The 57,671-nt window shown below is 57.8% G+C and carries 46 protein-coding genes and 2 pseudogenes (1 of these 48 running past the window's edge); 35 read left to right on the top strand and 13 right to left on the bottom strand.

Features of this window, described 5'->3' with window-relative positions; translation table 11 throughout:
* A protein-coding gene (infC, locus tag PV407_RS27565) for a translation initiation factor IF-3 (protein WP_332093211.1) crosses the window boundary here: on the top strand, positions 1 to 341 show its 3' portion. The gene continues 133 nt to the left of window position 1, outside the view; 341 of the gene's 474 nt are visible here — the last part of the coding sequence; the start codon falls outside the window, past its left edge; the stop codon is at positions 339 to 341.
* 285 nt (positions 342 to 626) lie between these two features.
* Positions 627 to 2,294, top strand: a complete 1,668-nt coding sequence (locus PV407_RS27560; protein ID WP_332093210.1) for an NTTRR-F1 domain — start codon at positions 627 to 629, stop codon at positions 2,292 to 2,294.
* A gap of 88 nt (positions 2,295 to 2,382) precedes the next feature.
* Here the strand turns inward: PV407_RS27560 and PV407_RS27555 are convergent, their stop codons facing one another.
* Complete coding sequence (locus PV407_RS27555; protein ID WP_332093209.1) at positions 2,383 to 3,294, bottom strand: DUF4097 family beta strand repeat-containing protein; 912 nt, start codon at positions 3,292 to 3,294, stop codon at positions 2,383 to 2,385.
* A gap of 377 nt (positions 3,295 to 3,671) precedes the next feature.
* On the opposite strand from PV407_RS27555, the gene PV407_RS27550 reads away from it, so the two are divergent.
* The 4 genes from PV407_RS27550 (at position 3,672) to PV407_RS27535 (ending at position 10,407) form a co-directional block, all read left to right on the top strand.
* Positions 3,672 to 4,142 (top strand): MarR family winged helix-turn-helix transcriptional regulator, encoded by a 471-nt coding sequence (locus tag PV407_RS27550; RefSeq protein ID WP_332093208.1) that lies wholly within the window; start codon positions 3,672 to 3,674, stop codon positions 4,140 to 4,142.
* 34 nt (positions 4,143 to 4,176) lie between these two features.
* Positions 4,177 to 7,380 (top strand): MMPL family transporter, encoded by a 3,204-nt coding sequence (locus PV407_RS27545; protein WP_332093207.1) that lies wholly within the window; start codon positions 4,177 to 4,179, stop codon positions 7,378 to 7,380.
* Positions 7,381 to 7,492: 112 nt separating this feature from the next.
* Positions 7,493 to 8,815, top strand: a complete 1,323-nt coding sequence (locus PV407_RS27540) for a replication-associated recombination protein A (protein WP_332093206.1) — start codon at positions 7,493 to 7,495, stop codon at positions 8,813 to 8,815.
* 230 nt (positions 8,816 to 9,045) lie between these two features.
* Entirely contained in the window at positions 9,046 to 10,407 is a 1,362-nt protein-coding gene (locus PV407_RS27535; RefSeq protein ID WP_332093205.1) for an Nramp family divalent metal transporter, read from the top strand.
* Between the two features lie 80 nt (positions 10,408 to 10,487).
* On the opposite strand, the gene PV407_RS27530 is transcribed toward PV407_RS27535, so the two are convergent.
* Positions 10,488 to 11,555 carry a branched-chain amino acid aminotransferase gene (locus tag PV407_RS27530; protein WP_332093204.1) on the bottom strand — a complete coding sequence of 356 codons (1,068 nt, stop codon included), beginning with the start codon at positions 11,553 to 11,555 and terminating at the stop codon, positions 10,488 to 10,490.
* A 171-nt stretch (positions 11,556 to 11,726) separates the two neighbouring features.
* Between PV407_RS27530 and PV407_RS27525 the strand changes: the two genes are divergently transcribed.
* Complete coding sequence (locus PV407_RS27525; protein WP_332093203.1) at positions 11,727 to 12,635, top strand: LysR substrate-binding domain-containing protein; 909 nt, start codon at positions 11,727 to 11,729, stop codon at positions 12,633 to 12,635.
* Positions 12,636 to 12,674: 39 nt separating this feature from the next.
* Here the strand turns inward: PV407_RS27525 and PV407_RS27520 are convergent, their stop codons facing one another.
* Both PV407_RS27520 and PV407_RS29685 read right to left on the bottom strand, forming a co-directional pair.
* A complete protein-coding gene (locus tag PV407_RS27520; RefSeq protein ID WP_332093202.1) occupies positions 12,675 to 13,901 on the bottom strand; it encodes an MFS transporter in 1,227 nt (408 codons plus the stop codon).
* A gap of 329 nt (positions 13,902 to 14,230) precedes the next feature.
* Positions 14,231 to 14,398, bottom strand: a complete 168-nt coding sequence (locus PV407_RS29685; protein ID WP_442951717.1) for a DUF5316 family protein — start codon at positions 14,396 to 14,398, stop codon at positions 14,231 to 14,233.
* On the opposite strand from PV407_RS29685, the gene PV407_RS27515 reads away from it, so the two are divergent.
* From PV407_RS27515 to PV407_RS27475, 9 genes are all read left to right on the top strand, one after another.
* Entirely contained in the window at positions 14,379 to 14,582 is a 204-nt protein-coding gene (locus tag PV407_RS27515) for a hypothetical protein (protein WP_332093201.1), read from the top strand. The genes PV407_RS29685 and PV407_RS27515 overlap by 20 nt on opposite strands.
* Positions 14,583 to 14,625: 43 nt before the next feature.
* Positions 14,626 to 15,240, top strand: coding sequence for a DUF402 domain-containing protein (locus tag PV407_RS27510; RefSeq protein ID WP_332093200.1), 615 nt, complete (start codon positions 14,626 to 14,628; stop codon positions 15,238 to 15,240).
* Between the two features lie 514 nt (positions 15,241 to 15,754).
* Positions 15,755 to 16,777: an SGNH/GDSL hydrolase family protein gene (locus tag PV407_RS27505; protein ID WP_332093199.1), complete on the top strand. Its 1,023-nt coding sequence runs from the start codon at positions 15,755 to 15,757 to the stop codon at positions 16,775 to 16,777.
* A 535-nt stretch (positions 16,778 to 17,312) separates the two neighbouring features.
* A complete protein-coding gene (locus tag PV407_RS27500; RefSeq protein WP_332093198.1) occupies positions 17,313 to 19,094 on the top strand; it encodes an ABC transporter ATP-binding protein in 1,782 nt (593 codons plus the stop codon).
* 53 nt (positions 19,095 to 19,147) lie between these two features.
* Positions 19,148 to 21,184 (top strand): ABC transporter ATP-binding protein, encoded by a 2,037-nt coding sequence (locus PV407_RS27495; RefSeq protein WP_332093239.1) that lies wholly within the window; start codon positions 19,148 to 19,150, stop codon positions 21,182 to 21,184.
* A gap of 146 nt (positions 21,185 to 21,330) precedes the next feature.
* On the top strand, positions 21,331 to 22,953 hold the full coding sequence (locus PV407_RS27490; RefSeq protein ID WP_332093197.1) for a helix-turn-helix domain-containing protein: 1,623 nt from the start codon (positions 21,331 to 21,333) through the stop codon (positions 22,951 to 22,953).
* Positions 22,954 to 23,076: 123 nt separating this feature from the next.
* On the top strand, positions 23,077 to 24,063 hold the full coding sequence (locus tag PV407_RS27485) for an ABC transporter substrate-binding protein (protein WP_332093196.1): 987 nt from the start codon (positions 23,077 to 23,079) through the stop codon (positions 24,061 to 24,063).
* 430 nt (positions 24,064 to 24,493) lie between these two features.
* Positions 24,494 to 25,444, top strand: coding sequence for a carbon-nitrogen hydrolase family protein (locus tag PV407_RS27480; RefSeq protein WP_332093195.1), 951 nt, complete (start codon positions 24,494 to 24,496; stop codon positions 25,442 to 25,444).
* A 103-nt stretch (positions 25,445 to 25,547) separates the two neighbouring features.
* Complete coding sequence (locus tag PV407_RS27475) at positions 25,548 to 25,985, top strand: Hsp20/alpha crystallin family protein (RefSeq protein ID WP_332093194.1); 438 nt, start codon at positions 25,548 to 25,550, stop codon at positions 25,983 to 25,985.
* Between the two features lie 154 nt (positions 25,986 to 26,139).
* Here the strand turns inward: PV407_RS27475 and PV407_RS27470 are convergent, their stop codons facing one another.
* Positions 26,140 to 27,762 carry a catalase gene (locus PV407_RS27470; RefSeq protein WP_442951716.1) on the bottom strand — a complete coding sequence of 541 codons (1,623 nt, stop codon included), beginning with the start codon at positions 27,760 to 27,762 and terminating at the stop codon, positions 26,140 to 26,142.
* An 84-nt stretch (positions 27,763 to 27,846) separates the two neighbouring features.
* Positions 27,847 to 28,728, bottom strand: a complete 882-nt coding sequence (locus PV407_RS27465; RefSeq protein WP_332093193.1) for a LysR family transcriptional regulator — start codon at positions 28,726 to 28,728, stop codon at positions 27,847 to 27,849.
* Between the two features lie 128 nt (positions 28,729 to 28,856).
* Here PV407_RS27465 and PV407_RS27460 point away from each other — a divergent pair, with 128 nt between their 5' ends.
* From PV407_RS27460 to PV407_RS27440, 5 genes are all read left to right on the top strand, one after another.
* Complete coding sequence (locus PV407_RS27460; RefSeq protein WP_332093192.1) at positions 28,857 to 30,137, top strand: adenylosuccinate synthase; 1,281 nt, start codon at positions 28,857 to 28,859, stop codon at positions 30,135 to 30,137.
* 1,099 nt (positions 30,138 to 31,236) lie between these two features.
* Positions 31,237 to 31,620 carry a CD3324 family protein gene (locus PV407_RS27455; RefSeq protein ID WP_332093191.1) on the top strand — a complete coding sequence of 128 codons (384 nt, stop codon included), beginning with the start codon at positions 31,237 to 31,239 and terminating at the stop codon, positions 31,618 to 31,620.
* A 527-nt stretch (positions 31,621 to 32,147) separates the two neighbouring features.
* The gene (locus PV407_RS27450; RefSeq protein WP_332093190.1) at positions 32,148 to 34,088 is read left to right on the top strand and encodes a hypothetical protein; all 1,941 of its coding nucleotides are present in this window, start codon (positions 32,148 to 32,150) and stop codon (positions 34,086 to 34,088) included.
* Positions 34,089 to 34,163: 75 nt separating this feature from the next.
* Positions 34,164 to 37,166 (top strand): FIMAH domain-containing protein, encoded by a 3,003-nt coding sequence (locus PV407_RS27445; RefSeq protein WP_332093189.1) that lies wholly within the window; start codon positions 34,164 to 34,166, stop codon positions 37,164 to 37,166.
* Between the two features lie 212 nt (positions 37,167 to 37,378).
* Entirely contained in the window at positions 37,379 to 38,032 is a 654-nt protein-coding gene (locus tag PV407_RS27440) for a zinc dependent phospholipase C family protein (protein ID WP_332093188.1), read from the top strand.
* 123 nt (positions 38,033 to 38,155) lie between these two features.
* On the opposite strand, the gene PV407_RS27435 is transcribed toward PV407_RS27440, so the two are convergent.
* From PV407_RS27435 to PV407_RS27425, 3 genes are read right to left on the bottom strand one after another with little or no spacing between them, the layout of a single operon-like run.
* Positions 38,156 to 38,872 (bottom strand): metallophosphoesterase family protein, encoded by a 717-nt coding sequence (locus PV407_RS27435; RefSeq protein WP_332093187.1) that lies wholly within the window; start codon positions 38,870 to 38,872, stop codon positions 38,156 to 38,158.
* A 53-nt stretch (positions 38,873 to 38,925) separates the two neighbouring features.
* Positions 38,926 to 40,212, bottom strand: a complete 1,287-nt coding sequence (locus PV407_RS27430; protein ID WP_332093186.1) for an ABC transporter substrate-binding protein — start codon at positions 40,210 to 40,212, stop codon at positions 38,926 to 38,928.
* 48 nt (positions 40,213 to 40,260) lie between these two features.
* The gene (locus PV407_RS27425) at positions 40,261 to 41,001 is read right to left on the bottom strand and encodes a histidine phosphatase family protein (protein ID WP_332093185.1); all 741 of its coding nucleotides are present in this window, start codon (positions 40,999 to 41,001) and stop codon (positions 40,261 to 40,263) included.
* Between the two features lie 269 nt (positions 41,002 to 41,270).
* Between PV407_RS27425 and PV407_RS27420 the strand changes: the two genes are divergently transcribed.
* Positions 41,271 to 42,143, top strand: coding sequence for an AraC family transcriptional regulator (locus tag PV407_RS27420; RefSeq protein WP_332093184.1), 873 nt, complete (start codon positions 41,271 to 41,273; stop codon positions 42,141 to 42,143).
* A 135-nt stretch (positions 42,144 to 42,278) separates the two neighbouring features.
* Here PV407_RS27420 and PV407_RS27415 read toward each other — a convergent pair.
* Positions 42,279 to 42,440 (bottom strand): annotated as a pseudogene (locus PV407_RS27415) (EamA/RhaT family transporter); the annotation flags it as partial.
* Between the two features lie 37 nt (positions 42,441 to 42,477).
* On the opposite strand from PV407_RS27415, the gene PV407_RS27410 reads away from it, so the two are divergent.
* From PV407_RS27410 to PV407_RS27395, 4 genes are all read left to right on the top strand, one after another.
* Entirely contained in the window at positions 42,478 to 42,708 is a 231-nt protein-coding gene (locus PV407_RS27410) for a hypothetical protein (protein WP_332093242.1), read from the top strand.
* Between the two features lie 69 nt (positions 42,709 to 42,777).
* Positions 42,778 to 43,230, top strand: a complete 453-nt coding sequence (locus tag PV407_RS27405; protein ID WP_332093183.1) for a MarR family winged helix-turn-helix transcriptional regulator — start codon at positions 42,778 to 42,780, stop codon at positions 43,228 to 43,230.
* 27 nt (positions 43,231 to 43,257) lie between these two features.
* Positions 43,258 to 43,782 carry a GNAT family N-acetyltransferase gene (locus PV407_RS27400; protein ID WP_332093182.1) on the top strand — a complete coding sequence of 175 codons (525 nt, stop codon included), beginning with the start codon at positions 43,258 to 43,260 and terminating at the stop codon, positions 43,780 to 43,782.
* Between the two features lie 15 nt (positions 43,783 to 43,797).
* Positions 43,798 to 44,409 carry an FMN-binding negative transcriptional regulator gene (locus PV407_RS27395; RefSeq protein WP_332093181.1) on the top strand — a complete coding sequence of 204 codons (612 nt, stop codon included), beginning with the start codon at positions 43,798 to 43,800 and terminating at the stop codon, positions 44,407 to 44,409.
* A gap of 264 nt (positions 44,410 to 44,673) precedes the next feature.
* On the opposite strand, the gene PV407_RS27390 is transcribed toward PV407_RS27395, so the two are convergent.
* Entirely contained in the window at positions 44,674 to 44,883 is a 210-nt protein-coding gene (locus tag PV407_RS27390) for an AraC family transcriptional regulator (protein WP_332093180.1), read from the bottom strand.
* Between PV407_RS27390 and PV407_RS27385 the strand changes: the two genes are divergently transcribed.
* On the top strand, positions 44,872 to 45,591 hold the full coding sequence (locus PV407_RS27385; protein WP_332093237.1) for an extracellular solute-binding protein: 720 nt from the start codon (positions 44,872 to 44,874) through the stop codon (positions 45,589 to 45,591). The genes PV407_RS27390 and PV407_RS27385 overlap by 12 nt on opposite strands.
* A complete protein-coding gene (locus tag PV407_RS27380; protein WP_332093241.1) occupies positions 45,506 to 46,207 on the top strand; it encodes a hypothetical protein in 702 nt (233 codons plus the stop codon). The genes PV407_RS27385 and PV407_RS27380 overlap by 86 nt, the downstream gene beginning before the upstream one ends.
* Before the next feature lie 115 nt (positions 46,208 to 46,322).
* On the opposite strand, the gene PV407_RS27375 is transcribed toward PV407_RS27380, so the two are convergent.
* On the bottom strand, positions 46,323 to 47,228 hold the full coding sequence (locus PV407_RS27375) for an AraC family transcriptional regulator (protein ID WP_332093179.1): 906 nt from the start codon (positions 47,226 to 47,228) through the stop codon (positions 46,323 to 46,325).
* Positions 47,229 to 47,401: 173 nt separating this feature from the next.
* Here PV407_RS27375 and PV407_RS27370 point away from each other — a divergent pair, with 173 nt between their 5' ends.
* From PV407_RS27370 to PV407_RS27345, 6 genes and pseudogenes are all read left to right on the top strand, one after another.
* A complete protein-coding gene (locus PV407_RS27370; protein WP_332093178.1) occupies positions 47,402 to 48,706 on the top strand; it encodes an ABC transporter substrate-binding protein in 1,305 nt (434 codons plus the stop codon).
* 56 nt (positions 48,707 to 48,762) lie between these two features.
* Positions 48,763 to 50,235, top strand: coding sequence for a sulfatase-like hydrolase/transferase (locus PV407_RS27365; RefSeq protein ID WP_332093177.1), 1,473 nt, complete (start codon positions 48,763 to 48,765; stop codon positions 50,233 to 50,235).
* Positions 50,236 to 50,415: 180 nt separating this feature from the next.
* The gene (locus PV407_RS27360) at positions 50,416 to 52,800 is read left to right on the top strand and encodes a polyprenyl synthetase family protein (protein ID WP_332093176.1); all 2,385 of its coding nucleotides are present in this window, start codon (positions 50,416 to 50,418) and stop codon (positions 52,798 to 52,800) included.
* 981 nt (positions 52,801 to 53,781) lie between these two features.
* On the top strand, positions 53,782 to 54,714 hold the full coding sequence (locus PV407_RS27355; protein WP_332093175.1) for an ABC transporter ATP-binding protein: 933 nt from the start codon (positions 53,782 to 53,784) through the stop codon (positions 54,712 to 54,714).
* Between the two features lie 356 nt (positions 54,715 to 55,070).
* Positions 55,071 to 55,964 (top strand): EamA family transporter, encoded by an 894-nt coding sequence (locus PV407_RS27350; protein ID WP_332093174.1) that lies wholly within the window; start codon positions 55,071 to 55,073, stop codon positions 55,962 to 55,964.
* Positions 55,965 to 56,008: 44 nt separating this feature from the next.
* A pseudogene (locus PV407_RS27345) lies at positions 56,009 to 56,433 on the top strand (glycosyltransferase); the annotation flags it as partial.
* 64 nt (positions 56,434 to 56,497) lie between these two features.
* On the opposite strand, the gene PV407_RS27340 reads toward PV407_RS27345, so the two are convergent.
* Positions 56,498 to 56,884: a YmaF family protein gene (locus PV407_RS27340; RefSeq protein WP_332093173.1), complete on the bottom strand. Its 387-nt coding sequence runs from the start codon at positions 56,882 to 56,884 to the stop codon at positions 56,498 to 56,500.
* Positions 56,885 to 57,096: 212 nt separating this feature from the next.
* On the opposite strand from PV407_RS27340, the gene PV407_RS27335 reads away from it, so the two are divergent.
* Positions 57,097 to 57,513 carry a DUF1259 domain-containing protein gene (locus PV407_RS27335; RefSeq protein ID WP_332093172.1) on the top strand — a complete coding sequence of 139 codons (417 nt, stop codon included), beginning with the start codon at positions 57,097 to 57,099 and terminating at the stop codon, positions 57,511 to 57,513.
* Positions 57,514 to 57,671: the final 158 nt, after the last annotated feature.

Raw genomic sequence — 57,671 nt, 5'->3', positions numbered from 1 at the left:
CGCTGGCGAGCAGCCCTCCGCCGTGCCGGCTCGTTGCGGCGGCGGCGGCCAAGCAAGAGGCGCAGCAGGCCGCCAAGCGGGAGCGGCCGCCGAAGGTGAAGGAAATTCGGCTCACGCCGCAAATCGAGGACCACGATCTTGCGACGAAAACGGAGCAGGCCGCGCGCCTGCTTCGGGGCGGCGATGCGGTACTGCTCGTCGTGCGCGTGCAGGGCAAGGAGGGCGGCGAGGCGAAGGCGCTGCTCGAAACGATGCTGAAGGAGCTGAAGCCGTTCGGGCGCCCCGCGACGGGCATCCAGGCAAGCGGGAAGCAGGCGGCCGTTCAACTGAATCCGGTCTGACCGGTTTCAAAAGAAGCACATACTTCGGGCGGCGGCGTCCAACGCCGCGATCGCCCGCGCCAAGCGAGCAGCCTCCGAATTTTATCGCCGTATGCGATAGAGTTCGGAGGCTTTTGCACATCTATTCGAAGCGGGGCGCGCCGCCCGAAGTACCCGAAGATGTGCGCCTCTCCCCGAACGAAGCCCGCTCCAAAGTTTCCGATCTTCGTATACTATCATATGCTTGGTCTTTCTCATTTTCATAGAGAAGTACAAGCAATGCCGCAAGATTGGAGGGGGTTTCCGATGTCGTTCAAAAATCTCGTAACCAACGGCGATTTCGAATCCGGTATGCTGGCGCCGTGGTCGCCGTTCAATGCGTCGATCCTATCGACATCGAGCCATAGCGGTCTGTTCAGCGTCCGGCTGCAGGGCGGGGCGGTGAACGCCTTCATTACGCAATTCGTGCCGGTAACTCCCGGGGCGACGTACGAGCTGCTGCTTTCCTTGGCGGATTCCGGCGCGGCGCCGAGTCCGCTCGTTTCGGTTTCGCTCGGATACTACGATGCGTCATTCCATTTTCTCGGCTACGGCTTGACCGACTCGTTTTATCCGAATCGGCTGCCGGAAGGCGCAAATTCCACCTGGCTGACGGCTTACCGGATCGCCTCCGCGCCGGTGCCTCCGAACGCCGTTCAAGCCCAGCTGTTCATCGGTAAATCTTCGATGGCGGGCTCTTCCGACGTGCTCGTCGACGACGTGCAGCTTCTGGATACGACCGGCGCCTCGGGCGCTACAGGCGCCACGGGGGCTACGGGAGCGACGGGAGTTACGGGAGCGACGGGACTGGCCGGTGCTACCGGGACGACCGGAGCCGCGGGGGCGACTGGCGCAACAGGGGCGACAGGAACGACGGGAGCGACAGGAGCGACCGGGGCGACCGGAGCAACGGGAGTCACAGGCGTAACGGGACCGACGGGAGCAGGAGCTGGAGTTACGGGAGCGACAGGAACGACTGGAGCTACGGGGACTACGGGAGCGACGGGTGCGACGGGGGCAACCGGCGGGACAGTGTTTCCTGTATCCGTCAACCGAATCTATGTGGCGAACTCCGGAAGCAATAACGTCACCGTCATCGACGGATTCGGCTTGTCGATTCTCGCAACGATTCCGGTAGGAGCATTTCCGACCGAGGCCGCCGTCAATCCCGTCACGGGCCGGGTATACGTGACGAATCAAAACAGCAATAGTGTATCCGTAATCGACGCTTCCACGAATACGATTGCCGCCACGGTTCCGGTCGGCGCCTTTCCGGTCGGCATTGCCGCGAACCCGGTGACCAACCGGATATACGTGGCCAACCAGCTTGCGAATAATGTGTCCGTCATCGACGGTTCCACGAATACGGTTATAGCTACCGTTCCGGCCGATGTCGGTCCGGTCGGAGTAGCCGTCAATCCCATTACGAACCGAATCTATGTGACGAACACCGTCAGCAATACGCTTACTGTAATAAACGGCAATACAAACGGGGTTATAACGAATGCGGGAGGACTCGGCAACAGCCCGACGGGTGTCACGGTCAATCCGTTAACGAATGCGATTTATGTAGCGAATTTAAACGCAAGTTCGGTTTCCGTTTTAAACGGAATCACGAATACGGTTCTGGCTGTAATCGGGGTAGGTACGAATCCGTTCGGGATCGCCGCGAATCCGAATACGAATTTGATTTATGTATCGAACTCCGGCGACGCCACTTATTCGGTTATTGACGGGTCTACCAACACCGTCATCGTTACTCCGAGCTTACCGGCGACTTTTCCAAGAGGAGTTGCGGTAAATCCGTTGACAAACGCCATTTTCATCGCCAACGACATAAGCAATTCGGTCACCGTCATCAACGGGATCAACCAATCGCCGGTTGCACTGCTACCTGCCGGTACAACTCCGATCGGAGTCGGCATCTTTCCTTGATGTTACATGTAAAGCCCGCCCCCATCTCCCCGGCGAATTCCGTTTCGCCATAGGATAGGGGCGGGCCGCTTATTGCCCTTCGAGCCGGTTAATCCAGCCTGAAATCGCCGGAGCCGGTGACGACTTTCAGCATCGTGTCGCCTCCGCCGAACGAGCCTTTGATTTTTCGGCCTTCCTCCTCTTTCTCCTTGTACTGGAAGCCGTCCCATTTTATATGTCCGCTTCCCGAGCCGCCGCGGTAGTCGACGGCAAGCGACTTCGGCTCGCGATCCAGCGAAACGGTCACGTTGCCGCTGCCGGCCGACAAGTCCGCGTCGCGAGTCAGCTCGGCCGCTTCGAGCCGGATATTGCCGGAGCCCGCATCGCCTTTCAGCTTCGCTTCGCCGTCCTTGAGCGTCACATTGCCGCTGCTCGCATGAAACTTGAGCAACTCCGCTTTATAGCCGCTCGCCTCGATGTTGCCCGAGCTCGAACGGAGCTCGATCGTCGTCGCTTCGCCGTCCGCGAGCTCCACGTTGCCGCTGCTCGATTGGACCTCGATCGTTTTGCCGGCCACGTTTTCCATCGAAATGTTGCCGCTGCTTACTTTCGCCTTCAGCACGTTCCACTGCTTGTCGGGCAGCTCGACGGTCAGCGCCACGTTTTCGAAACGAAAGCCGATATGGAACCCGTCGGGCTTGTCGATCCCGATTTTCAGCGTATCGCCCTTCGGCTCGGCTCTCAGGCCGAACCCGTCCGCGATGTTCGGGCTCGCTTTGCCTTCCAGCCGCACTTCGATCCGCTCCGAGCCGCCGCGGACAATCGTCACGTCCGTGCTCGACGTTTCGATTTCCACATTTTGCACGTTGCGCGCTTCGAACGATTGCTCGACGTTCACTTCCTTCGAGCCGAAAATCGGCCAGCTCCGCGCAAAGCCGCCGCCGGGCCCCCAAAATGCGAGCGCCCCCCAAACGAGCAGGGCGATTACGATGACGCCGATCGTATTTCTTTTGCTTCTCACTTTCGTATCCTCCTCATAGGCCCCCGATACGAGAATCGGGACCGTCCCGCAGCTTCTTTTATCCGAACGCTTCGGGGTCACTGTTCCGGCCAAGCCGATTTTGCGGTCGGTTGATTCATTCCGGTTATTAGTGTAGCATCGATCGCTTTGACCGGACAACGGACCGTCGGCGGAACCGAAATCAAGACCAAAGGCCAGTTGCGATTCGGCCTTCGGGTGCCAATTGGGGCTCGAATAGGCAGGAATGACTCGCGTTGTCGAGAAACCATCGTTTCGATTGACTCCGCTCCGGGCGACATGATATAGTTCTAGCATCAAATGGTTCGACAATGAAATATTTTTACGGTCGAACAACTTGTCCGCGAAAGGAGGCTACCATGAACGAAGAAACGCTGCAGCAAATCATATCCCGCTACGAGAACGCGCACTTTACCGTAAACCGCAGGCTGAACGCGCTGCTGCGCGACCTTGTGCCGGAGGAGCTGACGATCGACCAAGTTTTCGTCATGCGCTACTTGTCCAAAAAAGGAAAGAGCACTTCGTCCGAGCTGGCCGAATCGTTCTGCGTCGGTAAAAGCTCGATAACCGCCATTATTACGAGGCTGTTCGACAAGCATCTGATCAAGCGGATCCCGGACGACAAAGACCGGCGCGTCACCTATATCGAGCTGACGGAGGAAGGGAGCCGGGTAACGGACGAGATGGACGATAAAATCGGACGGCTGCTGTCCGGCTATATCGCGCAGTTCGAGCAGCGGGAGGCGGAGACGTTCATCGCGACGTTCGAAAGGCTGGCCGAGGTGCTGGCGGACAAACGGGACGATTCCGGATCGCACGGCGATCGTTGAACGACTATGGAAGCGAAAGGGGCATTTCGGATCGATGAGGACCATAATCAAGCTGAGATGGCTCGTGCTCGCGCTGTGGCTGGCGGGCGCGGCCGCGCTGTTTTTGACGGCGCCGGGCATGGCGGATTTGGTGCGGGACAAAGGGCAGATCACGGTTCCGGACGGCTACTCGTCGACGAACGCGGCCAAGCTGCTGAAGGAAATGAACGAAGGGGCGGGCGACAGCGGAGCCGGTCGCAATCTCTCGTCGGTGCTCGTGTTTCATCACGAAGCCGGCTTGTCCCCGGCCGATCTGGCCGAGGTGAAGCGCGGCGTCGACAAGCTGAAGAACGGCGAGGAGACGTACGGCATCGCCTCCGTCACGACGCATTTCGATATGAAGGAGCTCGAGAAGCAGATGGTGTCGGCGGACGGCAAAACGGTGCTCGTCCTCGTGAACGCGTCGTCGGAAGGCCGAACGCCGGAGGAGGTGCGCACGGCGCTGTACGACGCCGTGTCGGACGTGAAAGTCGACCATTACTACACCGGCAGCTGGCTCATTAACGAAGACGTCATCCAAAGCTCGCAGGAAGGGCTGAAAAAAACGGAGGGCATTACGGTCGTCTTCATTTTGGCCATTTTGTTCGTCGTATTCCGATCGGCGATCGCGCCGTTCATTCCGCTTCTGTCCGTCGGGCTCACGTATTTGGTATCCCAGTCGGTTGTGGCGTTTCTCGTCCGCTACTTGGATTTTCCGCTATCGAACTTTACGCAAATTTTTCTCGTCGCCGTCTTGTTCGGCATCGGCACCGACTACTGCATTTTGCTGATCAGCCGGTTCAAGGAAGAGCTGGCGCACCGCGGCGACAAAACGGAGGCGATCGTGGAAACGTACCGGACCGCGGGCAGAACGGTGCTGTTTTCCGGACTCGCCGTGCTGGTCGGCTTCGCCTCGATCGGATTGTCGACGTTCGTGCTGTACCGGTCCGCGGTCGCGGTTGCGGTCGGCGTCGCCGTGCTCCTGGTCGCGCTGTTTACGCTCGTGCCGTTTTTCATGGCGGTGCTCGGCAAATCGATCTTTTGGCCGGTCAAAGGGACGCTGGAGCATAAGCCGAGCCGGCTGTGGGGAGCGGTCGGATCGTTTTCGCTGCGAAAGCCGGTTTGGGCGCTCGTCCTGCTGGCCGTCCTGATCGTTCCGTTTCTGGCCGCCTACAAAGGGTCGACCACCTTCGATTCGATGGTCGAAATCGGCGACAAATACGACTCGGTCAAGGCGTTCCGAGTCATCTCGGACAGCTTCGGCCCGGGCGACTCGCTGCCGTCCGCGGTCGTGCTCAAGGCGGATAAGCCGATGGATTCGTCCGAGGGGCTGGCCGCCGTCGAGCAAATTTCCAGGGAGCTGGCGAAAGTCGAGGGCGTCAAAACGGTGCGCAGCGCCACGAGACCGACCGGCGACGCGCTGCAGGATTTCCAGGTGACGCGTCAGCTCGGCATGGTCGACGACGGACTCGGCCAGAGCAAGGACGGTCTCGGCCAAATCGGCAAAGGGCTGTCCGACGCCAGCAAAGCGATCAGCGGCAATGCGCCGAAGCTGAGCGAAGCCGCTCAAGGCGCCGAGCGACTGGCCGCCGGCACGAACGAGCTGAAGGCCGGAGTGGTCCAGCTCGGCGACGGGCTGAAGCGGCTGGAAGCGGGCTTGCGGGACGGTTCGGCGGGAGCGGAGCGGCTGAAGGCGGGGCTGGCCGAAGCGAAAACGAGCGCCGAGCGGCTCGCCGCGTCGAGCAAGCAGCTGTTTGCGGGGTATAAGGAAATCGGCGGAGGTCTCGGCCAATTGGAGAAAGGCTACGGCGAGCTGGCCGCGCAGCAGGACAACGTCGTCCAAGGACTCTCCGATCTAAGCGCCGGACTCGGCGGTCTGGAGCAAAAAGCGCCGCAGCTGAAGGACGATCCGGACTACTTGAGAACGGCAGCCGCCGTGAAGCAGCTGCAAACGGGCGCGGCCGGCATCGCGGACGGCCTGAAGCAGCTGAACGCGCAGCTGGGCGGGATCGCCCGCGGCATCGGCGAGGCGAATGCGGGATACGAGCAAGCCGTCGCCGGGCAATCGATGCTGGCGGCCGGCCTCGATCGGCTCGTCGGCGGGATTGCCGAGCTGCAGGCGGGGATCGATCAGGCGGCCGACGGGCAGGGGCAAATCGTCGCGAAAATTCCCGCGATGACGTCGGGACTCGACGAGCTGTCCGCCGGGCAGCGCCAATTGCAGTCCGGGTTCGAGGAATTGAACGCCCAGCTCGGACAATTGACGAGCGGTCTCGACCAAAGCGTCGGCGGACTCGAGCAAGTGACGGGCGGCCTCGCCTCCGCGCAATCGTTTCTCGGCGAGCTGTCGGACGCCCCGAACAAGCAGTTGACCGGATGGCATGTTCCGAACGAAGCTTTGCAAAACGCCGATTTTCAAAAATCGCTCGACGCTTACATGTCCGAAGACCGCAAGACGGTCAAGTTCGACGTCGTGTTCGAAGGAAACCCGTACGCGGCGGAAACGTTGGCGAAAACGGGCGAGCTGAACGCCGCGGTGCAGCGCGCGCTTCCGGGCAGCGGCTTCGAAAAGGCGACCTATGCGGTCGACGGCGTCACGAGCATGAACCATGACCTGCAAACGATATCCGAAAGCGATTATTCGCGCACGATGACGCTGATGCTCATCGGCATCGCGATCATATTGATCGTGCTGTTCCGTTCGGTCGTCATGCCGATTTATCTCATTTTGTCGCTGCTCGTCACATTCTATACGTCGATGGCGATCACCGAAGTCATTTTCGTCCGGATGCTCGGGAACGAAGGGATCAGCTGGGCGGTGCCGTTTTTCGGCTTCGTCATGCTGATGGCGCTCGGCATCGACTACAGCATATTCCTGATGGACCGGTTCAAGGAATACCGCCATTTGCCGCCTCGCGAAGCGATATTGAAGGCGATGGAAAATATGGGCTCTGTCATCATGTCGGCCGCCGTCATTCTCGGCGGTACGTTCGCGGCGATGCTGCCGTCCGGCGTCATGTCGCTGCTGCAAATCGCCACGATCGTCCTGTGCGGACTGTTCTTATACGCGCTCGTCATTTTGCCGTTGTTCATTCCGGTCATGGTACGGATGTTCGGGCCGGCCAACTGGTGGCCGTTTATGGACCGGAGCGAGCGGTACGACGGGCGAGCCGAACTGCCCGGCGCGATCGCGAGCGTCCATTCGCACGCGGACCGGTAAGTTGCCGGGGGTGCGGCCGGTTGGTATAATGAGACAAGGACAAGGCACGAAGCCGTCATCGCTCCGGTGACGGCTTTTGCCGTACGACGAAAGTTTTTGCGAAGCGGGGAGAATGCCGGTGGATTTGTTTACGTACGACGACGAGACGAAGACGGCCGGACGGCTGCTGGCGGACCGGATGCGCCCGCGGACGCTGGACGAATATTTCGGGCAGGAGCATATTGTCGGACCGGGCAAGCTGCTGCGCCGGGCGATCGAAGCGGACCAGGTCGCCTCGATTTTGCTGTACGGGCCGCCGGGCTCGGGGAAAACGACGCTGGCGGGCATCATTTCGAATGCGACGAACGGCGAATTCGTCCGGCTGAACGCGGTGGACGCTTCGGTGAAGGACGTTCGCGACGTTATCGAGCAGGCGAAGGCGAACAAGGCGATGTACGGCAAGAAGACGATTTTGTTTCTCGACGAGGTGCACCGGTTCAACACGTCCCGCCAGGACGCGCTGCTGCCCGCCGTCGAGCAGGGGATCATTACGCTGATCGGCGCAACGACGGAAAATCCGTTTCACCACGTGAACGGAGCGCTTTTGTCGCGCTCGACGCTGTTCGAGCTGAAGCCGCTGACGCACGAGCATTCGCTGCAGGCGATGCGGCGCGCGCTCGCGGATCGCGAGCGGGGGCTCGGCTTTATGCCGATCGAGGCGGACGAGGACGCGCTGCGGCATATGGCCGCGATGGCGAACGGCGACGTTCGCCGGGCGCTGAACGCCCTGGAGCTGGCCGCGCTGACGACGGCGCCGGATGCGGACGGCACGATCCGCATTACGCTCGATGTCGCCGAGGAGTCGATTCGCCGGCCGACGATCAAGGCGGACGAGTCGACGCAGTACGACGTGCTCTCCGCGTTTCACAAAAGCGTCCGCGGCTCGAGCGACGCCGCGCTGTACTGGTTTTTGTACGCCGTCGAGAAGCTCGGCATGGATCCGATGACGTTTTTGCGCCGGCTGATCGTCGCGTGCAGCGAAGATATCGGGCTGGCCAACCCGCAGGCGATGGTGCAGGCGGTGACGGCGATGGACGCCTACCATAAAATCGGCTGGCCGGAGGCGAAGTACAACATCGCCCAGGCGATCCTGTTCGCGGTCGAAAGTCCGAAGTCGAACTCGATTCCGATCGCCATCGGCAACGTCATGCAATCGCTGGAACGGACGAAATCCGCGGACGTGCCGCTTCATCTGCGCGACGCCCATTACAAGGGAGCCAAGCAGCTCGGCCATATCGGGTACAAATATCCGCACGATTACGAAGGCCACTATGTGGAACAGCAATATTTGCCGGACGCGATCCGCGGCGAACATTTTTTTACCGCGTCCGACCAAGGAACGGAACAAAAAATGAAGCAAAACCAGCTGCTGCGCCGGCGCGGCGGACGATCGTGAGCGGTTTGCCGGATTGATGGTTTGCCGAATTGGCGGATGGACGGAACGGTTCCCGGGGGGCCGTTCTTTTTCCATCATGTTCTCCTTGACAAAAAAAGATGCGAGAGTACAATTTGAGGTGTGACGGATGCTCGATGCGAGCGTCAGGCAGTCATTTTTTTTAATTAAAAGTTGCACATGGCAAACATAGTTTGTTGCGCACAAATATAGAGACGAATCAGGTGAACGACATGAACGAAAACCGTGCGAATATGGGACTTTCCTCCCCGGACGAAGGCTGGAGACGCGCGAGATCGCAGCCGTCGCTTCCCGAAGTGCACGGCAGCCTGCGCGTCCCGAAAACGGGCTCGTGGATCAAAAAGTTTTTGGCGTTCGTCGGCCCGGGCTACCTGGTCGCCGTCGGGTACATGGACCCGGGCAACTGGGCGACCGATATCGCCGGCGGCTCGATGTTCGGCTACTCGCTGCTCTCCGTCATCGTGCTGTCGAATATGATGGCGATCGTGCTGCAGGCGCTCGCCGGCAAGCTCGGCATCGTGACCGGGCGCGACTTGGCCCAGGCGTGCCGGGACCATTACCGCAAGCCGGTCGCCTTTACGCTGTGGATCTTATGCGAGCTGGCCATTGCCGCCTGCGACCTGGCGGAAGTGATCGGCTCGGCGATCGCGCTCCATCTGCTGTTCGGCATCCCGCTCGTGTACGGGGTTTTGATCACGGCGGTCGACGTGCTGATCGTGCTGCTCTTGCAAAACAAAGGGTTTCGGTTTATCGAAACGCTCGTCGTCGTGCTGATCGTGACGATCGGGGGCTGCTTCGTAACCGAAATTTTTCTTTCCAAGCCGGATATGGGCGGCATCGTGCACGGCTTCGTGCCGTCGACCGGGCTCGTGACAAACCCGGCGATGCTGTATATTGCGATCGGCATTCTCGGCGCGACCGTCATGCCGCACAATTTGTACCTGCACTCCTCGATCGTGCAGACGCGCCGCATCGAGCCGACGCGCGAAGGCAAACGGCTGGCGATCAAATACGCGACATGGGATTCGAGCATCGCCCTGTTTTTCGCCTTGTTCATCAATGCGGCGATTTTGATTTTGTCGGCGGCGACGTTCCACAGGGCGGGGATGACCGAGGTGGCGGAAATCGGCGACGCCTACCGGCTGCTCACGCCGCTGCTCGGCACGACGATCGGCAGCATTTTGTTCGGCGTCGCCCTGCTCGCATCGGGCCAAAACTCGACGCTGACGGGCACGCTCGCCGGTCAGATCGTGATGGAAGGCTTCCTGAACATTCGTTTGGCGCCATGGCTGCGACGGCTGATTACGCGGCTGATCGCGATTATCCCGGCCGTCATCGTGACGGCGATCGCTGGCGAGAAAGGGACGACCGAGCTGCTTATTTTAAGCCAGGTCATTTTATCGCTCCAGCTTTCGTTCGCGGTCGTTCCGCTCATCCGATTTACGAACGACAAAAGGAAGATGGGGGAATTTGCCAACCCGCCCTGGCTGAAACTCGTGTCGTGGTTTATTGCCGCCATTATTATCGGTCTTAACGCATATTTGCTGTACGGCGTTTTTTTCGGAAGGGCCTGATGCGATCGACAAAAAAAGGGACTTTCTTCGCTTTCGCGGGAAAGTCCCTTTCGCATGCCGGGGGCCGGGCGGTCGGACGGTTATTCGACGACCGCGTTCCAGCCGAACGTATCCGGTACCGTGCCGTTTTGAATGCCCGTAATCGTATCGTAAATTTTTTGCGCCAGCTCGCCGATCTTGCCTTGATTGATCGTCATCGTATGCTCCTGCCAGTGCAGCTCGCCGACCGGGGAGATGACCGCCGCGGTGCCGGTGCCGAACGCTTCCTCGAGCTTGCCGTCAAGCGACGCCTGATAAATTTCCCGGATCGAAATTTTGCGCTCCGTCACCGGCACGCCCCACGTCTTCAGCAGATGAAGCACGGAATCGCGCGTAATGCCGGCCAGTATGCTGCCGTTCAGCTCGGGGGTGACGACTTCGCCGCCGATTTTGAAAAACATGTTCATGCTGCCCACTTCTTCGACGTACGTATGCTCCTTGCCGTCGAGCCACAGCACCTGCGAAAAGCCTTCCTCTTTCGCTTCCTCCTGCGCCTTGATGCTGGAGGCATAGTTGCCCGCCGTCTTGGCGAACCCCGTTCCGCCGCGCACGGCGCGGACGTATTGGCTCTCTACGTTGATTTTGACCGGGTGGATGCCTTCTTTGTAGTACGCGCCGACGGGAGACATAATGATCGCGAACAAATAGCGCTTGGACGCCCTGACGCCGAGACAAGGCTCGATCGCCATGATGAACGGCCGGATATACAGCGAGGTGCCTTCCGCGGAAGGGACCCATTCGCGGTCGATCGAGACGAGCGCTTTCACGTATTCGACGAACGCCGCTTCGTCCAGATGCGGGATGTTGAGCCGCTCGTTCGACACGTTCAGCCGCTCGGCGTTTTTGTTCGGACGGAACAGCACGATGCGGTCGTCCTTCGTCCGGAACGCCTTCAGCCCTTCGAAGACGGCTTGGCCGTAATGAAACACCATGGCGGCCGGGTCGAGCGTCAGCGGCCCGTACGGAACGATGCGCGGATCATGCCAGCCTTGACCTTCCGTATAATCGAGCAAAAACATGTGATCGGTAAACGTTTTGCCGAACTCCAAATTGCTTGCGTCCGGCTTTTGTTTCGGGGACAAGCTTTGCACGTACCGGATATTGCTCATTTTGTTCTCCACTCCCTGGTCAAATTGAATGTCGGTGCTGCAGCCGCAAGGGCGAAATCTCGAACGTGATATGTTTTCTATTATAAATCGATTTGTATCATTGAACAATCCAATCGTTTCTATTATTATAATAGATTATACCAATTATTTACTGCGGCGAGGGGGGCGGCCATGGAACTGAGGCATCTCGAATATTTCGTCACGATGTGCCAGGAGCTTCATTTTACGAGAGCGTCCGAGAAGCTCGGCATTTCCCAGCCGACGCTCAGCCAGCAAATTCGCGCGCTCGAGCAGGAGACGGATACGCTGCTGTTCAACCGGGTCGGCAAAAAAGTGATCGTGACCGAAGCGGGCAATTTGCTGTACCGTCACTGCTTGCGCATTTTCGACGAGCTCGGCCAGGCGCAGGCGGCCATCCGGGAGCTGAAAGGGCTCGGCCGGGGCGAAATTCGCATCGGCTGCGCCGGCAATCATATGCTGATTACGCCGATCGTCTCGTTCCACCGCGCGTACCCCGGCATTACGATCAACGCCGCCGAGCTGAGCACGGAGGAGACGAGGCAAGGATTGCTCGACAACCGTTTGGACGTCGGCGTCGTCTTTTTGCCCGTCGAAGGCGAGCAGCTGACCAGCATTCCGCTCTATACGGAAAAGCTGAGCCTGGCCGTGTCCGAAACGCATCCGCTCGCCGGCGCCGACAAGGTCGAGCTGGACCGTCTGCGCGATCTGCCGATGGCGCTGCTCCCGCCGAAGTTTCTCGTCAGGCAACTGATCGACAGGGCGACGCAGACGAAAGGATTCCGGTTCCAACCGGCGGTGGAAATGACGACGCTCGACTCGCTGCTCGACCTGGTCGCCCTGAATATCGCTTCGACCATTTTGCCGGGTACGTATCTTCGGGACGTCGCGCACCAAAACATTCGCATCGTTCCGATTGTCGATCCGACGCCGCAGCGGGTCGTCGGCATCGTTTACCGGAACGACATGTTCGTCTCGTCCGCGACCCGCGCGTTTATCGCCAATTTGCAGGAAACGCTTCGCGAGGGGGATGCGCGTCCGCGGCCGGGGGCGCAACGATAAAGAGCCGGAAGCGTCCGCATCCGGCTCTCGAAACGAGCTTTAAGATTCCGCGACTTGCTTTCGGGAAGAAGCCGCATCGCGGGATATCGAAAACTTCGGTATTTTCAGCATCGCGGCCAAAAGCAGCAGCGCGACGCCCGTAAAGACGAAGACGACCGGAATCGGCACCTGGGTCGCGGCGAATCCGCCGAGGAGCGGGCCGAGCATCAGCCCCATCTGGTGCGACGATTGATTGAGGCTGAAGGCGCGGCTGCGGAACGCCGGGTCGGTCCGTTCGGCGATAAACGCGTTCAAGGCCGGATATACCCCGGCGAAAAACAAGCCGTAGCCGAAGCGCAGCGCGCCGAAGCCGACCAAGCTGTGAAACAGCACCTGCAGCACGTTGCCGATGCCGCCGCCGAGCAGGCCGATGAACAGCACCTTCTCGTAGCCGATCCTCGTGCCGAATTTGCCCCACCACGGCGCGGCGATCAGCGTGGCGACGCCGACGGCCGAGAAGATGATGCCGGCGTACAGCGAGGCGGAGGAGGCGTCCGAGCCGATCTGCTGGACATAGATCGTAAGCAGCGGCTCCAGCAGCATGACCGACGTCGTCGTCACAAATACGACGACGAAGGCGATGATCAGGCTCCGGTTGGACGCCGCCACCTTCAAGTCCTGCGCGATCGACGATCGCTTCGCCGTCGATTTGTTGAACGAAGGCTCCTTCACCCAGAACAGGCAAATGAGAAAGGCGACGGCGACCATGCCGCTCGCCAGCGCGAACGTATCCCGCGGTCCGATCATATGGCTGACGATGCCGCCGAGGAGCGGACCGATAACCGAGGCGGCCGCGCTGGACGTCGAGATGACCCCGAGCGCGTAGCCCATATGCTTTTCCGGCGTGTTGGTGGCGATCAGGGCGATCGCGGACGGAATATAGCCGGCCAGCAATCCTTCCAATATGCGCGCGCCGATCAGCTCGTACGGACCGTCCACGATGAAATACAAGAAGTAACAAAACGACAAACAGATGCCGGCGCGCAGCATCATCGGCTTGCGGCCGTATTTGTCGGCGAGCGAGCCCCAGAACGGGGCGATCAACGCTCCGGACAAAAAGGTGACCGCAAAAACGACGCCGGTCCAAGCTTCCAGATGCTCGGTAACGCCCAAGTCGTGCTCCAAAAAAATCGACATGAACGGTATCGACACCGAGTACGCCATGCTGACGAGAAACGTGCCGATCCATAATACGACCAAATTGCGTTTCCACGAAAAACCCGCCACGAGTATAAGCACTTCCTTGCCGTTAATATTCCTATCTATCATACCATTTGGGGAATGCGCCGCTTATAAAGTATTGTTATGGACGCGATCACATTTTTTGATCGTCGGCAATAACATAACGCAGCTTAGAGACGCCGGCTGTATGTTCGCAAGACGTCCTGCGGCGCTTTTATGGAGGATCGCCCGTCACCGGGGCGGGGCGGACCGTGTCGATTTGCCGGCAATAGCGATACTGAAGTTCGTAAGCACAATCGCACCTCGGCATTCGGCTCCGATAACGGTTACTCGATTCGTTAGCTCGAGATCCGCTCACGGGAGCTCACCGTGCGTCAAAACAGCTTGGAGCCGAAGTACAGAAGCAGGCACAACGTCAAATTGGGAGCGCTCACCCAAATCCAAAACGTCGAATACTTAAGTCTCCGGTCGAGCGAATGCATGTCCTCCGTTGCAGCGTCGACGCGCCTGGAGTCGGACTCGATGAACGCGCCGGAAAACAAAGCGGCGAGAAGCAGGGCGATTCACCCGGCCGCTCCGGAGAAACGGATTGCGACGCCGACATCCTGCGCGGCGGCGGACAGCGCGGCGATCATTGCGGCAATCGTCAGACCGATCCCGAACGGTTTGCGCATAGCGGCCTCCTTGTTTCGATCCGTTTTGAAGGAAATCGGGTACCGGATCTAGAATGGAAATCACAGTCAATCATTCGTAAAATTGGAGTGATTTTATGTCCTTCCATTTAACTTTTCGTCCCGGCGAGCCTGTCGTCCTGCGGCGGGTGTGGAACGGAACCGTATACCGAGTCACGACGGCGACGGTCGTACGCGATGACGCCGAGCGGATCGCCTTGTATTGGGGGCCGGGCTATCCGATCAAGTCGAGACGAAACTTGCTCTCCGTCACAGCTTCCGTCCATACGGGCATGCAGGACGGTATGTGGGGAGGCACGGAGGTGCTTTTGCTGGCATCGCCCGAAGCGTCTCACGCCGTCTGCGCCTTCTGGCGCTCCGAGGATCGCCGGTTTTTGGGCTGGTACATCAATTTGCAGGCGCCGCTGCGTCGGATGTCCGTCGGCTTCGATACGACGGATTACTTGCTCGACATTACCGCCAATCGGGAACGGACCGAATGGTCTTGGAAAGACGAAGCCGAATTCGAGGAGGCGGTCGCCGCGGGCAACTTTTCCTCGGAGCAAGCGGCAGCCATCCGGGCGGAAGGGGAGCGCGCGATCCGGCTGCTGCAAGCCGGCCCGGCCGCCTATTACGACTCATGGATCGACTGGTCGCCTCCGCCCGATTGGCGGCCGCCCGTTATGCCGCCGAACTGGGATGCGGCGGAATAGGCAGAAAGGGCGGCGACGCGCGACATGTTGACGTTTTCCGAGTGCGTTCCTTCATTCGCCGCATGCTGCTCGAACCCGCGATCACTTAAGCGCGCGCATACAAAGCCAATCGCCCGAAGCGGCCGCCGCAGAGGCAGAGCGACCGTTTTTCATTTGGAACGTTGCTTACGAATCTCGGTATCGTTATTTGCGGCAAAACGAACGATTTTTTTTGTTTAACGAACCGAGCCAACCTTATTTCGCGAAAAAAGGGGGGCATCGACCATGCGGCGGTCCCAATAACGTTGCCTCGATTCGTTGGATCGGCCGGTCCCCCGTATTCAGGCTTCTTAGCGTTATGCCGATTCGTCAGCGCCAAGACACGCATCGGTTTCATTAATAATTGATCGAAGCGCTAATTTTCGGCGGATAAGGGGTGCGATGAAGCCGTTTCCGATGGAAAGTTTTGGGTTGTCAACCGTGCCGATCCCTTGTACATTTAAGTGGGACGACTATGGAAAGGGGAAATGGGCATATGCAGAAAATAGAGCTGAGCGGCTCGTTATTCAAAGGCGCCGTTTCGCTGGAGCAAACGGGAGACGGAATCAAGCCGTGGCGCATTCCTTACAAGCAGTACGATTTGTTTCCGCCGAACGGCATTAACGGGACGGCCGCGGTGTCCGCAGGGGTTCGGCTGCGGTTCGCCAGCGATACGACGGCCGTTTCGGTCGAGCTCGCTCCGTCAGATATTCAGGTGCAGATCGATCTCGTCGTCGGCGACGCTCCCGTCGTGACGCGAGTGCTCGAGCCCGGCGAAACGGTCGCACGATTCGGGCAGCTGCCCGGCGGGAGCAAGACGATCGAAATCTTTCTCCCGCAAAAAGCGCCGTCAACCGTCAGGACGATCGGTATCGACGAAGGAGCCGCCTGGCATATTCCGGACGATCGCCGTCCGAAATGGATTACGTACGGCAGCTCCATCACGCAGTGCGGCGGAGCGTTCAGCCCGGCGCAAACGTGGCCGGCGATCGTCGCCCGAAGGTTCGGGCTCGATTTGACGTGTCTCGGCTATTCCGGCAACTGCCATCTGGAGCCGATGGTCGCCCGCATGATCCGGGATTTGGACGCCGATGTCATTTCGATGTGCCTGGGCATCAACGTGTACGGCGGCAGCACGCTGAACAAACGGACGTTCCGGGCGGCCGTCATCGGCTTCGTCCAAATCGTGCGCGAGAAGCATCCGGATACGCCGATCGCCGTCATGTCGCCGATCTGGTCGCCGCCGCGCGAAACGACGCCGAACACGGTCCAGTTCACGCTGTGCGAAATGCGCGAGGAAATCGTGGAGGCGGTGAACGCGATGACCGCCTTGGGAGACAGCCGTCTTCATTACGTCGACGGGCTGACGATTTTCCACGAGGCGTATGCGGAGCATTTGCCGGATAACCTGCATCCGAACGGCACGGGCTATGCGATAATGGGCGACAACTTCGGGGATAAGGTGATGGGACCGCTGCTGGCCCGGTACGGGCTCGACCGGGAGCGGGCGATGCGCTGACGCCGCGGGCGGGACGAAACTCCGCCTTGCGGCGCGGCGCTTGAAGCGACGGGGATCGGCCGATTTTTCGGACGGGCGCATGGAGCCGATACGTCGAACGAGCGCCAACGTTAAACCCGGACGCGAGCTAAAAACGGGTATAATCGTTTTTTCTGCCGGGCGACAATTGACAGACGAAATCTCCCCGTGATAACGTAACAATTGGAACTAACGCTTACGAGACCGGGGAAGGAGAAGCCGTCATGAAAAAGGATGAATTCCGCACCGATGCGACGCAAGCTGCAGCAGCAAGGAATTTCATCGATCGTGACGCGGCCTCCTGAAGCTCCGGACAACGGCAGCAACCTATGCCGCATGAGCCGGTTATCGAAGGCGCCGGTCACGAAAAGCTCGTGGCGTGCGCCTTTTCGTTATAGGACGAAGCACATCGCATTCGGGCGGTGTGCTTTTTTCGGTTGCGTCGGCCGTCGGAAAAGCGAGTAAGAAAGACGGTTTCGACGGATCGGATATTCGGATATAGAGAGGAGAGAGAAACATGCTGTCCGTACTGACTAAGCTGGGCTGGTTTTTCCGGCAGGAATGGAAACGATACACGGTCGCCGTCGTGCTGCTGATCGCCTCCGGCATATTGGAGATCATTCCGCCGATGCTGGTCGGCCGCTCCATCGACGCGATCAACGTCGGGGGGATCGATTGGGAGACGATCCGCGTGACGCTCGTGCAGCTCGTTACGATTACCGCCTGCGCGTACCTGATCAACTTCACGTGGCATTACAAGCTGTTCGGGGGCGCGTTTGTCGTCGAACGGCTCATGCGCTCGCGGCTCATGCGCCATTTTCTGAAAATGACCCCGACGTTTTACGAACGGAACCGGACCGGCGATTTGATGGCGCTCGCCACGAACGATTTGCAGGCCGTTTCGCAGACGGCCGGCTTCGGCATTTTGACGTTTTTGGATTCGACGCTGTGGATGGCGACGCTGCTCGTGACGATGACCGCGTTCGTTTCGTGGAAGCTGACGCTGGCGGCGATATTGCCGCTGCCGATTATGGCGATCTTGGTCAGCCTGTACGGCAAATGGATCCACAAACGGTTCATGGACGCGCAGGACGCGTTCGGAGCGATGAACGACGGCGTGCTGGAGACGATATCCGGCATCCGCGTCATCCGTGCCTACGTGCAGGAGCGGGCGGCGGAAAACCGCTTTGCGGCGGTCACGAAAGACGTGCTCGACAAAAACATCGCGGTCGTGCGCATCGATGCGCTGTTCGAGCCGACGATGAAAATATTGACCGGCGCAAGCTACTTGATCGGGCTCGGCTACGGCGCCTATCTCGTCTACCATAACGAGCTGACGATCGGCGGTCTCGTCGCGTTCAACGTCTATTTGGGGATGCTGATCTGGCCGATGTTCGCCATCGGCGAGCTGATCAACATTATGCAGCGCGGCAACGCGTCGCTCGATCGCGTCGGCGCGACGCTCGGCTGGAAGCCGGACGTGGCCGACACGGAGCCCGAGGAGGCGGCGCGGGTCGACGAGCGGCCGGGCGAGATCGAGTTCCGCAACGTGACGTTCCGGTATCCATCGTCTTCGGTCGATAACTTGCGCGACGTTACGTTCAAGCTGCGGCCCGGCCAAACGCTCGGCATCGCCGGACGAACCGGCAGCGGCAAGACGACGCTGATCAAGCAGCTGCTTCGCGAATACCCGGGCGGCGAAGGCGCCGTCACGATTTCCGGGACGCCGATCGAGCGAATCGACACCGATCTGTTGAAATCGTGGTACGGCTACGTGCCGCAGGAGCAGTTTTTGTTTTCGCGAACGGTGCGGGCGAACATTATGTTCGGCAGCCGGGACGGGAACGCGACGGACGAGGAGCTGCAGGAGGCGATTGCGGCGTCCGCCTTGAAAAACGATATGGCGTTTTTGCCGAAAGGGCTCGAGACGACGGTCGGCGAAAAAGGGGTATCGCTGTCCGGCGGTCAAAAGCAGCGGGTGTCGATCGCGCGGGCGCTTATCGCCGATCCGCACATTTTGATGCTCGACGATGCGCTGTCGGCCGTCGACGCGCGGACGGAGGCGGAAATCGTGGAGAACATTCGCCGAACGCGCTACGGCAAAACGACGCTCATCGCGACGCACCGGCTGTCCGCGATCCAGGAGGCGGACTGGATCGTCGTCATGGACGAAGGGAAAATCGCCGAGCAGGGGACGCACGAGCAGCTGATGCGACTCGGCGGCTGGTATAAAGAGCAGTTCGAAAGACAGCAGGTGGACGCGAAACGGTCCGCCTTCGAAGGCGGTGAATCGGAATGAGCATGGAACCCGAGCTTTACGATCTTGACATCGACCGCGCGGCGGGCAAGCCGATGAAGACGCTCGTCCGGCTGATCCGGTACGCCCTTCATTACAAAACGCAGCTGCTGATCGCCCTGCTGATGCTCGCCGTCGCCGTCGGCACGGAACTGGCCGGACCGCTCGTGGCGAAACGGCTGATCGACGTGCATATAACCGGCGTCGAGAAGCCGTGGTATCGCACGGCGGGGAACGCCGGGAGCGGCTATGACGTCGAATACGGCGGCGCGACGTACAAGCGCGAGGACCATTTCGCGGAAGGGGAAGCGCGGGGCGCGGAGGCTCGGGTGCTGCAAGTCGAGCGGCACTACTATTTCGTGCCGGGAGCGATCGCCTTCGACGGGGAGCGAAGCGAGACGCCGGACGGCAAGCTGCGGATCGTGCGGGGCGAACGGCAAGCCGTGTACGAAGCGCAGAAGCTGTCCGCCGCGGATATGTACGCCTTTTTCCGCCCGGAGCTGGGCGGTTTGATCCGGCTGTGCTGGGCTTATTTCGGCCTGCTCGTCGTGTCGGCCGCGTTTTCGTACGGGCAGCGCTACGTGCTGCAGGCGGCGTCGAACCGGATCATCCGCAACATGCGCTCCGACGTGTTCGGGCAAATGAACCGGCTCCCGGTCCGCTATTTCGACAATTTGCCCGCGGGCAAAGTCGTGTCGCGGATCACGAACGACACGGAAACGCTTCGCGAGCTGTACGTGACGGTGCTGGCCAACTTTTTCACGGGAACGATTTACATGACCGGCATTTTCGTCGCCTTGTTCCTGCTGGACAGCCGGCTTGCCGCGATCTGTCTGTTCATCATCCCGATACTGGCGCTCTGGATTTACGTGTACGGCAAAAAAGCGAAATCGTACAACCGGACGATCCGCTCCGCCGTAGGCGAAATCAACGGCGTCATCAACGAGTCGATCCAAGGGATGCAGGTCGTCAAAGCGTTCCGCGCCGAGAAACGGATGGAAGCGGAGTTCGAAGCGATCAACTCGAAGCTGTTTACGTTCCGCAACAAGCTGCTCAGCCTGAATTCGTGGACCGGCTACAACCTCGTCGGCGTCATCCGCAACATCGCGCTCGTGGCGGTCATCTGGTTTTTCGGGGCGGAGGCGCTCAGCGGTCCGGAAGCCGTCGTCACGCTCGGCGTGCTGTACGCGTTCGTCGATTACTTGAACCGGCTGTTCAATCCGATCGTGAACATCGTCAACCAGCTGCCCAACCTGGAGACGGCGCTCGTGTCCGCGGAGCGGGTGTTCGTGCTGCTGGACGAAGCCGGGGAGGACGTATCGGACCGGACGATGAAACGGTTCGCGGGCAACGTGAGGTTCGAGGACGTCTCGTTCGCCTACAAGGACGACGAGTACGTGCTGCGAAACATTTCGTTCGAGGCGAAGCAAGGACAGACCGTGGCGCTCGTCGGCCATACGGGCTCGGGCAAAAGCTCGATCCTGAACTTGCTGTTCCGCTTCTACGATCCCAGCGGCGGACGCATCACGATCGACGGCACCGACATTCGCGAGCTGCCCCGCCAAACGATGCGGAGGCATATGGGCATCGTGCTGCAGGATCCGTTCCTGTTCACGGGGACGATCGCCTCCAACGTTTCGCTGGACGACCCGGCCATTACCCGGGAGCGGATCGAGAAGGCGCTCGTCGACGTCGGCGCCGACAAGCTGCTTCGCCATTTGCCGAAGGGCATCGACGAGCCTGTCATCGAGAAAGGGAGCACGCTGTCGGCCGGCCAGCGCCAGCTCGTCTCGTTCGCCCGCGCGCTCGCCTTCGATCCGGCGATTCTCATCCTCGACGAGGCGACGTCCAACATCGACACGGAAACCGAGGCGCTCATCCAAAATGCGCTGGAAGTCGTCAAGCAGGGGCGGACGACGTTCGTCATCGCCCACCGGCTGTCCACGATCAAGAGCGCCGATCTCATTCTCGTGCTCGACCGCGGCGTCATCGTGGAACGGGGCAATCACGACGAGCTGATGCGGAGGCGGGGCAAGTATTACCAGATGGTGCAAATTCAGCAGGGGGAGCTGGCGCCTACCGTCGCACGTTGACGGAAGGGGCGCGGCTCCTTTTTTTTGCGATGCTCCGATCGGGTCGAACTATGACCTCGATTTGCCGTTGAGAACGATTATCATTTATAATGGAGGCTAGTCGCATCGTACCGGCATAAGCAATACTATCGGAAGGAGAAGCGAATTTGGAACGCGTTCATTCCAGACTATTCAGACTGACGGCGGCCGAAGCGGTCGAATCGGACGCCGGGCGGCTGCCGATGAAGGAAACGTCCGCCGCGTACTCGCTGCTCGTCGTTGCGGCCGGCAGCGGGGAAGCGTTTATCGAAGGAAAGGCGTGCAGGTTAAATCCGGGCGACGTGATTTTTATGAACCCGGGCGCCGGTCTGGAAATCGGCCGTACGTTCGGAAACCAAATCAAGTGGCACGCCGCGACCTTCGAAATTTGGAGAGTTGCGGAAACGGACCCGAACGGCCGACAAGTTTTGGAAAAGGAGATGTCCGGGTTTCTGGAAACCGGCAAGCTCGAAACTCCGTTTTCCGCCGCTTTGTCCTCCCTGGTCGCCCAGCTCGTCGAAGTACGGCGGAACGCGGACGAGGGGGCGCGTTTTCTGGCGGACTCCTTGTTCATGAACGCCATGCATTATTTGGTCCGTCCCGCTACCGACGGGGACGAGCGCGATTCGGAACGACGCATACGGGAGGCCGTCGCCTACATAAACGAAAATTATCGGGCGACCATTACGCGGGACTTTTTGTCGCGCCGCTGCGGGCTTTCCCCCGAATATTTTTCATCGGCGTTCAAGAAAGCGACGGGGTGCACGTTCGCCGATTATTTGGCCCGGGTTCGCATCGCCAAGGCGAAGGAACGGCTGCTCCTCGCCAAAGGCACGCTGAATCAAGTGGCGCAATCGGTCGGCTATTCGGACGGTCTTTACTTGAGCCGCAAATTCAAGCGGGTGGTCGGCCTGTCGCCGACCGCCTATATCAAGAAGCCGAAAACGATCGTTTGCCTGCAATATCTCGGGCATATTCTCGCGCTTGGACTCGCCCCCGCGGGGACGACGGCCAAGCAGCTGACGCCGTTCGCGCGCCATCCGCACGTAACCGGAATACGGGATGTGGGCGTTCCGGCGTCTCCGGCCAAAATCGCGGAGCTGGCACCGGATATCATCTTGACGATCCGGGAGAAGCACGAGCATCTGTCGCAAATTGCCACAACGGTCGCTCTGCCGTGGGGACAGCTGGACCCGCTGAAGGAGCTTGAATATTTCGGGGAGCTGCTGGACAGACGGAACGAAGCGGAGGCGTGGATCGCGGAATTTCGCGAGAAGGAGGAGTGCGCTCGCCGGGAAGTGGCGGGAATCGTCGGAGCGGGGGAATCCGTTGCCGTCTACGAAATATGGGGCGACCGCATCTGGGCGGTCAATATCGGGTACGGACGCGGGACGCGCAACGTTTACAAAACATTCGGCTACGCGCCTCCGCGGGAACTGGCCGATTTCGTGCTGGGCAAAGGTCCGGGGAAAGAAATTCCGTTCGAACGCTTTCCGCAATATGCCGCCGACCATATGTTTATTACCGTCTGGAACAAACACGGCGGCGAGCGGCGGGCGAAGGCGTTGATGGAAAGCGAGCAGTGGAGGATGCTGGATGCCGTAAGGAACGGTCGGGTTTACAAAATCGATCTGGATACGTTCGTATGGAACGACCCGATTTCGATCGAAAGGCAGCTGGCCGTTCAGATCCGGCTGTTAAAGCGGCAAGCGGACGGCATATCCGTTCCGGGCTTCGGAAATCGAACATAGCCGCCGTTTATCGGAATCGCACAATAGTCCATATCAAATCTTATTTTCGGCGATAGACGCCATTTCAGGCCGTTGCTACGATAATGTTGATAATGATTATCAATATTATTTGGAGGGGAAGACATGCTGCAATGGAATCGAATGCTGCTCGTCGCGGCGGCAGCCGTTCTGCTCGCCGTTCCGCTGGCCGCCTGCGGAAGCAAGGAAGGCGATGCCGGCGGTTCCGGCTCTGCCGCCATACAAGCCGCACCAATCGCGAACAAGCCGGAAACCCGCAAATACGACACGGTGAAGGGAGCTGTCGAAATCCCGGTCGAGCCGAAGCGGATCGTCGCGACACAGTATCTCGGCCATCTGCTCACGCTTGGCGTAAAGCCTGTCGGCGCGGGCTCGGCGAGCTTAAAGCAGCATTTCCTAAAGGAGATGACGGAAGGGATCGCCGATATCGGGGACGATGCCGCCGCCCTGGAAAAAATCGCGGAGCTGAACCCGGACTTGATCATTCGGCCTTCGGACAAAAACTACGAGCAATTTTCCAAAATCGCCCCTACGGTCGTCATCCCGTGGGGGCAAAAGGACGTCATGGACGAGCTGCGCGATTTCGGCGATATGCTTGGCAAAAAAGCCGAAGCGGAAGCCGCGATCGAACGGTTCGAAGCGAAGGCGGCCGAAGCGAAGCAAAAGCTCGCCGGCGTCGTCGGGCCCGGCGAAACCGTCGGCGTTTACGAAATATGGGCGAAAAGCTTCTGGGCGGTCAGTCAAAGCTTCGGACGAGGAACGCGCAATCTGTACACGAGCCTCGGGCTTTCCCCGCCCGAACCGTTGAAAAAGCATATATTCGAAAAAGGCGGTTCGGGCTTGGACATGTCGCTGGAAGTTCTGCCGCAGTATGCCGCGGACCATATGTTCGTTACGGTGTACGCCGCGAACGGAGGAGACAAGCGCGCCGAGGAAATATGGAAAAGCGACTTGTGGAAAAGCCTCCCCGCCGTCAAAAACAATCGCGTCTATATGTTGGACATCGATCAGTTTGCCGCGGCCGATTTGATCTCGATGGAGAAACAGCTGGACATTCAAGTGCAAATGCTGCTTTCGCGGCAAACCAAATAGCGCTGCTGCACATGTGCCATCATAGAAAACACCCTCGCGGGTGTTTTTTCTTTCGGGCGCTCGTTCCCGGAGGGATATGATGAGGGGGGGGGATCGGAGCGGAGCGATTCGTATAATTCGACAAAAGTCAATAGTCCATAAGTCGCTAGATTGGTAGAAATTCTATGATATGATTCGGTTATCGGGCATCCTTGTAATAAATTGCGCCAGGGAAATCGGAGGCCGCTGATATTCACGGCGGACGATAAGCCGATAAGGCGAATGACCCGCAATCGGTTCGTCGCCGTCCCATTCCGCGGCGGCACGCGGAGCAGGAACGTTAAGCGTTCGTTTGTGGATCGACATTTTCGTCTGTGGAGATAAGAAAGCGCTCGAGCAGCCGAAGCAGCGCAAATGACGTCCGGATTTTCCGAAAAAGGAGCGAGCGAATATGGCGCGTTATGTGAAAATAAGCAGTCTCGGGCCGGCGCCGTGCGTCATCGAGGCGACCGTTCCCGCGGAGGAAGCGGTCGACCGGATGATTGCGCATTGGAAAAGGATGCTCGGCTTTGTGCTGCCCGACAAGCCGGATTTGATCGTCTTGCCGGAGGCTTGCGACCGTCCGAGCCAAGCGCATTATCCGAAGGAGCGGCGGATGGAATATTACCGGGCGCGGGGCGACCGGATACGCGATTTTTTCGCGGAGACGGCCAGGGAGCACGGCTGCTGCATCGTCTATCCTTGCCATATGCAGGCCGAGGACGGCAGCTGGCGCAATACGGCGCAATTGATCGATCGTCAAGGGAAGGTTATCGGCGCGTATCATAAAAACCATCTCGTGCCGAACGAATATAACCTGAACGGCATTTTGTACGGCAAGGACGCTCCCGTGTTCGAATGCGATTTCGGCCGGGTCGCCTGCGCGATTTGCTTCGACCTGAATTTCGACGAGCTGCGGCTGAAGTACGCGCGGGAAAAGCCCGATCTGATCGTCTTTCCGTCCATGTACCACGGCGGACTGATGCAGTCGTATTGGGCGTATTCGTGCCGGGCGCATTTCGTCGGAGCCGTCGCCGGCCTGCCCTGTACGATCGTGTCGCCGCTGGGCGAAACGGTCGCCTCCAGCACGAACTATTACCCTTACTTGACGGCGGCCGTCAATTTGGACTGCGCGGTCGTTCATATCGACGAGAACGGGCGGCATTTCGCCGCAATCAAGCAAAAGTACGGCCCGAACGTTTCGATTCGCGATCCCGGCTACCTCGGCTCGGTGCTGATCAGCAGCGAAACCGACGCGTTTTCCGTCCGCGACGTGATCGCCGAATTCGGTCTGGAGCCGTTGGACGATTATTTCGCCCGGGCGCTCGACCACAGATGCGCTCCCGGTCATATGGAGCCGTAGCCGGTGCCGGCGGCGCCGCACATTCATGCAAAGCTGGCGCATAGGTTCGAACGAATTTGGAAAACTAGCCGTGAATGCCCAAACTGGAGGAGGTTCACCGACCATGGCTTTGATTCCGTTCGAGCCGTTCCGCAACCTGGAAGGCTGGAAAAGAGATTTCGACCGCATGTTCAACGATTTCCCGGCGTTCATCCGCGGCGAGCAGCAATTCGGCTCGCACCGGATGGATATTCACGAAACGGATGCGGAAGTCGTAGCGACATGCGATTTGCCCGGCCTGGAGAAAAAGGAGGACGTGCACATCGACGTATCGGGCAACGTGCTGACGATTTCCGGAACGATCAACCGGTCGCACGAGGCAAAGGAAGAGAACATGCACCAGCGCGAGCGTTATTTCGGCCGTTTTCAGCGCTCGGTCGCGCTGCCGTCGCCCGTGCAGGAGGAAGGCATCAAAGCTTCGTATAAAAACGGCGTGCTGGAAATCCGCATGCCGAAGCTGCAGCCGCCTCCGAAAAAAAGCATCGACATCGAGTTCCACTAACCGGCCGCCGGCCCGGCCGCGCAAGAAAAGCCATCGATTCCGCCAGCTGGCGGGGTCGATGGCTTTTTGCCGCGCACGGACTGCGCTTCAATGCCCGAAACGTACGAACGATGCTTCGATGCTCGACGCTTCGCGTCCGTCTTGGGGCTCCTTTTTAGTAGCCGTCCGTCGTCCGGCCCATCTCGTCGGCCATCTCCGCGCCTTGCTGACCGGACAGCGAGCCGATCCGGCCCGGCTCGGCCTCGGCCTTCGCCAGCGATTCGGCCACGCGGCGGCCGTAGTCGGGATCGGCGTTCGTGAAATATTCGATCATTTTGTCGCGAATCGCCGGGCGGCAGACGAGCAGGGCGTCGGTCAGGTTGGCGATCAGCTCGTCCTTCTCCCAATCCTCGAAGCTGCGATACGTTTCGCCGGCCTGCCCGAAATCGTTCGCCCGCTCGATTTTGCGGCGGACGAGCTTGTCGTTGTAAGCCGGCTCGTGCTCTTTGCCCGCCGGCGTCGCTTCCTTCAGCCCGCCGATCGAGGACGGCTCGTAATTGACGTGCGGATTTTGCTCCGGCGCGCGGTCGACGAAATACGTCATCTGGCCGTCCCGCTGATTGGTGGCCACATGCTTTTTCGGCGCGTTGATCGGGAGCTGCAAATAGTTCGTGCCGACGCGGTAGCGCTGCGTGTCCGAATAAGAGAACGTCCGGCCCTGCAGCAGCTTGTCGTCGGAAAAATCGAGCCCGTCCACGAGCACGCCGGTGCCGAAGGCGGCCTGCTCCACTTCGGCGAAGTAATTTTCGGGGTTGCGGTTCAGCACCATTTTGCCGACCGGCATGAACGGAAACCGCTTCGCATCCCACAGCTTCGTCGGGTCGAGCGGATCGAAGTCGAGCTCGGGGTGCTCGTCGTCGCTCATCATTTGAACGCAAAGCTCCCATTCCGGGTAGTCCCCGCGTTCGATCGCCTCGTACAAGTCCTGCGTGGCGTGGCTGTAGTTTTTCGCTTGAATCTCGTTCGCCTCTTTTTGCGTCAGGTTGCGGATCGGCACCTTGAGCGGCTCCCAATGGTACTTGACGAGCATCGCTTTGCCTTCCTTGTTGACCCATTTGTACGTATTGACGCCGGACCCTTGCATTTGCCGGTAATTGGCCGGAATGCCCCATGGGGAGAAAACGAAGGTGACCATATGCGTCGCCTCGGGCGAATTGGCGAAAAAGTCGAACTGCCGCTCCGGGTCGCTTACGTTCGTGACCGGATCCGGCCTGAACGAATGCACCATGTCGGGAAATTTGAGCGGATCGCGGATGAAAAAGATTTTCAGGTTGTTGCCGACCAAATCCCAGTTGCCGTCCTCGGTGTAAAATTTGACGGCGAACCCGCGCGGGTCGCGCAGCGTCTCCGGCGAATGGCCGCCGTGCACGACGGTCGAGAAGCGGACGAACACGGGGGTGCGCTTGCCCGCCTCCTGAAACAGCTTCGCCCGCGTATAATCGGAGATCGGCTTGTCGCCGACTTTGCCGTACGCTTCGAAATAGCCGTGTGCCCCGGCGCCGCGGGCGTGGACGACGCGCTCGGGAATGCGTTCGCGGTCGAAATGCGATATTTTTTCCAGAAAATGATAGTTTTCCAGCGTCGATGGTCCGCGGCTTCCGACGGTGCGAATATTTTGGTTGTCCGAGATCGGATGGCCTTGGCGGTCGGTGAGCGTCATCGCCGTCTCGCCTTCACCCATGCGGGAATCGGCCGCGCCTCCGGCTCCGGCGGTCCCTTGCGTTTGATCCGAATTCATTGTGGCAGTCCTCCTGGGCATTGTTGTTGAACATACCCATTTTTTGCCTAACCGATTCGGAATATGCATCGGGCCGCCGCCGGCTCAAGGAAGCAGCGCCAGCAGCCGCTGCGCCGCCACGGACAGCGGAACGTCGCGCAGCGTCACGAGGCCGATCCGCCGGGCCGGCAAAGCGGGCTCGAGCGGAAGCTCGCGCAGCGTCCCGTCCGCCAGCTCGCCCAGGACGAACTCGCGGATGACGCAGCCGACGCCGAGGCCGATGCGCGCGAACTGGACGATCAGCTCGATGCTGCCGAGCTCGATTTCCGGCTGCAGGCGCACGCCCTGCCGCTCGGCGAATGCGTCCGCGTGGCGGCGTATGCTGCTGCCTTTTTCGAGCATGAGCAGCGGCATGCCGGCGAGCCGCTCCCACGTGACCGCGCGCTCCGCACCGCCGCCCGCATGCGCCGGTCCGGCGACGAAGCAGTCGTGCAGCGTCATGCTTTCGCGCACGAGCAGCTGCCGCTCGTCGATCGGCAAATTGACGATGCCGAAATCGATCCGGCCTTCCTTCAGCAGCGCGATCGTTTCCCGCGTCGTCCGGTTCGTCACCTGGATTTTTACGTCCGGGTACTGCCTGTGAAACGAATCGAGATGCGGCAGCAAATAGTAGCGGCACAGCGTGTCGCCCGCCCCGATTTTCACTTCGCCGGCCATCAGGCTGCGCATTTCGGCGATTTTTTTCTCCCCGTTCTCGAGAAAATGGTGCGCCTGGGAGACGAACTTCAGCAGCACTTCGCCTTCCGCCGTCAGCTTGACGCCGCGCGACGTGCGGAAAAACAGCGCGCCGCCGAGCCGGAATTCGAGCTGCTTGATCGCATGGCTGACGGCCGGCTGCGTAATGAACATCCGTTCGGCCGCTTTCGAAAAGCTGCCCGTCTGCGCGACCTCGTAAAACGCCCGGTACCATTCCATATTTTCGATCATGGCCGCAACTTCCTTTTGCTAAAAGTTTGATTAATATCAGCTATTAATTCTATTCATTTTATTTATATTCATACGTTCATTATAATGAGGCTGTAACGAAGATGACAAGATCGGAAGGGGAAAGGCATATGCCGGTTACAGCGATCGTAGGCGCGAATTGGGGAGACGAGGGGAAAGGCAAGCTGACGGACGCGCTCGCCGGATCGAGCAACTACGTTGTCCGGTTTCAGGGCGGCGGCAACGCCGGGCATACGATCATAAACGAATACGGGAAAATCGCGCTCCACTTGCTGCCGTCGGGCGTTTGCAGTCCGGGCACCGTCAACGTGATCGGTCCGGGCGTGGCGTTCGATATCGGCGATTTTTTCGCGGAGCTGGACGACCTGCTCGGCAAAGGCGTTCCCGCGCCGGATATCCGGCTGTCGGAGCGGGCCCAGCTCGTCCTCCCGGTTCACCGCCTGTTCGACGGCTTGGAGGAGGAGCGGCTCGGGGAGCGGCAGTTCGGCTCGACGAAAAAAGGAATCGCGCCGTTTTACGCGGACAAATATTTGAAGCTCGGCGTCCAGGTCGCCGATTTGTACGACGACGACCGGCTGCTGGAAAGGGTGAAGGCGGCGCTCGCGTCGAAAAACGTGCTGCTCCGCCATCTGTACGGCAAGCCGGAGGCGGACGCGGAGGCGCTGGCCGCCGAGCTGCGGCGGAATCGGGAGCGGCTGAAGCCGTTCGTCTGCAATACGACCGAGCTGCTGCAGGAGGCGTGGCGGCGGGGCGAATCGATCCTGGTCGAAGGGCAGCTCGGCGCGCTGCGCGACCCGGATCACGGCATTTACCCGTATTCGACGTCCTCCTCGACGCTGGCCGGGTTCGCCGCCGTCGGTGCGGGGCTGCCGCCTTACGCGATCAGCCGCGTCATCGCGGTGACGAAGGCGTATTCGAGCTGCGTCGGAACCGGGCCGTTCGTGACGGAGCTGCACGGCGCCGAAGCGGAGGAGCTGCGGAAGCGCGGCGGCTCCGCCGGCGAATACGGAGTGACGACCGGCCGTCCGCGGCGGGTCGGCTGGTTCGATGCGGTCGCGACGCGGTACGGCTGCATGGTGCAGGGGGCGACCGAGGTGGCGCTGACGAACCTCGACGTGCTCGGCTATTTGGACGAAATTCCGATCTGCACCGGGTACCGGGACGCCTCCGGCACGGTGACGACGGAATTTCCGGTAAACCGGCTGCTCGAGTCGGCGCAGCCCGTATACGAAACGATGCCGGGCTGGCGGACGGCGATCGACGACGTCCGTTTGTTCGACAAGCTGCCGGCGGAGGCGCAGGCGTACGTGCTGCGGCTGGAGGGGCTGATCGGCGTGCCCGTGCGGCAAATATCCGTCGGGCCGCATCGGGAGCAGCTGTTCGAGCGCTGATTCCGCTTGATGGGCGGGAGGCGCGATGGAGAGGCGGATAGCCGCGGCATGAATGCTGGTTGAAAGCGGCGTTGAAAGCTGCATAGAAAGCTGCATAGAAAGCTGCGTTGAAAGCTACTTGGAAAGACGCAGGGAAGCCGCATGAAAGCTGCTTGGAAAGTCGCATGGAAGCCGCATGGAAAGCTGCATGGAAAGCCGCATGGACAGCCCGTTCCGTTCGGTGCATCGGAAAGCTGCCGGTTCAAGTTCAAACCGGCGGCTTTTTCTTCTGAACCACAGAAATTACATCTTTTCGATCATCTCGTTGGTATTCGTTACCGATGCCGGTCGGCTGGCGAAGGGTACGAGGTTGTGCAAATAGAGCATTGCGTCTCTTTACAGGTGTCTAAACGGAAAGTACGCTAAAGCATGGGGCGAGCGGCGCCTTTCGTTTCTGCGTTCGGCGTATCCTGATCCTGCCGGGCGTTGGATTCGAATATCGAATGAACGGGAAAACCTCCAGTTAACTCGCTCTCCTACAGGCGACGTTTCGAAATACATGGAAAAGCTCCAGGTAAAATGGCGCTGTATCGGCGAAAAGCGCGGTTTGGACGAATATAGCGGGACGTTTTCCTGTTGTTTTGCCCGGAAACGGGAATCGACCGAAATTAGCGGGAGCTTTTCCATTTCATTCCCCGCTCCGCTGCCGTTCCGGCACAACCAATAAGGTCCATCCCGTCCTTCGCTTAAGCGCCAAAGCCACAGCGGTTTTCTGCTGCCGGCGGCGGGGCACGGCGAATGCGCCGGCGCCGACGGGAGTTGGAGCGGGGGGCGAGCATGGGGCGGCGGCGGGACGGGCCCCTGTGTTCCAAATGTCTAACGGACATGGCGGCCGCTAATGGGCTCCGGTAGCCCAGCCTCGGCGGTTAGAGCTTCTGCCGTGCACAGCTCCGATTCGCAGAGCGGCGGCAACTAGGCTTGCTCCTTTTGCGCGAGCCCGATAGACGGACGCTCAAGCTTTTTCCAGTACCGTTCTCGATCTTGATGGGAAGCGTGCGTCATGCCACAATGGTAACAACAAATGCGGGAGGTGAGCCGATTTGGGAAGGATAAAACATACGTGAACGCGAGTCGGGTGTTACCGACCGAACTGATAAACGAAATTCAAGCGTATATCGAGGGCGCCTACATCTACATTCCGAAAAAGCGGCGGGACGGCTGGGGGATCGCAACGGGAATACGCGAAGAGCTCGACAAGCGGAACGAGCAAATCGTCGGCTCGTATCGCGACGGAATCGGCATTGCCGAGCTGGCGGAAGGCTACCGGCTTAGCGAAGAGCGAATCCGCTCGATCGTCTACGGTTCCGGCTGTACATCCAAAACGGAGAAAGGCGGGGAGCAAGCGGTGCCCGATTTCGATAAACAGGCGGCCAAGGACGTTTTTGCGAACTGCGCGGCGAAGCATCGTTTCACGATTCGCTGCGTCGACGCGATGTACTTGTAGGTTCGCAGCGAAGACCCGGAAGATACGCTTACCTTCTACTACAAAACGGAGTACGACGAAGCCGAAAACCGCGAAGCCGCGCGCACGCTGGCGAAAGAAATCGCCGTCGCCATGAAGCGGCGCATTTGTCTCAGGCAGACGCGCTGAGCCGGCGCGGCGGGCGGTCTCCAATACGTTGACAGAGGACGTTACCATCCTTCGGGAGGGGACGTCCTTTTTTATTAGTTCCCTTAAGTATACAAAATGCTGCGAAGGTTGGATCAGTCCCATTGAAAAATGATGATTGACAGAAAAACAGGGCAGAACATATACTTTTAGTACACCAAAGGATACCAAAGAGTAAACGTAAGGGGGGATCGAACGGAAATCGTCGGTTGGGATGTGGAATCCGGGACATGTCCGCCGAGGCGCCTTCGTATCGGAACGCCGCTCGCGGCATATACGTAAGCCGGACGAACGACCGGGGGAGCGCCTGCAGGGCACGATCCGAAATTCGAATCGAACGTATCGTATTGGAGGTTTCGGAAATGGGGACGTTGGAGAGGAAAGGTACCGCGCTCAGTCTGCTGATTAACAACGGGAGCGCGATCGGCTGCGACGAACGGGGGAGAACGGTCGTCTACACCGTTATCAAAGGAGGGGACGACAGCACGGTTTTCGCCGTCGCCGACGCGATGACGGGAGATATCGTCGCCTCGATCGACATGCCCGGCGTTGACGGAGCTTGGGGACTGAAGCAGGCGAGCGACGGAACGGTGTATATCGGGACGTACGGCAACGGCCGCTTGTACCGGTACAAGCCGGGAGACGACCGGCTGACGGATTTGGGAAGGCTCGGCGAAGAGACGGTCGTCTACTATTTGACGGAAAGCGATGACGGCATTGTATACACCGGTACATACCCGAACGCGACATTGTTTGCCTACGATCCGGCCGCGAACGAAGTGCGCAATCTCGGGCGAATGCACGAGGAAGAAAAGTATCTCGATTCGCTCGCGTACGACCCGCTCCGAAACGCGCTTTACGCCGGACTCGGCCGGCAAACGGCCCGTCTGGTCCGCTACGATATCGCAACCGGACATAAGGAGGAGCTGCTCGCCAAGCTTTTGCCGCATGCGTATTCGAAATACTCCTCGGTCTTTTGCATGGGCTACGGTCTCGGCAAGCTGTTTATCCGGTTAAGCAAGCCCGATCACCTGCTTATCGTCGATACGGCGACGGAAACCGTCGAATATTACGACCCGGACGGGGGAATCGGGTTGGGCTGCAAAACGGTCGCGGTCATGCCCGGGGACGGCGAGCGCGTTTATATGGGCGGCAAGCGGCTGCGCGCGTACAATGTGGCGACCCGGACGTTCGAGGACCGGTTTCCGGACGAACCGGTGAAAGCGCTTCACTTCCATGATGCCAAGTTCGTGGAGCTGCGCGATCCGCAGTGGCCGGGACATACGATGGTTTCGTCGACGGAGGGAGGGCGCCTGCTGCTCTATAACAAAACGACCGGCCGCACGGTCGAACGGAAGATCGGACATGCGGGCGCCCCGGTCCATATTCGCAGCCTGTACGGCGCGGAAGACGGCCGCGTATACGCCGGCGGCTACATGCTCGGCTTCGCATCGTACGATTGCGCGGGCGGAACGTTTTCCGAGACGAAGGAATTCGGCCAGGCCGAGTCGATCGCCGGCTTCCGCGGAAACGTATATGCCGGCATTTACGGCAACGCGGAGCTTTACGAATACGATCCGGCCCAGCCGTGGAGCGCCCGGAACCCGCGCAAATTGTTCAGTCTGGCGCCGTACGGGCAGGACAGACCGTTTGCGATTGTCGGGGCGGAGCCGCTCGGCAAGCTGTTTGTCGGCACCGTGCCCGACACGCATTCGCTGCAAGGAGCGCTTGCCGTTTACGATATGGCGACAGGTCAGACGCAGGTGTACAAAAATATCGTTCGCGACCAAGGAGTCGTTTCGCTGCTGTACAAAAACGGACTTGTATACGGAGGAACGACGATATACGGCGGACTCGGGACGAGCGGTCCGACGGAAAGCTCGGGCAAGCTGTTCGTCTTCGATCCGGCCGCCGGGGAGAAAACGCTCGAGATCGTCCCGGTCGCGGGCCGCGGCACGGTCAGCGGTTTGCTGGACGGACCCGACGGGCTCGTTTGGGGGATCGCCGACGATCATCTGTTCAAATTCGATCCCGCGACCGGCGCGATCGCGTACTTGGAGGCGAAGCTGCCGCGCAACGAGACGAACGAGACGGTATGGGCGGACGCCGACCTGGCGATCGGCCGGGACGGCAACGTATACGGCACGAACGCGAAGCGGAAGTTTTTTCGCATTCGTCCGGAAACGATGGAGTGGACGATGCTCGGCGACGGATTCCGGTATTTGACGCAGGATTCGAGCGGTCGCCTTTATATGTCGGACGATTCGGCGCTATGGACCTACGTGCCGGACGACGCCGGCTGACGGCCGCAACGCAACGAACCTGGAAAGGGAGTGGTTGAACCGATGAAAACGGCCCGCAAACGGAAGGCTCTGCCGATGGTATACGCAATGATCGTTTTTCTGATAAGCTCCGTCGTCGCCGTATCGAGCCCGGGAGCGGCAAACGCGAACGGGAATATGCCGGCAAACGGGGATTTCGAGCAAGGCGCGCCGGGCGGCGCGATTCCCGGCTGGACGCCGTATGTCGGCAGCGAAGCTTCGCTGTCGCCGACGGTCAAGTTCGAAGGCGGCTACTCGCTGCGCATTCGGGACTCGTGGGCCGATAAAAGCGCCGGGGTATACAGCGAATCCGTGCCGGCGCAGCCGGGCGATATGTTCCGTGCGACGTCGAAAGTGAACGTCGCCAGCGGCGGCGGGCAAATGCATGTGGAATATTTGAATGCGTCCGGTCAGCGGTTGAGCCGCGACGGAATGTTCATCCAGCCGACGAACGGCGCCTGGTTCGATTTGCAGACGGACGGCACGGCGCCGGCCGGAACGGCTTCCGTTCGCGTGCTGCTGTACTGCGGCGTTACGGAGATGTGCGATGCGTACTTCGACAATGTGCGGCTCGTGCGCAGAGACGCGAATGTCCGCGGCAATTTCGGCGACCCGGTCATCATCCCGGATGCGGTGCCGCTTCAGCTCGGACAAGCGGCGGCAATCGGAATGACGGCGAACGGCCGCATGGAAACGTATTTTTATTCCAACGGGGCGCCGGGTACGTTTTATGCGCTCGACGCGTGGACCGGCGAACGGAAATTCGCCGCCCGGGTGCCGGGCACGAACATCGTATGGGCGATGGCGATCGGCGCGGACCGCAACGTGTATTTCGCCAGCTCCAACAACGGCCGCTTGTACAAATACGATCCGGCAGCGCAAACGCTAACCGATCTGGGCGTCAATCCTTCCGGCAAATTCGTCTGGTCGCTGCAGCCGTCTCCGGACGGCAACTATTTGTACGGAGCGACCTATCCGGGGGCGAAGGTGTTCGAATACGCGATCGAAACGGGCGCGATCCGCGATCTCGGCAATATGAAAGCGGGCAAAGACTATGCCGAAGGCGTCGGCGTAACGGACCGCTACCTCTACGTCGGCGTCGGTCCTTACAGCGGAACCGAAACGCGGATGCTCGTCCGCTACGACCGGCAGACCGGGGAGAAGCTCGAAATTCCGACGACGAGCAAAGGCACCTTTATCCAGGATACGCGCATCTACGGCGGGAAACTGTTTGTGGAAAGCAGCCGGTTCGCGTTCGTGCTCGACGAAGCGACGCATGCGACGATCGGCGGCTTTCCGTACAGCGGCGAGGTATCCCCCCCTTATCCGATCGACGGGCGATACATCTATTACAAATACGCGGACAAGCTGTATCGCTACGATTTGACGACGAACGCGCGGACCGAAACGGCGGCTTTGCCGGACTACATGCAGGACTCGGACGTCAAAGCGCTCGCGTGGGGGGTACCGGATGCGGGGCCGCTCGCCGGGCGGACGGTATTGCTCGGCGTTACGCTGAACGGCGAATATTTCGTATACGATCCGCAGAGCGGAGCGGTCGAAACGCCGAAGCTCGATATGGACGCGCAGGGGGTCGCGATGCAGTCGATGAGCTACGGGCCGGACGGTCATTTATACGTCGGAGGCTATCACAAGGGCGTATCGGTGTACGACACGGTATATCGCCGGTTCGACGTGCAGGAGCAGGGCTTGCATCAGGTCGAGGGCGTCGGCTACTTGGGCGACAAAGTGTATTTCGGCGTTTATGCCGGCGCCCGCATTTACGAATACGACCCGGCGCAGCCGTGGAAATTCGGCAGCCTCCCGGAACAAAACCCCCACCCGGCCCATATCGTCGGCGGGCAGGACCGGCCGTTCATTTTCGAGTCGGACGGAAGGAGGCTGTTTATCGGCACGATACCGGCGTACGGCAAGCTGGGCGGCACGCTGACCGTATACGACGGCGTCTACGGAACGTGGAACGAATACGACCACAGCCGGGTCGTGCCGAATCAAAGCGTTATCGGAATGGCGTACCGAGACGGCAAATTGTACGGGAGCACGTCCGTTTTCGGCGGGCTCGGCATCGCTCCGACGGAAAGCGAAGCGAAGCTGTTCGTCTGGGACGTGGCCGGCGAGCGGAAATTGGCGGAGCGGACGCTTGACATTCCCGGATTGCCGGGGCCGCTCGTCATCGGCGATTTGGCATTCGGCCCCGACGGACTGCTTTGGGGGGCCAGCCTCGGCACGATATTCGCGCTCGATCCGGATACGCTGGATGTCGTCAAAAGCCGGGTGATCTACAACATCGAACCGGATAAGAGCCAGTGGCGGCCGATTTACTTGTATTTCGGGGCGGACGGTTTGCTGTATACGAACGTCGGCTTGTCCGTCACCGTCATCGACCCGCAGACGCTCGATTACGAGCAGTTTGCCAAATCGACGACGCTGCTCGCCCTGGATCGCGACGGCAGCTTGTATTACGCGTCGAATTCGAAAGATATCGCCTATATGCCGATCCGTCTCGGAACCGTCGCCTTCGACGCGGGGGACGGCGTCGTCGGATGGGGGGAGCGCAAGCCGATTCGGCTGGAAGCCGCCTGGAGAAACGGCCGCCCCGTCGATTTGGCCGGACCGGACGTCCGAGTTCGCTGGAACGTCGGCGATCCGACCGTGGCGAGCGTCGTCTACGGCGAGTTGGAAGGGCTCGCCCCCGGCAAAACGACGATCTACCCGGAACTAACGGTACGAGGCGAGACGGTGCGGGGCGACGGGCTCGAAATCGTCGTTCGCGCAACCGCGGACAAGCTGGCGGCGGAGGTGGAAACGCTGCGCGAGCGGCAAACGATCCCGCAGTCGCTGTATGCGCGGCTGAACGGCAGTCTGCGCCAGGCGTCCCGTTTTATCGGCAATGGGAACGCGGACAAAGCGGGCGAATTTATGGAGCGGTTTGCCGAAATTGCGGCCGAAGCCGATTTGCCGGAACCGGCATGGGCCGAAGCGCGGCGCACGCTGCTGGCCGCTTCGCGCGATCTGCTCGACCAGTGGGGACGGCGTTGATTTAGTATGAAACGAATGGCGCTATCCGATCTTGACGATCGCGATGGCGCTTTTTCGTTAAACCTTGTATGTATCAGTCAACATCAGTCATAAATCAGTCATTGGCAACGGATCTCCGTGATACAATGAAGGTGTCCTTTTCCGGCGGCGATCGTTGGGCAATAGCCTTAAATTGTAGTTGTATGCAGAGAAGTCGAGGGGTGAGGGGAAACATGGGTTCCAGAATCATGCACTTGATTATTGCCAACAAAATTGCGGAGTCTCTGTCGATCGAAGATCGAACGCCGTTTTTGCTCGGAAGCATCGCTCCGGATGCCGTTTCAACTAAAAACGAATCGCATTTCTTTAAAGGCGATCTGCAAGATTACTCGAGATGCATTGATTATAAAGGATTTTTGCATACATATAGTTCGCAAGTGGAAAGTCATTATATATTGGGGTATTTTACGCATTTAATCGCCGACGATCTATGGCTGAAAGGCTTTAATCTGCCTTGGTTGAGGAACCGAATGGAAGCCAATAAAGAATTGCACCATTTGTACCATAACGATTTCCGATTGCTTAACGGGACATTGTTGGAATACTACGGCTTTGCGGACGACTTGAGAAAAAGGCTCGGTTATTTTCCGGCAATCGTTGATTTGCAGGAGGTTCGTTCCAAAGATGTTGAAGCATTCATTCCTTATGTAGTGGCCGATATGGAGTACGAAAAGAAAGATTTGAACGAACAGCTTGCTGTTTTTACGTTTGATCAGATCGTCGGTTATATCGAGACATCGGTCGAAGTGGGGCTATTGAATCTGAAACAGGCGGCCGTTCTGTACCGGCTGCCCTCCGTTCGCAAATGGGTAATCGAGCATTTTTAATGCGGAAAAGCGTTGACGGTCCTGCACGTTTTCGTTCAGAACCGCAAACGAATAATGCCGGGATTTCGATCCCGCCTGAAAAAGCTGCCCGAACAGGCAGCTTTTCCCGTTCGATCGTTTCGGTTACCGGAAAAATCCTAACGCCTTCGTTTTTTCCGCTTCGTTTAACTTCATGCCGGATACGGTCCGGTATAGCGGAGAGCGATCGTAGTCCGCGCTTTTCAGCTCCATGCGGTCGTCCGAAATCGTTATGTAATGGGCGATTCGGGTCGGATCGTCCTTTCTGCGGTACGACAGGCTCCCCGGATTGAGCCACAGCTCGCGGTCGCTCAAATAATGGACGCATCGGCGATGCGTGTGGCCGAAGACGAGCCGCCGCTCCGGCGCTTCGCGAACGCCGCTTTCCCCCGACGTTCGCATCTGCCAATATTCCTCAAACTGCGGCAGGCTGACGATCGTCTCGTACCCGACGTACATATGTTGAAGGCTGTAGCCGACGGAATCGAGCAGAAAGGGCACGGATTCGGGCAGCGCCTCCAGAAACCGTACGTCCTCCTCGGTCAGCAGGCGGGCGTTGCAATGTTTCCAGTGAAGCTCCTCGTCGGCCAGGCTCCACAGCGTTTCGCCGTCGCGGTAAGCGGCGGCGACCGCCCGGTCATGGTTCCCCTGCACGCATATCGCCCGATGCTCCCGCACCCAGTCGAGCACTTCGCGCGGAAACGGGCCGTAATCGACCAGGTCTCCGGCACAGTATACGACGTCGCTGTCGCGTTCGGCCCTCCATACGGCTTCCAGCGCATAAATGTTCGCGTGTATGTCCGAGATCAGCAAAGCTTTCAAGCCGGCACCTCCCGAATGCGGCGGCCGCTGCCGGATTCGGCGGCGAACAGCGGTCAGTTGACGCCGCTTATCATTTTGTTGATTCCTTCTTCGGCTTCCCGCAGCGCCGTATTGACGTCTTTTTGCCCTTCGTTGTATTCGTCGAACTTGGCCATCAATAGCTTCCGCGCGTCCCGGTAATGTTTCGAGAAAGCCGGCGCCGGGGAAGGCTTGCTTTTGAAAATCGGGCCGAGGTCGATGCCCGCGAATTGCGGGATGTCGGCGGCCAGCTGCTTTTTCAGCTCGGCGTTCTGCAGCGGGGAGAGGCGGGCGAACTTGCGGGTCATCAGCCGCTGCACCTCGTCGGACGTAAACAGCTCGATGACCTGCATCGCCTGATCCTTGTATTTGCTTTGCCGGGAGACGAGCATATAGTGCGCGTCCACGTAGCCGTATACGTTCGGCTGCTCCTTGAAGCTCGGATATTGCGCGAGGCCGACGTTCAGCCCGCTTTTGACCGCATCGGTCAGCTTGGTCAGCAAATTGACGGTCGCGTACATCGCCACTCTGCGGTTTTTGATAAACTCGTCGTTGCCGGTCGTCACATTGCCCGGAATCGAATTGATCCGGTGTCCGAGCTCGAACACCTTTTTCCACAACTCGTTGTTGACGGTGGCCTTCTCCTTCCTCATATCGACGATATCGGGCGACAACGAGGAGGAGAGCCGGGAAATATGCTCGTAGCTGAGCCCGACGTACTGGGTTCCCCCTTCCAGGCGGGTCAGCTTTTCGGCCAATTGCGCCGCATCCTCCCAAGTCATGCCGTCCTTCGGATAGGCGACGCCGAACCGGTCGAACAAATCTTTGTTGTAGTACAGCGCGTTGAATTGGGTCGAATACGGAAGGCCGTACAGTTCTCCTTTGTCCGACAGCACCCGCAGGGCGTCCAGGTAAACGGGGTCGAACCGATTCAAGTCGATTTTGTGCTTCGCAAGAAGGGGAGTCAAGTCCGTTAATAAATGATATGGAATAAAGTCGGTCACATACCCGTTAAATTGCGTCAGCAAATCGGGGACGACGCCCGAAGCGACGATATCGGGCAAATTGCCGCTCAGCGGCTCGAGCGTAATGTGCGGATATTTTTTCTTGAGCGGCTGAACGAGCATCTGATCCCACTCTTCGTCGCTGATTGCCTGGCCTTTGAATACGGTCAGCTTGACCGGCTCGGTGCCGATCGGCTCTTCCGCCGGCGGCGCGCTTGCGGTCGGCGTTTTCCCGGACTGCTGGCAGCCGGCCGAAGCGGCGGTTAAGGCAACGAGCATACACAGCGTTACGGCGTACGTTCGGTTTTTGCCAATCATTCGCTATCTCCCCTTGAAGGAATCGGTATGCGATACGGGTTGCGGGTATTAGCCGGGCCGGCTGAAATCGACGCCCTCGGTCACATCCTCCGGCTCCAGATGGCCTACGTAGTTGACGAATCGAAGTTGCGTATGGCTTTCGAGCACATCGGCGGCCGATATCGCGGCATGGGCTTGGCTGAACGTGTTGTGATCGACCGGAGGACAGCCCGCGAGCAGCGACAGCAGCACGGAGCCGAGCGCGCCGTGGCAGACGACGGCGATGCGCGCGTCCGTCCCGCGGTAGCGATCAACAAGATGGCGCAGCGCTTGTTCGGCTCTCCCGTAGGCCTGCTCGCGGGTTTCGTCCTCCAGCGGAAGCCACCATTCGTCCGGCCACGGAAAAGGCTGGTCCGCCTCGAATGTGCCGAACCGCTCCCGCAGCGCGCTTAACGGAATATGGTTCGGGTGAGCGAGCCTCAGCCCGGCTTCCGCGGACCTCTCCGCCGCGATCCGCCCCGCCGCCAGGCGTTCCCGGATTCGCGGCCAGCCTCGCCGGTCCGTTTCGCTCAGAGCGGGCCATACGTACCACGGAGCCCCCGTTTGCTCGTAAATCGGCCGAGCCGTCTCCAGCGTCCGCTGCATGCAACTGGAGTAAATCGCGTCGACGCCCCAAAGCTTCATTTGACCGCCGACCCGCTCCGCCTGAAGCCGTCCTTTCCGGCCGAGCGGAGGGTTCGGTCCCCCGTCGTAGCCGGGCTCCTGGCTCGCAGGCTGCGCGTGGCGAATCAGATACAGGCGCAAGGTCATAGTCCGCCTCTCCGTTTCTATAGAGGTGTCGGGTCGCTTTCATCGTGCTTCCCGCCGCAAGGTAAAGCGGTATCGCGTTGTACCGGACCAGATTCCGCGGCTTTCCCGCGATCTGTCGGGCTGCTCCTATCGTAGCGCACGGGCCGAAACGGAATCTGTACAGAATATTGCGAATTTTAAAATTTTCTTTACCTATTTTGCGTACTTTCCGCGAGCGACCTTTGTTATAATTTGGGTATCCGATCTGCGCAACGTAAGGAGGGGGCGCGTTGTCTTTAGCCGACACCAGCATCGTCGACCATTACGGCTATACCGACGACGAATTTCTGTTGTCCTATTCGCACAAGAACGGCCCGTACAATATTACCGGACACGTCCATGACCAGTACGAGGTCTATTATTTGCTCAAAGGGCGGCGATCGTATTTCATCAAAGACCGCGTCTATTCGGTGAATCAGGGCGATCTCGTTTTCGTCCCCAAATTTGTGCTCCATCGCACGCTTTTTGCCGGCGCTCTCCAACACCAGCGCGTCGTTCTCAATTTCACCGACACGTTTCTGGAGCGGTCGCGGGCGAAGGAGTCGAAGCTGGACCTGCTGAAACCGTTCCGCAGCCCGAACCCGACGCTTCGCCTGAAGGAAGAGGACCGCAAGTATGCGGAAGCGCTCCTGCTGCGCGCCATCGCGGAGATGAGGAGCAAATCGGACGGCTACGAGCTGTGCCTGAAGGCGCTCGTCGTCGAGCTGCTCGTCCACCTGGCCCGCTGCTGCGGCAAATATGCGGAAGCGGTGCCGCCCGAGGATTCTCCGCTTCACCGCAAGGTGGCGGACATTACGGCATATATCGACGTCCACTACGCCGAACCTCTTACGCTGACCCGTTTGTCGGAAACGTTTTATATAAGCCCTTATTATTTGAGCCGGGTGTTTAAAGAAATTACCGGGTTTTCTTTCGTCGATTACGTCAATCACGTCCGGATGAACGAGGCGAAGCGGCTGCTGCGGGAAACGGACTGGAAGGTGCTGCGCATTGCCGAGCAGGTCGGCTTCGACAGCATCGCGTATTTCGGCCGCATGTTCAAGGAAATGGTACACTTGTCTCCGGTCCAATACCGGCGCATGCAGAGGGAGATGTCCGGCTGAGCGGCGGAACGCTTCGAGGTGTGCGGCGGCGTGCGGGCGCCGCCGTCGGCCTTGCCCGGCCCCGACAGTGCCCGTTACAGTGGGGACAAGAACATAAACCTACGGATCCGCGTTAAATCGCGGATTTTTTTGCTCTTATTTCGATGCGAATCGCCGCGCGAACGCCACGCACAGTACGACACCGGTATTAACGATAAAGATCGGCCAGCCAATCGACTCGTGCAGGACGAATGCCGAAAGCAGCAGGCCGAAGAAAGGCTGAAGGAGCTGCAGCTGCCCGACCGCTGCGATACCTCCCAGACGGCCGTCGCATCCGACATCTAAAGGAAAGCGATTGGAAAATCGCGGCGTTGACGTACTGGCCGCCGACAGGCAGTTCCTTTCTTCGTTCCCCAAGCTTAACTTGCTGCGCCTCAGCATCATTCGGACCGACGAGCAAGAGATTGAACGGGGCATCCGCATCGTTGCCGAAGAACTGGAGCGCGCCCAACATACGGGCAGCCTACCTAAGCCGGTCTTTCGGATATGGTCCCGCATTCGCCTGCCTGAAGTTGTTTTGTTGTAAATGCAACAAAAATAAGTTATTATGAATAACAAGCATCGGTTGGCAATAAGAGTGGATGGAGCTGCATAGATGAAGGACATCCTGCGTGAAATTGGAATGATCGCCAGGGCGTTAGATTCCATAAGCAATATCGAATTTAAAGAATATGACCTTACGAAAGGACAGTATTTGTACCTTGTCCGAATATGTGAAAACCCGGGAATCATTCAAGAAAAGTTGGCCGAAATGATTAAAGTAGACCGAACAACCGCAGCTCGTGCCGTGCAAAAGCTGGAAATGAACGGCTTTATTGAAAAGAAAGACGACGAACATAACAAAAAAATAAATAAACTTTTTCCGACGGAAAAAGGGAAGACTGTATATCCTTTCATAAAAAGAGAAAACGATCATTCGAATCGTGCCGCATTGGCGGGATTTTCCGAGCGAGAAGCAGAGACTTTGTCGCATCTTCTTCATAGAGTCAGAAAAAATGTGGAAGTGGACTGGGAATTTGTAAAAAAGGGGAACAAGAGACATTATTGATTGGATGCAAAGGAGCTCTGTCTTAAAATGACTGTTAAAATCCAAAAGTGCAGCCGTGAAGATTTACGAATACTCCAAGAGATCAGCATTGAAACGTTCAACGATACGTTCAAGGATCAAAACTCGCCCGAAACTATGAAAGCTTACTTGGAAAGAGCGTTTAACTCCAAGCAGCTGGAAAAGGAATTGTCCAATCTTTTTTCGGAATTTTTCTTCATCTACTTCAATGAAGAGCTTGCCGGATATTTAAAGGTAAACAGCAATGAGGCCCAATCCGAAAATATGGGCGATGCGTCGCTCGAAATCGAGAGGATTTATATCAGAAACAAATTTCAAAGAAAAGGGCTTGGCGCATATTTACTAAACAAAGCGATGGAAATAGCCAAAAGTCAAAACAAAACGATGATTTGGCTAGGGGTTTGGGAGAAAAATGAGAACGCAATTGACTTTTATAAAAAAATGGGATTTGTTCAAACGGGAGCTCACTCTTTTTATATGGGTGACGAAGAACAAATCGATTATATTTTGACCAAAACACTGACATCACTTTAGTAAAGGCGGGATACGATGTATATTCCTTCGCACTTTCAAATCGAAGATGTAACCGTCTGTTACGACATTATCAAGGAGCATAGTTTTGCGACCTTGTTTTCTCAACACAATGGAGATCCCTTCGCTACTCATTTACCTTTACTTTTGGATCGGGAAAACAAATATGTATACGGGCACTTTGCCCGTCCGAACCCTCAATGGAAGGATATGAACAATCAACGGGTCCTGGCTGTTTTTCACGGACCTCATTGCTACATCTCCCCCTCCTGGTATGAGACGAACACGGCAGTTCCGACATGGAATTATGTGGCCGTACATGTATACGGCGAAGTCGAACTGATCGAAGACGAACAAGAATTGTTGGATTCCTTGCATGACATGGTACTGAAGTACGAAGCCCCGAATAGTTCATACGGCTTGAAGGATGTAGACGCCGATTTTCTCGCTGGGATGAGTAAAGGGATTCAAGGATTCAAACTGAAAATCGACAAGATCGAGGGCAAGGCAAAGCTAAGTCAAAACCATCCAGTACAACGGCAGGAACTGGTCATTGCGCAACTGGAACGGATTCCGAATGGAGACGAACAACAGATTGCCTCCCTAATGAAAGCGAATCTCATAACCTAATTTTTATCGTATTGGGTTAACGGGTCCCGTACTGCCGCCGACGAATTGGCGGCTTTTTTTCATTGAGCGCGAAATCCGCACGGGGACCGCGCCATACGATATCGCTCTTTCCTTTTTTTCGATTCGATGTGGCTATTTCGCTGCTTCCGGTGTCTAATCGGATGCGACGTTACAAGGAGGTTCGCCGCATGCATGCATCCGCCGAACGAATGGAAGACCTCTATGCCCGATACCATCATAGGGCACGGAACATGCTTGTAAACGTTACTCATTTTTCTCCCGCCAGTTGCCGGGAGTGATGCCGCCGTGCATCTGCTTGAACATCCGAATGTAGCTGCCGACCTCAAGCCCGACGCGCCGGGCGACTTCGTGTACAGGAAGCGAGCGATCCCGCAGCAGCGGCAGCGAAGCCTCGAAGCGGACCCGCTGCAAATAGCGGTGGATGCTCGTTTTATAGGTTTGATGAAACAGCAAATTGGCGCAGCGTATTACCCCGAACAGAACGATCCCGGCCAGTGGGCGCAAGATCTGGATTGGATGAAAATGGGGGGTCTAAATAGCGTCCGGGTCGGCGAATTCGCCTGGAAACGATTCGAGCCGTCCGACGGAAAGTACGATTTCGCTTGGCTCGACACCTTTGCCGGTATGGCCGGGCAGAGGGGGATCAAGCTGCTGCTCTGTTCCCCGCCCAAATATCCGAACATCACGTTCGAGCTGCTGACGGCGAAATCCCCCGAAGATTTGGCCGCCTCCGGGGTCGTCCCGGATTTGGTCGCGACGAGCAACGTGTATGTGAAGTATATGCTCGATCTCGGCTTCGGCGAAGATTTGCAGTCGATGGTAAAGACGAGCGGCACGGATCTCGGCAAGGTCGAGCCGGAAGCTTTGAACGAACCGAAGAAGTTCGGACCGAAGGGCGAAATATGCGGCTTGCCTTTCTCGATGAATTACGGCGTCATGCTGTACAACAAAGAAATTTTCGACAAGCTCGGCATTTCTTACCCGAAGGACGGGATGACGTGGAGCCAGACGCTCGAGCTTGCCAGGAAAGCGACGCGGACGGACGGCGGCGTACGTTACATCGGCGTATCGATGGGTGCGCTCAAGGACTCGTGCGGCAATATTCGCTGCCGTCGTCGACGACAAGCTGGAAAAGTCGACCGTCACGTCCGAAGGATTTAAAACGATCTTTTCGGCGCTGCGGCAGTTATACGAGATGGAGGGCTACATCGGGCCGAATAAAGAGTTTAACTACGGGTTCAACGAATTCGTCAAAGATCAGACGCTGGCGATGAATCCGAACTGGATCGCGTCGGTGACCGATTCTTTGGCGCAGCTGGAGAGGGACGGGAAGTCGTTCAAATGGGACATGGTTTCGTACCCCGCTTTCGACGACCGTCCGAAGCTGGGGAGACAGATCGACTTCCATTTGTTCATGATTCCGCCCGCCTCCAAAAATAAACAGGCGGCCTTCGAGGTGATGCGCACTTTGCTTGGCGACGAGGCGCAGACGGCGATGAACAAGGCCGGGCGGCTCACGGTTCGGAAAGACCCGGAGCTGCGCAAAAGCTACGCGGCCGATTTGAAGGTATATACCGGCAAAAACTTGGCCGGCATTTTCAACGTCTCGCCTGCTCCCGCGCCCATGAGCACGATTTACGATACGAAGATATACGGATTTTTGCAGGAGTCGAACAAGGAAATGGCGCAGAACGGCATGGACGTCAACACGGCGCTCCGTGTCGCGGGCGAGAAGGCCGACAAATACATTCAGGAAATGAAACAGCAGGGCAAATAGGCTAGCCGCTTGGAAGGAGCGGGACCGAGAGCTTGAGGAACACCCGGCAGCGGAATGCTGCCGGGCTATTTCGGTTATGTTGCCCGGTTTCGGGCACGCGAAGGTGTCCCGGCCGTCAGACGCCGGGCTCGCGCTGCTGCCATTCGCGGCGGTATGCCAGCGGGCCTTTGCCTTCGGCTTTGCGGAACGCCCGGCTGAACTGGCTTTGCCCGTCGTAGCCGACGCGCGCGGATATTTCGCCGATCGGCAAATTCGTTAGAATGAGCAGCTCCTTGGCATGCTGTATCCGGTACTTGCGCAAATATTCCGCGGGCGGAAGGCCGAGCGACCGCCGGAACAAATAATTGAAATGACTCGGGCTTACATATACTTGCGACGCCAAATCTTCCAGGCGAATCGATTCGTGCACGTGCTCGCGGATATAGACGCAAGCTCTAACGATGCGGGGGTCCAGCTTCAGCGTATGTTCGGGAATGCGCCGCCGCAGCAGCGCCAAACATTCGGCGAACCAGCGGTACAGCGTCTCCTGCAGCCGCAGCAGCAGCACCGAAGTGGACGGGTCGGGCAGCAGCCCGGACCAAGGCGTTCCTTCCCGGTTGCGCAATGCGTCGCCGAGCCGTTCGAACCGATCGAGCAATTGCCGCCAATGCATGGCGAGCGCCTCCAAATCGCGCTTGTCCGCATCGGACGTAATTTCGGGAAGCGGGTATACCTCGTGCAAGCCGAACGGTCCGATCTTCGCTTCGCAGCCGAGCGACAAGTAGTGAAAAAGTCCGCCGGAAGAGGCGGGGACGAGCCTGTACGGAATACCGGGCGTATAGACGACGAGATCGCCTTCGCCGACCCGGTACCGTTTCCCGGCGATCTCGATTTCCCGCGAGCCGTCCAGTACGAGCCAGAAGACCGGGAACGGATTGATAACCGGGCCAAACGTGAAATCGCGGGGCTTCAACATATTCCGTACCCACCGGGTATGCAGCTGAAACTTTAATCCTTCGGCGCTCGGATCGAGTTCGAACACGCGGCACAGCCTCCCGTTTCATCTGATCGACAATCGTCAAAACGGCTAAAAAACCCGTCAGCCGGGTCATGGTTCATCCCTTACCGGCGTGATAGGCTCATTATAGCATCACGGGACGATTGTCCGATACGGGCCAGGCCCGACACTTGCAACGAAAGGGGAAAACGAAAAACATGCGCAAAAAGGTGCGAAGCGCGCTGCCCGCACTGCTTCTGTCAGTCGTTGTCGCTGCCGGCTGCGGAGCGGCCAAGCCGGCGGAAGAAGACGGCGGACGGACGGGGGAGACGAAAGGAAAGGAGCGCGAACCGGTCGAAATCACGGTCAGCAGTCCGTTAAATTGGGTGGAGGAACCGTTCCGGAAAGCGATCGAGGACGAGCTGAAACAGACATACCCGTACATTTCCGTAAACTGGGTGATGGAGGACAAAGACAATACGCTGGACAAACAAATTGCGGCGGGGAACATCCCCGACGTCGTGCTGGTGAGCTTGGACCGGATTCCGGTGTTGACCCGATTGAAGCTCGATTACAACATGGATCCGCTTATCAAGCAGTTCCAAATGAACCTTGGCCGGTTCGAGCAGAGCGCGCTCGATATGGTCAAAAATACGTACGGCAAGCCGGAGCAGGTCGCGCTTCCGTATACGATCGGTTTCTCCGCCTTGTACTACAACAAAGACATTTTCGATAAATTCGGCGTTTCGTACCCGAAAGACGGGATGACCTGGGAACAAGCGGCGGATTTGGCCGCGAAAGTGTCCAGAATGGACGGCGGTGTACAGTACAGGGGAATCGGCTTCAACGGGGATCCGACGCAATTTTTGGCGCCGCTGCTTTCGCTGCCTTATGTCGATGCGAAGACGGGCAAAGCGACGGTGAATACCGATTCGTGGAAAAAGGTGCTCGATACCGCAAAACGGCTGTTCGACGTTCCCGGATCGGATCCGGCGGTCTTCAAATCGGGGCATAATGCGTTCGTCAAAGAGAAAACGCTGGCGATGTACGTGGCCAACAACGAGGTTCGCAATTTCAAGGAAGACTTGAATTGGGACATGGTCACGGTTCCGGTATTCGGCGAACGGCCCGGCACGGCGCGAACGCCGCTCGGCATCAGTCTGGCCGTTACGTCGCCGAGCAAGCATAAAGAAGAAGCGTTCAGAGTCGTCGAGGCGTTTCTGTCCGATCGCGCGCAGCTGGAGATGGTCCGGAACGGACGGCCGTCATCGTTGAAATCGGAACCTTTGAGGCAGGAATTCGGCGGCAACGTTTCGTACCTGAAAGGGAAAAACTTGATGTCGATCTTCATGAACAAGCCGGCCGCTTTTTACACGGAGACCGAGTACGATCCGCTTGTGAAATCGTCGATCATGAAAGTGTTCGACGCCGTATTGAACGGAAGCAAAGATGTGAACACGGCGCTTCGGGAAGCCGAGGAAGCGGCAAACCAGGCGATCGCCGCCGAAAGGGCGAACCAATAGGCGGCGTCCGCCAGCGGCAGCGGCGAGCACAACGTCATAGAACGGAGGGAATCGATATGATCTCAGCGCGAACGGACAAAAAACCGAATATCGTCTTCATCCTGGCCGACGATCACGGCGCATGGGCACTCGGGTGCGCGGGCAACGACGAAATTCGGACGCCTCATCTGGACCGGTTGGCGGCGGAAGGTACGCGGTTTTCCGGCTTCTTCTGCGCATCGCCGGTATGCTCGCCGGCACGCGCATCCATTTTGACCGGGCGGATTCCGTCCCAGCACGGCGTTCACGATTGGATCCGGTCGGGCAATATCGACCGCGAGAGCTTGACCGACAGCGTCCGCCGAAGCGGAGTTTTCCGCGACGAAGGCGAAGCGGCCGAATATTTGCAGGGGCAGACGACGTACACGGAGCTGCTTGCCGCCAACGGCTACAGCTGCGCATTAAGCGGAAAATGGCATCTCGGAAGCAGTACGACGCCGCAGAAAGGGTTCGCCCGATGGTTTACGATCGCGCGGGGCGGCTGCTCGTACATGAAGCCGGACATCGTCGAAAACGGCCAGGTCCGGATAGCCGACCGGTATATCACCGATTTGGTCACCGATCATGCGCTGCAATACTTGGAGGCGCTGAGCGCGGAAGAAAACCCGTTTTACTTGGCCGTCCATTACACGGCGCCGCATTCCCCGTGGGATCGGTCGGAGCACCCGGAGCGGTACTTGCGGTTGTACGACGATTGCCCGTTTCGATCCGCGCCCGAGCTCCCGCCGCATCCGGATCAGTCCCCGACATGTCCGACAGGACAGGGAGAGAAGCGCAAAGAGCTGCTGAGAGGCTACTACGCTTCCATTTCGGCGATGGATGCGGGGATCGGGGACATCGTCGCGAAGCTGGAGGAGCTCGGCTTAAGGGACGATACGCTTGTAATCTTCATGGGCGACAACGGGATGAACATGGGGCATCACGGCATATGGGGCAAAGGGAACGGCACGTTTCCGCTTAACATGTACGATACATCCGTCAAAGTTCCGGCGATCTTCAGCCACCCCGGCGTTATTCCGTCCGGCCGGGTGAGCGACGATTTGCTCAGCCAGTACGACGTGTTCCCGACGCTGCTGGAATACGCCGGTTTGGCGCGCGCCTGCGAACAATCGATGCCGGGGCAAAGCTTCTCGCCGCTGCTGAAAGGGGAAGGGGGCGGCCCGCGGGAACGGGTCGTCGTCTTCGACGAATACGGGCCGGTGCGAATGATCCGTTCGAAGGATTGGAAGTATGTTCACAAGTACCCGTACGGTCCGCACGAGCTGTACGATTTGCGTACGGATCCGGACGAGAATGAGAACCGGATCGACGATCCGCAATGCAAGGGGGCGCTTGCCGCCATGCGTGCCGAAATGTCCGAATGGTTCCGCCGTTACGCGAATCCGGAACGCGACGGCGTCTATGCCCCGGTAACGGGCTTCGGGCAAATGCAGCCGTACTTTCGCGGCAATGCGGAGGACGTCATGTTTAAACAGCGGGACAAACGATAACAAGTCGCGTTGAGATAACGAGTCAAGATGATTAAGCCGAATATTTTGTTCATTATGCGTAGGACCGCCCAATCTCGGCCGATTTCGTAACCCGACCCCGACTTTCACGTATAGAAATGTAAACATAATCCCTTCACGGGTTCTTGTTTGCCAACGTCAGAAGTCGAGGGGAACTGTCTAATGAATGAGGAAAACGCGCTTCAAGCGGATCTGGGGTATCGGCTGGCCGAGCGAAAGGCGGCTCAATATTTTGCGGCGCTTTACGAGCAGGTCAAGGAAAAAACCTATGTACCCGCTTTGACAAAAGACTTTCAATTGTGGAAAAAAAGCCATAGGGGTCGTACCTCGCTACGGTCCTTTTTTTCACAAGCCGTTCGAAAACCGGATTCCCGGGATTATCGCAACTATATACGCCGGCTGATCCATACGGGCAAATTGGACGGATATCTGGATCGAAGCGTCTCCTATATTTACATGCGGGATCTGGGCAAGGCGTTGAATGCCCCCGCCACCCAAACCCGGATTCAGCGGGTAGTCGCCGACGTCAAAACGTATTTGATTCGTTCAGCCGCCGCAAATGGGGGGGCGGAGCCGGAATTTATGAGCTTGGCCGAGCTGTACCGTTGGGGCCGGAAGGAAGGGATACAATCCGCCGTAATCTGGGTAATCGACAAGCTCAAAACCGTTTCCGCACACATACCGGAGGAAATGAACGCCGAGCACTCGCTGCGCAAGCTCGTCAAAATCATTACCGGGGTTGTCCTGCATGCAATCGAAGAGATGGGCGACCATACGCCGCCCGAGGAGCGCAAGCGCAGGCTGGATGAAGCGATCCGGCTCGGGTACTCGTACGGCTTGACCTATCCGTTTATTGACGATCTGCTCGATTCCCCGGTCTTGACGGTTCGAGAGAAAGAACAATACAGCCGCATGATCCGAACCTCTCTTCTCACCGGAACTGTGCCTGAACCCGGGAAATTGTCCGGACCGAACAAGGAATTGATCCGGTACGTGCACGCCGAGCTTCGGGACGCTTACACGTATATCAAGGGACATCAGCGACCGGAAACGCAGCGTCTTTTTTTCGAACAGTCCTATACTTTTTTTCATGCCCAGGATATCGACCGGACAAAGCGGCTTTCGAATCCGGGTTATACGAACGATGAGCTGTATGTACCGATCATCCTGAAATCCGCCTTTTCCCGGTTGATTGTCCGGTCCGTCATTCATGCCCCCGTGGACGAAGGCTTCGACCGACGCACCTTTTATTACGGCCTCTATAACCAGCTTGCCGACGATTTTGCGGATATGTTTGAAGATATGAAGGCCGAGGCGGTGACGCCCTTTACGTATTATTTGACCTACGGCGGCCGGCGGCCGGACTTGATCAATCCTTTTGAGCTGTATTGGGCGGTCATCTCGCATTTGATCCATCACGTGTACGACGCTGACGCCAAAACCCGGGATGTGATTCTCGACCGTGCCGTCAACGGTTTAAAACGATGCAGGCAGCGCGTAGGCGCGAAAACGTATAACGAAATCATAGGGACGTTCGCCTCCGGAATTCCGGAATTCAATCGGCTTGTCCAACAAATGGTCAGAAGCGCGGACGATGTGGATTTTTTCGACAAGCTGCTCCGGGACCAGATGGTGACCGTTTTGGAAAACGAGCGGAGAGACAAGCAGCGGTTTCTTGATACGGTCACAACGGTTCGTGAGCAAATCAACAGTCTGCTGCTCCTTCCGAAGGAAGACGGGATTCCGCCGATGAAGGAGGCGATGATCGACTCCGCCAATTACAGTCTCGAAGGGGGCGGCAAACGACTGCGGCCCATACTGGCCTGGGTCATGGGAGTCAACGAGTACGGGCTTCAGCCGGCCGCGATCGCTCCGCTGCTCAGATCGCTCGAATATATGCATACGGCCTCCCTGATCTTCGACGATTTGCCGTCGCAGGACAACGCGTCCGTCCGCAGAGGACGTCCGACCCTGCACGAGGTGCACGATAGCGCGACCGCGGAATTGACCGGCCTGTTTTTGATCCAAAAGGCGATAGAAGAACAGGCTTCCCTGGTCGGGTTTGACCCCAAAGTCGTAATGGCCCTGATGCAATATTCGTCCCGAAGGGCGGGGGATATGTGCGTGGGACAGGCGATGGATTTGCAGTCGAAAGGAAAAGTGCTGACACTGGAGCAATTGAACAGCATGTGTTATTACAAAACGGGAATCGCCTTTGAGGCTTCGCTGGTTATGCCGGCCATTCTCGCTAAAGCCGAGGCGGCGGAAATAGCCGGTTTAACCCAATTTGCCTATCATATGGGCATTGCCTTTCAGATCAAGGACGATCTGCTCGATGCGGAGGGGGATCTGCATGTACTTGGGAAACCCGCCAGCAAAGACGTTGAAAACAACGCCTCGACTTTCGTCACCGTCCTGGGACGGGAGGGCGCCAAACAAGAGATGTGGGAGCACTACTGCCTCGCCATGCAGGAGCTGAAAAAGCTGCCGCGCAATCCCGTATTTTTAAAACATTTGCTGACTTATATCATTAACCGGGATTGTTGATAGTTTGCCATTGCGGTTGGAAAAGCGAGATGAAGCTGCCGGAACGATCGGCGGCTTTTTTTCTTTTCGGGTTCTTACCCTGATCCTGCCGGGCGGTTGGAACCGAATATCGACGAAATGGAAAACCTCCTGTTAACTTGCTTTCGTATAGGCGGCGTTTCGAAATACCGGGAAAAGCTCCCGATAAAACGGCGCCGAATCAGCGAAAAGCGCGGTTTGGACGAATGTAGCGGGACGTTTTCCCGTTGATTTGCCCGGAAACGGGAAACTTCTAAAAATAGCGGGAACATTTCCAGCTCGTTCCTCGCTTCGCTGCCGATTCGGCGCGTAGAAAGGTTCGGTCTGCACAGAAACAATCGTCCGTCCCGCCCTTCGCTTAAGCGCCCAAGCCGGAGCGGGCTTCCCGCTGCCGGCAGCGGGAAACGGCGAATATCGGCCCGTATGAATTGCGCCGGCGTTGTCGGGAGTGGAGCGGGCTTCCTACTGCCGGTGGCGGGAAACGGCGATATCGGCTCGTATGACCTGCTTCGGCGGGATTGGCCCCCAGTCCCATGTGTCTAACGGACATGGCCGCCGCTATCGAGCCTCATTTCGGCTTATTTTTATTCTAACGGACACGGGCGCACCTATTTGGCGAAAATCCCCCTTTTGGACGGCGGTCGGAGCAAATAAGCGCAGGTGGTGTCCGTTACGATTGGAAAACGGCCGATTTTCGCGAAATAAGCGCCGTGGCGTCCGTTATTGGGCAGTTTATTTATACCCAATCAATCCCAATTAGCGATTTCATCGAGTGGTACTATATAGTTAGAATGGAGCGGGGAGGAACGGACATGGCCAATGAAACTAAAAGTTCTGAGCTACATGAACTCTTATCCGATTGGGGATACCCGCCGACAGGATTTTTCCAATCATCCTGTCGCAGAAATAAGAATCTCTCCAGTAAGCTGCTTTGGATAGATCGCTGACGATTAAACTGGCGGAGTGTGCAACAACATCATTCCCGGTGCGCTTGTCGCTTTTATCACCTTGCTTGACCGGGCAAGCCAGCCGTTTGCCGACATTGCGGGTATCATTCATTCGCTGCAAAAGGTATCGGCCGGAGCGGAAAGCTTGCTGGACACGATGGAGATGGACTCCGAGGACAAGGGGGGACAAGTACGCCTGCCGCCCATACCGCCGGCCATCGAGTTTGAGAATGTTACATTCGCTTATCCTGAAGGTCAACCGGTTTTGAAGAACATCAGCTTCCGAGTATCGGCCGGTCAGTCCATGGCATTGGTCGGGCCAAGCGGAGGGGGCAAAAGCACCGTTATTAAGCTTCTCTATCGCGTGTATACGCCCCAAGAAGGCAGCATCCGCATTAACGGTGTACCGATTCAGGAGTATTCGCTTGAATCTTTACGTGGTTGTCTGCCATGCGTGACCCAGGACATCTACTTATTCGACGGCACGGTACGCGAAAACATCGCGGTAGGTCAACTGCAAGCCGGCGATTCGGAAATTCGTATGGCGGCAGGGTTGTCGCAGTCACTTGAATTTATCGAGGATTTGCCGGAGGGGTTCGATACCCGAGTGGGCGAACGAGGGATCAAGCTTTCCCGAGGACAGAAGCAGCGAATCGGTATAGCGCGGGCGATCCTGCGAAATGCTTCGATTCCTATTCTTGACGAGTCTACCTCCGCTTTAGACGCGGAAACCGAATCGCTCTTCCAGCAGCGGCTTGCCGACTGGTCGGGTGAAAGCACGAAAATCATCATTGCGCATCGGCTATCCACCATTCGTAATGTAGATGTAGTGGTATTTCTGGAAAAGGGACAAATCCGGGAAACGGGAAGTCCCGGGACGTTGATTCGCGATGGCGGACGTTTCATGGATTATTGGCGAAAACAGCAGATCGCCGAATTTGTCGGTTGACATAAGGATGAGGAAGTCCGCTTTGACGGCCGGGGAAGAGCCTGTCCGACATCGAATCGAGCTCGCCTTTCAGTTCGACTGTCGCGAAGCGCCGGACGAATTGTATAGTGAATTGACAGTACATGGATGTCTCGTTCACGGCCGCCGTTTGAAAAAAATTCGCGATAGCTCGGATCGTAACACGTGCAGCAAATGGACATTGACCTTTTGGGGCTGTTGCTCTTATACTGGATAGGAAATGAAATACTAAAACCTGTTGCATCAGGCGTGGACTTTTGTAGAGGAAACTCTATTTTCGCCACACGATTGTCTTTCGACAAACGTGTGGCTTCTTTTTTTTGCAGAGGAGGAAGACGATGAAAACCTGGCAATATGCGTGTATTGTTTTTATGGGCGGATGCTGTTACGGAGTGTTATCGACCTTCGTGAAGCTTGCTTATTCAGCGGGTTTTTCCGTTTCGGCGGTATCGGGCGGCCAGTATTTGTTCGGGGCTTTGCTTTCCTGGTTATTGGTGATTATTACAAAAAAACAAAAGCTGCCGCTCAAGCGGATTTTCCAGTTGCTTGGATCCGGAATTCCGTTTGGCTTGACGGGCGTATTTTATTACCAGTCCCTGCAATCGTTGAACGCTTCGCTCGCTATCATTTTTTTATTTCAGTTTGTTTGGATCGGGACCCTTTTGGAATGGATCCTGTATAAGAAAAAACCGACCGCAGGGAAGATGATCTCGATAGCCGTTCTGCTGATCGGCTCCGTACTAGCCGCCAATCTGATTTCAAAAGGCGGAAACGTGCTGTCCTGGACAGGAATGGCTTGGGCTCTGCTCTCGGCTTTGACCTTTACATCATTCATTTTTCTTAGCGGTTCCGTCGGAAAAGACATTTCTCCCGTTCAGAAAAGCGCCCTGCTCTCCACCGGCGGTCTCGTCGTCGTATTTGTACTGCTTCCGCCGACGTTCCTGCTGGATATGTCCGTATTCATGGGGGTTGCGCCGTATGGATTGCTGCTCGGCTTTTTTGGAGTCGTTCTCCCGCCGCTGTTGTTTTCGATCGGAATGCCGCATATCGGACCGGGGCTCGGCACGATCTTAACAGCCTCCGAGCTTCCCGTAGCCGTGTCGATGTCTTCTCTCCTTTTAGCCGAGCATGTAAGCTATTTGCAGTGGATCGGAGTTGTCCTTATCCTGGGCGGCATTGCAGCCGGAAACGTATCGCTCTCCGCCCTGCAGGAACGACGCCTTTCTAAATAATCCCCAGTATAAAATCAGGTATTTCAACCCTAATAATACAGCCTATCGTATTGGACCGGCTTTGGCGGAATCAGCAGGACATAGGCGACGTGATCAAGCCCTATTATGGAGAAGCCGCCGGCAATAAGCTGGCTGATCTTCTGGTAGAGCATATTTTGATCGCAGGCAAATCGTTGCGGCCGCCAAAGCGGGCAATCAGGCGGAAGTGAAAAAGCTGGAGGCGGATTGGCATCGAAACGCCGACGATATCGCCGCGTTTTTAAGCGCTGCGAATCCGAACTGGCCGTTTAAAACGCTGCAGGATATGCTGTATACGCATCTTCAGTTGATTACGGAAATTGTTCTTGACTGTCTCAAAGGAGATTGGAAAGCGGATATTGCGGCAACCGACAAAAACGAGATCCATATGATTCATTTGGCGGATCTTTTGACAGACGGCATTGTCAAGCAGTTCCCTGGAAAATTTTAAAGCGAACGCATAGGCGCCGCAAACGGAAGGCGGACGTTCAGAAAAATGCGACGCACCACGAAATTTAGCCGCTCACTTCATTACCCGTTTTACCGCTGTATGCATGAGAATGCGGGTGACTGCCGTTGATTGTCGTATAACCTTCAAACAAGTGATAATGTCCGCCGCCCGGAAGGGGAATGGCAGGGCCGGTCGTTCCTTGAATTAGGTGGGTATGGCCATGATCCAGTGAAGTGACCGTGTGATATCCGTGGACATGAGGTACGCCAGACGGAGCAGGAGCTGTCCAGCTTGCATATTTATGAGAATGTCCGTCGTTGACGGAAGTTACGCCAGACATCGCATGAACGTGGACAGGACGACCGTTCCATGAGGTTATATACAGCCGATGGGAATGTTGACCATCATGATCCCCCGATCCAACGACGAACCCGGAAACAGGAATTTTCATTATGAAGCTCCTTTTCGAATGAAGTGTATCCGGGAGCATTGTACGTGGAACCAGGACTGTCACGAAACGGCATCCGCCTACACGGAATATCGAAATTTCCGTGGAGCGCAGTATAAACAAGCACTGCAAAAATCCCGGTTCATTTGGGCATTCGCATAACCAACTTCCTCCGGACACTAATACGATGTTTCAAAACCACGAGGAGGTTAATAATGGCAAATGCGAAAGCAAGTCCGCAATTCATAAGATTATGCAACCAGTTCGCGAGAATATTGGGCGGGGAACACGAAATCGATCCTGGACCCGTTTGTTTCGTCAGCCGGTCCAGAAGACTGAATGCGACAATTTTAGGAAGACGCACGACTTCGCCTTTGGTTCGGTACCAACTGTTTTCGTTCGAGTCCCTTGACCGATCGGGACGTGCGCTTTGCCTGGGCGAAACCGCTGTCTTTCAAAATCAGGCAAACCGGCTGATCCGTAATCTTCAAAGAAACGGCATCAAAGTAACGGCTCTTCACAACCACTGGTTGAACGAGAGTCCCCGGTTGATGTACATTCACTGGGAGTCCATCGACAATCCCATCGCTTTTGCAAGGAAAACGAAACGGTCGATAGCCTTCTTGGGTTAAGCCCTTCGAAACGATATAAAGAGCGGACTTCTGATATTATCCCCTTACGGTAGACAGTGAAAAAAGAGTTCATGATATCATGGATTCAGCACTGTTGACCGGAGGGGATTTTTTTATGCCACCCAAGAAGGGGCAAAAGTTTAATCGTTATGATGAAG

The sequence above is a fragment of the Paenibacillus sp. GYB003 genome (assembly GCF_036577625.1).
In the GTDB taxonomy this organism is placed as follows: domain Bacteria; phylum Bacillota; class Bacilli; order Paenibacillales; family NBRC-103111; genus Paenibacillus_AB.
Note: the sequence above shows the minus strand (reverse complement) of the source record. Positions and strands in the feature narration are given on the sequence as shown.

Coding starts and splice junctions, on each gene's coding strand:
- PV407_RS27335 (WP_332093172.1), top strand. CDS start 57,097: ATGGCAAATGCGAAAGCAAGTCCGCAATTCATAAGATTATGCAACCAG.
- PV407_RS27370 (WP_332093178.1), top strand. CDS start 47,402: ATGCGCAAAAAGGTGCGAAGCGCGCTGCCCGCACTGCTTCTGTCAGTC.
- PV407_RS27495 (WP_332093239.1), top strand. CDS start 19,148: ATGAAGACGCTCGTCCGGCTGATCCGGTACGCCCTTCATTACAAAACG.
- PV407_RS27540 (WP_332093206.1), top strand. CDS start 7,493: ATGCCGGTGGATTTGTTTACGTACGACGACGAGACGAAGACGGCCGGA.
- PV407_RS27505 (WP_332093199.1), top strand. CDS start 15,755: ATGCAGAAAATAGAGCTGAGCGGCTCGTTATTCAAAGGCGCCGTTTCG.
- PV407_RS27395 (WP_332093181.1), top strand. CDS start 43,798: ATGTATATTCCTTCGCACTTTCAAATCGAAGATGTAACCGTCTGTTAC.
- PV407_RS27535 (WP_332093205.1), top strand. CDS start 9,046: ATGAACGAAAACCGTGCGAATATGGGACTTTCCTCCCCGGACGAAGGC.
- PV407_RS27550 (WP_332093208.1), top strand. CDS start 3,672: ATGAACGAAGAAACGCTGCAGCAAATCATATCCCGCTACGAGAACGCG.
- PV407_RS27525 (WP_332093203.1), top strand. CDS start 11,727: ATGGAACTGAGGCATCTCGAATATTTCGTCACGATGTGCCAGGAGCTT.
- PV407_RS27385 (WP_332093237.1), top strand. CDS start 44,872: ATGAAACAGCAAATTGGCGCAGCGTATTACCCCGAACAGAACGATCCC.
- PV407_RS27470 (WP_442951716.1), bottom strand. CDS start 27,762: ATGAATTCGGATCAAACGCAAGGGACCGCCGGAGCCGGAGGCGCGGCC.
- PV407_RS27450 (WP_332093190.1), top strand. CDS start 32,148: ATGGGGACGTTGGAGAGGAAAGGTACCGCGCTCAGTCTGCTGATTAAC.
- PV407_RS27400 (WP_332093182.1), top strand. CDS start 43,258: ATGACTGTTAAAATCCAAAAGTGCAGCCGTGAAGATTTACGAATACTC.
- PV407_RS27365 (WP_332093177.1), top strand. CDS start 48,763: ATGATCTCAGCGCGAACGGACAAAAAACCGAATATCGTCTTCATCCTG.
- PV407_RS27460 (WP_332093192.1), top strand. CDS start 28,857: ATGCCGGTTACAGCGATCGTAGGCGCGAATTGGGGAGACGAGGGGAAA.
- PV407_RS27530 (WP_332093204.1), bottom strand. CDS start 11,555: ATGAGCAATATCCGGTACGTGCAAAGCTTGTCCCCGAAACAAAAGCCG.
- PV407_RS27425 (WP_332093185.1), bottom strand. CDS start 41,001: ATGACCTTGCGCCTGTATCTGATTCGCCACGCGCAGCCTGCGAGCCAG.
- PV407_RS27340 (WP_332093173.1), bottom strand. CDS start 56,884: ATGAAAATTCCTGTTTCCGGGTTCGTCGTTGGATCGGGGGATCATGAT.
- PV407_RS27445 (WP_332093189.1), top strand. CDS start 34,164: ATGGTATACGCAATGATCGTTTTTCTGATAAGCTCCGTCGTCGCCGTA.
- PV407_RS27510 (WP_332093200.1), top strand. CDS start 14,626: ATGTCCTTCCATTTAACTTTTCGTCCCGGCGAGCCTGTCGTCCTGCGG.
- PV407_RS27515 (WP_332093201.1), top strand. CDS start 14,379: ATGAACGCGCCGGAAAACAAAGCGGCGAGAAGCAGGGCGATTCACCCG.
- PV407_RS27440 (WP_332093188.1), top strand. CDS start 37,379: ATGGGTTCCAGAATCATGCACTTGATTATTGCCAACAAAATTGCGGAG.
- PV407_RS27545 (WP_332093207.1), top strand. CDS start 4,177: ATGAGGACCATAATCAAGCTGAGATGGCTCGTGCTCGCGCTGTGGCTG.
- PV407_RS27430 (WP_332093186.1), bottom strand. CDS start 40,212: ATGATTGGCAAAAACCGAACGTACGCCGTAACGCTGTGTATGCTCGTT.
- PV407_RS27465 (WP_332093193.1), bottom strand. CDS start 28,728: ATGATCGAAAATATGGAATGGTACCGGGCGTTTTACGAGGTCGCGCAG.
- PV407_RS27350 (WP_332093174.1), top strand. CDS start 55,071: ATGAAAACCTGGCAATATGCGTGTATTGTTTTTATGGGCGGATGCTGT.
- PV407_RS27480 (WP_332093195.1), top strand. CDS start 24,494: ATGGCGCGTTATGTGAAAATAAGCAGTCTCGGGCCGGCGCCGTGCGTC.
- PV407_RS27475 (WP_332093194.1), top strand. CDS start 25,548: ATGGCTTTGATTCCGTTCGAGCCGTTCCGCAACCTGGAAGGCTGGAAA.
- PV407_RS27405 (WP_332093183.1), top strand. CDS start 42,778: ATGAAGGACATCCTGCGTGAAATTGGAATGATCGCCAGGGCGTTAGAT.
- PV407_RS27485 (WP_332093196.1), top strand. CDS start 23,077: ATGCTGCAATGGAATCGAATGCTGCTCGTCGCGGCGGCAGCCGTTCTG.
- PV407_RS27360 (WP_332093176.1), top strand. CDS start 50,416: ATGAATGAGGAAAACGCGCTTCAAGCGGATCTGGGGTATCGGCTGGCC.
- PV407_RS27500 (WP_332093198.1), top strand. CDS start 17,313: ATGCTGTCCGTACTGACTAAGCTGGGCTGGTTTTTCCGGCAGGAATGG.
- PV407_RS27560 (WP_332093210.1), top strand. CDS start 627: ATGTCGTTCAAAAATCTCGTAACCAACGGCGATTTCGAATCCGGTATG.